Annotated in this window: 40 protein-coding genes (1 of these 40 running past the window's edge); 17 read left to right on the top strand and 23 right to left on the bottom strand. The window is 56.5% G+C overall.

Translation table 11 applies throughout. The features are described from left to right. Nucleotides 1-1,754, bottom strand: the 5' portion of a protein-coding gene (locus JIN87_RS18695) for an amidophosphoribosyltransferase (protein ID WP_200357130.1). The gene continues 163 nt to the left of window position 1, outside the view; 1,754 of the gene's 1,917 nt are visible here — the first part of the coding sequence; the start codon lies at nt 1,752-1,754; the stop codon falls past the left edge of the window. Between the two features lie 302 nt (nt 1,755-2,056). Here JIN87_RS18695 and JIN87_RS18690 point away from each other — a divergent pair, with 302 nt between their 5' ends. Then, on the top strand, nt 2,057-2,584 hold the full coding sequence (locus JIN87_RS18690; RefSeq protein ID WP_200357129.1) for a hypothetical protein: 528 nt from the start codon (nt 2,057-2,059) through the stop codon (nt 2,582-2,584). Nucleotides 2,585-2,764: 180 nt separating this feature from the next. Here the strand turns inward: JIN87_RS18690 and JIN87_RS18685 are convergent, their stop codons facing one another. The 6 genes from JIN87_RS18685 to JIN87_RS18660 form a co-directional block, all read right to left on the bottom strand. Next, nucleotides 2,765-4,918: a TonB-dependent receptor gene (locus JIN87_RS18685; protein ID WP_200357128.1), complete on the bottom strand. Its 2,154-nt coding sequence runs from the start codon at nt 4,916-4,918 to the stop codon at nt 2,765-2,767. Nucleotides 4,919-5,050: 132 nt separating this feature from the next. Next, the gene (locus tag JIN87_RS18680; protein WP_200357127.1) at nt 5,051-6,055 is read right to left on the bottom strand and encodes a vWA domain-containing protein; all 1,005 of its coding nucleotides are present in this window, start codon (nt 6,053-6,055) and stop codon (nt 5,051-5,053) included. Between the two features lie 177 nt (nt 6,056-6,232). Then, nucleotides 6,233-8,398 carry a xanthine dehydrogenase family protein molybdopterin-binding subunit gene (locus JIN87_RS18675; protein WP_200357126.1) on the bottom strand — a complete coding sequence of 722 codons (2,166 nt, stop codon included), beginning with the start codon at nt 8,396-8,398 and terminating at the stop codon, nt 6,233-6,235. Then, the gene (locus tag JIN87_RS18670) at nt 8,395-8,880 is read right to left on the bottom strand and encodes a (2Fe-2S)-binding protein (RefSeq protein ID WP_200357125.1); all 486 of its coding nucleotides are present in this window, start codon (nt 8,878-8,880) and stop codon (nt 8,395-8,397) included. Before JIN87_RS18670 ends, JIN87_RS18675 begins: the two co-directional genes overlap by 4 nt. 81 nt (nt 8,881-8,961) lie before the next feature. Further along, nucleotides 8,962-11,799, bottom strand: a complete 2,838-nt coding sequence (gene uvrA, locus JIN87_RS18665; RefSeq protein WP_325176397.1) for an excinuclease ABC subunit UvrA — start codon at nt 11,797-11,799, stop codon at nt 8,962-8,964. Nucleotides 11,800-11,885: 86 nt separating this feature from the next. After that, nucleotides 11,886-12,782, bottom strand: coding sequence for a PfkB family carbohydrate kinase (locus tag JIN87_RS18660; protein ID WP_200357124.1), 897 nt, complete (start codon nt 12,780-12,782; stop codon nt 11,886-11,888). Between the two features lie 77 nt (nt 12,783-12,859). On the opposite strand from JIN87_RS18660, the gene JIN87_RS18655 reads away from it, so the two are divergent. Further along, a complete protein-coding gene (locus JIN87_RS18655) occupies nt 12,860-13,387 on the top strand; it encodes a DNA-3-methyladenine glycosylase (protein ID WP_200357123.1) in 528 nt (175 codons plus the stop codon). 15 nt (nt 13,388-13,402) lie between these two features. Here JIN87_RS18655 and JIN87_RS18650 read toward each other — a convergent pair whose 3' ends face one another. Then, nucleotides 13,403-14,014, bottom strand: coding sequence for a thioredoxin family protein (locus tag JIN87_RS18650; RefSeq protein WP_200357122.1), 612 nt, complete (start codon nt 14,012-14,014; stop codon nt 13,403-13,405). Nucleotides 14,015-14,066: 52 nt separating this feature from the next. Next, nucleotides 14,067-16,235 (bottom strand): protein-disulfide reductase DsbD family protein, encoded by a 2,169-nt coding sequence (locus JIN87_RS18645; RefSeq protein WP_200357121.1) that lies wholly within the window; start codon nt 16,233-16,235, stop codon nt 14,067-14,069. 316 nt (nt 16,236-16,551) lie between these two features. Between JIN87_RS18645 and fabV the strand changes: the two genes are divergently transcribed. Together fabV and dtd are read left to right on the top strand one after the other, a co-directional pair. Beyond that, entirely contained in the window at nt 16,552-17,739 is a 1,188-nt protein-coding gene (gene fabV, locus JIN87_RS18640; RefSeq protein WP_200357120.1) for an enoyl-ACP reductase FabV, read from the top strand. A 150-nt stretch (nt 17,740-17,889) separates the two neighbouring features. Then, nucleotides 17,890-18,342 carry a D-aminoacyl-tRNA deacylase gene (gene dtd / locus JIN87_RS18635; protein WP_200357119.1) on the top strand — a complete coding sequence of 151 codons (453 nt, stop codon included), beginning with the start codon at nt 17,890-17,892 and terminating at the stop codon, nt 18,340-18,342. 96 nt (nt 18,343-18,438) lie between these two features. On the opposite strand, the gene JIN87_RS18630 is transcribed toward dtd, so the two are convergent. From JIN87_RS18630 to JIN87_RS18620, 3 genes are all read right to left on the bottom strand, one after another. Beyond that, nucleotides 18,439-19,446, bottom strand: a complete 1,008-nt coding sequence (locus tag JIN87_RS18630) for a glucose-6-phosphate dehydrogenase assembly protein OpcA (RefSeq protein WP_200357118.1) — start codon at nt 19,444-19,446, stop codon at nt 18,439-18,441. A 27-nt stretch (nt 19,447-19,473) separates the two neighbouring features. Continuing rightward, on the bottom strand, nt 19,474-21,015 hold the full coding sequence (gene zwf, locus JIN87_RS18625) for a glucose-6-phosphate dehydrogenase (RefSeq protein WP_200357117.1): 1,542 nt from the start codon (nt 21,013-21,015) through the stop codon (nt 19,474-19,476). Between the two features lie 166 nt (nt 21,016-21,181). Continuing rightward, nucleotides 21,182-21,604 carry a YraN family protein gene (locus JIN87_RS18620; RefSeq protein WP_234033496.1) on the bottom strand — a complete coding sequence of 141 codons (423 nt, stop codon included), beginning with the start codon at nt 21,602-21,604 and terminating at the stop codon, nt 21,182-21,184. A gap of 126 nt (nt 21,605-21,730) precedes the next feature. Between JIN87_RS18620 and JIN87_RS18615 the strand changes: the two genes are divergently transcribed. Then, nucleotides 21,731-23,941: a S1 family peptidase gene (locus JIN87_RS18615; protein ID WP_200357115.1), complete on the top strand. Its 2,211-nt coding sequence runs from the start codon at nt 21,731-21,733 to the stop codon at nt 23,939-23,941. Here JIN87_RS18615 and smc read toward each other — a convergent pair whose 3' ends face one another. The 5 genes from smc to prfB all read right to left on the bottom strand — a co-directional run bounded on the left by smc (nt 23,942) and on the right by prfB (nt 32,885). Beyond that, nucleotides 23,942-27,820 carry a chromosome segregation protein SMC gene (gene smc / locus JIN87_RS18610; RefSeq protein WP_200357114.1) on the bottom strand — a complete coding sequence of 1,293 codons (3,879 nt, stop codon included), beginning with the start codon at nt 27,818-27,820 and terminating at the stop codon, nt 23,942-23,944. It abuts the gene before it with no gap. Nucleotides 27,821-27,946: 126 nt separating this feature from the next. Then, on the bottom strand, nt 27,947-29,356 hold the full coding sequence (locus JIN87_RS18605; RefSeq protein WP_200357113.1) for a caspase family protein: 1,410 nt from the start codon (nt 29,354-29,356) through the stop codon (nt 27,947-27,949). Nucleotides 29,357-29,368: 12 nt separating this feature from the next. Beyond that, nucleotides 29,369-30,094, bottom strand: coding sequence for a DUF4384 domain-containing protein (locus JIN87_RS18600; RefSeq protein WP_200357112.1), 726 nt, complete (start codon nt 30,092-30,094; stop codon nt 29,369-29,371). 140 nt (nt 30,095-30,234) lie between these two features. Continuing rightward, complete coding sequence (locus JIN87_RS18595; protein ID WP_200357111.1) at nt 30,235-31,626, bottom strand: hypothetical protein; 1,392 nt, start codon at nt 31,624-31,626, stop codon at nt 30,235-30,237. 115 nt (nt 31,627-31,741) lie between these two features. Further along, nucleotides 31,742-32,885 (bottom strand): peptide chain release factor 2 gene (prfB, locus tag JIN87_RS18590; protein WP_200357110.1). Its coding sequence is split into 2 segments (ribosomal slippage): nt 31,742-32,812 and nt 32,814-32,885, totalling 1,143 coding nucleotides; the frame shifts between segments, so codons are not numbered across the junction. Between the two features lie 109 nt (nt 32,886-32,994). On the opposite strand from prfB, the gene JIN87_RS18585 reads away from it, so the two are divergent. Next, nucleotides 32,995-33,510, top strand: coding sequence for a dihydrofolate reductase family protein (locus tag JIN87_RS18585; RefSeq protein ID WP_200357109.1), 516 nt, complete (start codon nt 32,995-32,997; stop codon nt 33,508-33,510). A gap of 65 nt (nt 33,511-33,575) precedes the next feature. On the opposite strand, the gene JIN87_RS18580 is transcribed toward JIN87_RS18585, so the two are convergent. Beyond that, a complete protein-coding gene (locus JIN87_RS18580; RefSeq protein WP_200357108.1) occupies nt 33,576-34,070 on the bottom strand; it encodes a hypothetical protein in 495 nt (164 codons plus the stop codon). Between the two features lie 148 nt (nt 34,071-34,218). On the opposite strand from JIN87_RS18580, the gene JIN87_RS18575 reads away from it, so the two are divergent. Then, entirely contained in the window at nt 34,219-36,666 is a 2,448-nt protein-coding gene (locus tag JIN87_RS18575; protein WP_200357107.1) for an ATP-dependent DNA helicase, read from the top strand. Nucleotides 36,667-36,700: 34 nt separating this feature from the next. Here JIN87_RS18575 and JIN87_RS18570 read toward each other — a convergent pair whose 3' ends face one another. Both JIN87_RS18570 and JIN87_RS18565 read right to left on the bottom strand, forming a co-directional pair. After that, a complete protein-coding gene (locus JIN87_RS18570) occupies nt 36,701-37,771 on the bottom strand; it encodes an SMP-30/gluconolactonase/LRE family protein (protein WP_200357106.1) in 1,071 nt (356 codons plus the stop codon). Continuing rightward, nucleotides 37,772-38,443, bottom strand: a complete 672-nt coding sequence (locus JIN87_RS18565; protein ID WP_200357105.1) for a 3'-5' exonuclease — start codon at nt 38,441-38,443, stop codon at nt 37,772-37,774. Between the two features lie 114 nt (nt 38,444-38,557). On the opposite strand from JIN87_RS18565, the gene JIN87_RS18560 reads away from it, so the two are divergent. From JIN87_RS18560 to JIN87_RS18545, 4 genes are all read left to right on the top strand, one after another. Beyond that, entirely contained in the window at nt 38,558-39,322 is a 765-nt protein-coding gene (locus JIN87_RS18560) for an inositol monophosphatase family protein (RefSeq protein WP_200357104.1), read from the top strand. A gap of 11 nt (nt 39,323-39,333) precedes the next feature. Further along, nucleotides 39,334-39,774: a hypothetical protein gene (locus JIN87_RS18555; RefSeq protein WP_200357103.1), complete on the top strand. Its 441-nt coding sequence runs from the start codon at nt 39,334-39,336 to the stop codon at nt 39,772-39,774. A gap of 268 nt (nt 39,775-40,042) precedes the next feature. Further along, complete coding sequence (locus tag JIN87_RS18550; protein ID WP_325176396.1) at nt 40,043-41,266, top strand: peptidylprolyl isomerase; 1,224 nt, start codon at nt 40,043-40,045, stop codon at nt 41,264-41,266. A 45-nt stretch (nt 41,267-41,311) separates the two neighbouring features. After that, nucleotides 41,312-42,118 (top strand): alpha/beta hydrolase, encoded by an 807-nt coding sequence (locus tag JIN87_RS18545; protein WP_200357102.1) that lies wholly within the window; start codon nt 41,312-41,314, stop codon nt 42,116-42,118. Nucleotides 42,119-42,438: 320 nt separating this feature from the next. Here the strand turns inward: JIN87_RS18545 and JIN87_RS18540 are convergent, their stop codons facing one another. After that, nucleotides 42,439-44,892, bottom strand: coding sequence for an ABC transporter permease (locus JIN87_RS18540; RefSeq protein ID WP_200357101.1), 2,454 nt, complete (start codon nt 44,890-44,892; stop codon nt 42,439-42,441). Nucleotides 44,893-45,070: 178 nt separating this feature from the next. Here JIN87_RS18540 and JIN87_RS18535 point away from each other — a divergent pair, with 178 nt between their 5' ends. The 5 genes from JIN87_RS18535 (at nt 45,071) to JIN87_RS18515 (ending at nt 51,341) form a co-directional block, all read left to right on the top strand. Further along, on the top strand, nt 45,071-47,218 hold the full coding sequence (locus JIN87_RS18535) for a DUF1800 domain-containing protein (protein ID WP_200357100.1): 2,148 nt from the start codon (nt 45,071-45,073) through the stop codon (nt 47,216-47,218). 21 nt (nt 47,219-47,239) lie between these two features. Continuing rightward, on the top strand, nt 47,240-48,673 hold the full coding sequence (locus tag JIN87_RS18530) for a DUF1501 domain-containing protein (RefSeq protein WP_200357099.1): 1,434 nt from the start codon (nt 47,240-47,242) through the stop codon (nt 48,671-48,673). Nucleotides 48,674-48,704: 31 nt separating this feature from the next. Next, a complete protein-coding gene (locus JIN87_RS18525) occupies nt 48,705-49,466 on the top strand; it encodes a hypothetical protein (RefSeq protein ID WP_200357098.1) in 762 nt (253 codons plus the stop codon). A gap of 122 nt (nt 49,467-49,588) precedes the next feature. Then, nucleotides 49,589-50,353 (top strand): hypothetical protein, encoded by a 765-nt coding sequence (locus tag JIN87_RS18520; protein ID WP_200357097.1) that lies wholly within the window; start codon nt 49,589-49,591, stop codon nt 50,351-50,353. A gap of 79 nt (nt 50,354-50,432) precedes the next feature. Further along, nucleotides 50,433-51,341, top strand: coding sequence for a phosphorylase family protein (locus JIN87_RS18515; RefSeq protein WP_200357096.1), 909 nt, complete (start codon nt 50,433-50,435; stop codon nt 51,339-51,341). A 98-nt stretch (nt 51,342-51,439) separates the two neighbouring features. On the opposite strand, the gene JIN87_RS18510 is transcribed toward JIN87_RS18515, so the two are convergent. Next, nucleotides 51,440-52,561, bottom strand: a complete 1,122-nt coding sequence (locus JIN87_RS18510; protein WP_234033493.1) for an MFS transporter — start codon at nt 52,559-52,561, stop codon at nt 51,440-51,442. Between the two features lie 105 nt (nt 52,562-52,666). Next, nucleotides 52,667-53,581, bottom strand: a complete 915-nt coding sequence (locus tag JIN87_RS18505; protein ID WP_200357094.1) for a branched-chain amino acid transaminase — start codon at nt 53,579-53,581, stop codon at nt 52,667-52,669. Nucleotides 53,582-53,719: 138 nt separating this feature from the next. Between JIN87_RS18505 and JIN87_RS18500 the strand changes: the two genes are divergently transcribed. After that, on the top strand, nt 53,720-57,376 hold the full coding sequence (locus tag JIN87_RS18500; protein ID WP_200357093.1) for a hybrid sensor histidine kinase/response regulator: 3,657 nt from the start codon (nt 53,720-53,722) through the stop codon (nt 57,374-57,376). The last annotated feature ends 295 nt before the right edge of the window (nt 57,377-57,671 follow it).

The raw sequence follows: 57,671 nt of genomic DNA, 5'->3' as shown, positions 1-57,671 counted from the left end.
TCACCCCTCCAGTCGTTGTCGTATGGATACACAAGCTGGGAGATCTTAGCGGAAATCTCATCGTCCGTGAACGGCTTATAAATCTCCTGCACGTAATTGACCGTGTTGGGAGCATCACCGTTTTCGGCATCCAAACACTTGCGGTAAACGTCAGCTATCACGTCCTTCTTGCCCTTCTCCTTCAGCAACTCGATCGCCGCTTCAAACGCGATGAACTTGCCGAGCTCGGACATGTCGATGCCATAACAATCAGGATAGCGGATCTGCGGCGCGGTCGAAGCGATGATGATCTTCTTCGGATTGAGGCTACCGAGAATCTTGAGCACAGACTTTCGCAGCGTAGTCCCGCGTACGATAGAGTCATCCACACAAACCAGATTGTCCTTCGGCTCCACGATTCCGTAGGTCACATCGTAGACGTGGGACGCCATCTCGTTACGCGAGTCTTCGGTCGAGATAAAGGTACGCAGCTTCTGGTCCTTGTGCGCGATCTTCTCGCCACGCGGCCAGTTCCTCATCACGAGCTCGTCAAGCACGTCGGAATCAAGCTCGCCCTTTTCCGCCGCATCCAAGATCGCCGCCTTCACCGCCTTGCGACGGATCATGCGCAACTCCTCGAGCACTCCGAAGTAAGCGACTTCCGAGGTATTCGGCACGAAGCTGATCACGGTGTTTTCCAGATCGCGATCGATCCCTTCCATGATCTGGTTGCAAAGTCCCGCGCCCAAGGCCTTTCGCTCCTTGTAGATGTCCGCGTCGTTTCCACGCGAGAAATAGATGCGTTCGAAGGAACATTGCTTCTGCTCGGGCTCAGGCTCGCGGAAAGCTTCGTCGAGGATCTCCCCGGACTTCTTCATCACGATGATGTGACCAGGCGGAACCTCTTTGATGTCTTCAAGCGACTTGTCGAAGATCGTCATCAAAGGAGCTCGCTCGGAAGCGGCCGCGAATACTTCGTCATCTTCGAAATAGTGAGCCGGACGGATGCCTAACGGATCACGCAAAATGAAACTGTCACCATTTCCGATACCGCCAATCAAAGCGTATCCACCATCCCAAGACTCCGCGGACTTGCGGAAAACCTTAGGCAAATCGATACCCGTAACGATCTTCTCGGCAATCTCGTCATTAGTATGCCCCTCGTCGCGCAAGTAGCGGTAGAGATTGTCGTGCGCCTCGTCGAGGTGGAAGCCGACCTTTTCGAGCAAGGCTTGCGTATCCGTGGCGAAAATCGGGTGCTGGCCAATAGCGATCAAGCTGTCGTTGAGCTCCTTCGTATTGGTCATGTTGAAGTTGCCCGCCAAGATCAGATTCTTGGTCGGCCAACTGCTGCGGCGGAAAAACGGATGACACACACTGAGCGAATAACCGCCCGAAGTGCCGTAGCGGAGATGACCCATGTAGAGCTCCGCCGCGAAGTCGAACTTGCGCTTGATCGAAGGCACGTAGTCCGGAAGCACCTCGCCATTGCGAATCAGCTTTTGGTAGCCCTTGAGCGTGTCCTTGAAAATGCGGTCCAACGCGTTGCTCTTCACGCTCCGCTCGCGGAACATGTAGGGCTCGCCGGCCGGCATGTCGAACTTCACCGCCGCGACACCCGCGCCGTCCTGGCCGCGGTTGCGCTGCTTCTCCATCAGGAGGAAGAGCTTGTAAAAGCCCCAAAGCGGGGTGCCATATTTCTCTTGATAGTACTCAAGCGGCTTTTTCAAGCGAACTTGAGCAATACCGCACTCGTGTTTAATCGGGTCGCTCATCGATTAGGCTGAAGTTTTTGGGCGATCCTGTCGCGCGATGGGATGAAATCCGGAGCAATCTTCGTCGGCATGGCAAAGATGATGTCTACAAAGGAGTGAGTGAAAATAGTCGTGTCGGCGGGTTTTGTCAGCCATTGCTGGCCGATTCTCGAATGAAAAGCCACCACCTACGGCGATATTTAAGACCCTTGCAACAAATCATTGCTTCTTTTCTACAGAGAATGTCGATTCAGCGAATACCCTATGCCGAAACCTTCCTGTAACAGGAAGTTCTCACCCCCGAAACACAGCAAAAAGGCCTAATGAATCCCCTCGCTTCGCTCGAAACGCTTCCGCCCGCCAAACCGGGAATGGACTGGCGAGCCCTCAATCGATACCGAAAAGAGGACCGAGGAGCCGCCTTCTACCTCACCTGCCTCCAATACGCCCAACACCTTTGGCAACAACGCCTTCCCGCTCGCTCCATCCTCTGCCTCGACCGGGCTTGGGGGGCCGATCTGCAAGGCGACGAAGCCGTGCTCAAGGAATGGCCGCTCCCCTACGCAGCCCTCGTCGACATCCTTAAAGCCGCTCCCGACGGCGCTTTCCTCGGCAATCCCCGCGTACATTTCCAGCACTACGCCGACCGGCTCGGCGAACCACGACGCGAACAACGCAAGTGGCGAGCCTGGGCCTGCTGGGACCTCACCCGCGCCACGCTCCCGCAGCTCCCCGGCGACCCTCGCCACAAAGTCGACTACCCCAGCCACCCGGAAATCTCCGAGCAACTCGCCCTCCACGGCCACCCAGCCGAGGTCGAACTCTGGCTCTCCACCTACCCCCCAAGGTAGCCCACGTCCGCCGCGCCACGCCTATCTCAGCTAGGACCACTTTCTTTTGTTTGGTCGCACCTTGAATGTCGCCTCGACGCGGCGACCTCCAGAAACATCCGATTCCACGTCTGTAGGTCCGGGCGTTGACCGGACATATCCCATTCCTGTTCGGCCTTTATCCATTTAAAAAAAACGCAGCTAGTAACGCCAGCTGAAGCTCGCTCCGATCCGCCGCTTATCAGGCAAATCCAAGCCGAAGGCCCGCCTCACAAAAAAGGTGGCCGCATCGCCAAAACGATTGGCCGATTCCAAGGCGTTGTCCTGATTCAAGTTCTTCCCCCAAACCGAAAGCGTCCAGTCCTCGCCGCTCAATCCGACCGTCAGGTCAAAGCGCTCCAAATCCTCCAAGACCGCCAAATTGTGCTCCGCCACGAATCGCTCCCCTTCGTAAATAAACGCCGGTCGCACAAAAAGCTCCAAGCCAGCGTCCAACTCGGTACGGTAAGTCAAAGCGAACGTACCATCAAACTCCGGAGCGTTAGGGACCCGATTCCCGCTCACCGATCCGTCCCCAGTCAGGTCCTCTTGAGCAGTCGTGTAAGTGTCGTCGAGTTTCGAATACGAATAGCCCACGCCTAGGCTCGCTTCAAGCTGGTCGGTCAAGGCAAGCCGCCCCTCAAGCTCGAAACCGTAAAGCTCAGCTCGACCTCCATTGGCAATCGTCCCAGCCCGGCGCGTTCTTCCCTCTCCATCTTGATAGCTCAGGCTCTGCGAAAACTGCAGATCGTCCCACTCGCTAGCATAGACGCTCAGATCCCACCAAAGCGTCTCATTCCAAGCCTCATTTCTAGCCCCAAACTCCAAGGTGGTCACCTTCTCCTCATCAAAGGTGAAAAACACCATCGCCTCCTCTCGAGCCGCCTCATCCAGATAGTTCAAGGTTCGAAGCTCCGCGTTAAACCCACCCGGCTTTTTGGCCTGAGAAAGGGCTCCGTAAAGTAAACCATTGCTCCCCCAATCGCGGCGATAGCTTAAGCTCGGAGTCCACGCGTACCACGATTCACTCCCCGATTCCTCGCCCCGAATATATTCAATCTCATCCCGAGCGTAGCGGAGATCAGCCGTCACAAACCCAGCATCTCCCAACTGGAAATCGTAGCTCGCAAAAACCGCCGTGTTCGTCACCTCCGACCCGCTTAGCTCTCCCTCGGAAAAGACCGGCGAACCAAAAACGATCAAAGTCTGGTCCTGCCGGAAAACGCTCTCCCGCGAGTACTCCGCCACCCCCAAAAGCAAGCGATCCGACAATCCGAGCTCCCAATTCGCTACGAGCTCCAACGACAATTCATCCAAACTGCCTGTCCGGCTCGTGTACGCCGCTTCGAGCTCGTAGAAATCTCCATCGAATCCCACTTCGTAATCCTGATCCTGAAGCCCCGCCTTAAACTCCACCTCCGGCCCGCCGCTATCCCACTTCAAGGCGAGATGATGCATCCCTACCTCCCTCTGGAATCCGGGCTCCAAGTACTCCCGATCCAAGTTCAACCCGATCTCCGAAGGCGTCGCCAGAACGCCACAATAGTATTGGGGACGCGAGTCCAAGAAACAGTTATTGAAGGCGCTGCTTTGCAGATAGGCAGGCAACGGCCCGTCATCCACATCCTGATACAAGCTACGAAAATTCAGAGTGAGCGGTCCATTCGCCTGCCAGCTCCCACTCAAGGCAAATTCGTCCGACGCCTCGCCCCCGACTTCTGAATCCCCCGTTCCCAGCGTGTTCTCATACTCCGCTTCCTTTTCGTAGCTACGAGCTGTAAACATGAGATCAAACTCCGCCCCGAACTCAAAGTCATGGACCAGAGAGGCGTCATAACCACCCTCGTCATCCAAGCCGACCGAAACACGCCCCCCCGCCCCTTCGCCCGGGCGCTTCGTGATAATATTGATGGCTCCAGCAAACGCGCCTCGACCATACAGCGCCACGTCCGACCCTCGAAGCACCTCGATCCGCTCCACATCATGCAGAGAGACACTTTCCCCGAAGCTGCTCATCGGCAGCCCATCCACCAGAAGCACCACAACATTCTCCCCCGCTATGTTTCCGATCCCGCGAGAAACCAATTTGCTGCGCCAACGTCCGAAACTCTCCCTCACCGAAACGTTCGGCAACTGCCCGACCGCCTCCGGCAGATCCTGGAAACTCCCTTCCCTCAAATCCGCCTCCGTAACCACCGAGATCGATCGCGGCACCTCCACATAAGATTCCTCAAAACGACGTGACGTAATCTTAACCTCCAGCAGCTCCTCGAAACTCAAGTCAAACAGATCCTCAGCCCCCAAAGAGACAAGCATCGAACACGCAAGGCCACCGGCCCCAAGCCATCTATTCAACGTTCCTCCCAGTCGCAGCATCCCACCACACAAGCCAAGGCTTTCAATTTCGCAAGTACTATTACGTAATCCCACGGCCCTCTATTACCGTTCCTAAAGCTCTCGCACACTGCCCCGAAAACGCTTCGCCAGACGCTCCAAACCTTCGCGCTCCCCTTCACCAAGCTCGAAGCCGATCACGTGCAAAGTCGGTCGAGCTCCCGTTTCCAGAACCTGACGATCCGCAAAGCGAAGCAGTTCGTCGAAACTGATTTTTGGATACGCATAGCCACCTCCCGCCTTCAAAGTTCTTCGATTGAGCGAACCATCCGTCACCAGAAAAACCAGATCCGGCTGCCAACGCAAGGCGAGCGCCAATGCCGCCTCATGACCCAACAGCTCTTGGTCCTCGATCTTGGGATTCCCCCTTAACTCACGAGCAATCCACTCCTTCAACGCTCGCTTGTTCCTTACCAAGGCAGGAGCAAGGTGCTCCGAGAAGACTTTCGTCCCTTGGCTAAACTGAACAAGCCCAAAGAGAGTCCCAGCCTGCAGCCCCTCCACCAACCGCAACGCCTCATCCTGTAGTCGTTCGATACTTACACCTTTCGCTGCCGCCTTCCGCACGACCGATGCCGACGTATTCACCACGATCACGATCCGGCGACCACTGTCCTTCACTCCGAAAAACTCCGCAGCGGACTCCGCGCTCCCAAGCTGGCCCGACAGATCCGACAAAACACCACCCATCAACGAATCCTGCGCCTCCGCAATCAGAGAAGACTCCAAACGATCCAAATCCAGATCAGCCTTCGGCATGACCGGCAAAGCTGGCAAATCGTTCCGAAACGACTGCTCCACTGCCAGCGGCTGAAAACTCCTCGGCTTCGACATCCGCCGACTCAACTCCCGCACTCGATCCAGACGCTTCTCCTCAGAACGCGCTACCTCTACCACCCGCTCGCCGGAAAACGATGGCGGATCCACCACCGCATCCCGATCCACCATCACAAACACAGACACCAGCAACACCGCCACCTGCGCCGCCAAAGCGATCAACAAGGTAGAGCGGTTGCGAGATCGAGGATTCGGCGATTCAGCAACTGAGGAGGGTAACAAAACGACAAAAAACTACCCCTCAAGCATCTCAGCGCAACCCGAAAGGCGCCCTGCATTCTAAGGTAGGGTCCGACCGCCGGCTGCGCGCCGCCGTAGCCTCCGGCGAAGGAGTGGCGGACCGTGTTGCACAACCACCCTCCACGGCTCGCCCGGCGGTCGAGCCTCAGCAGCAAAGCCTCACCCAATCGTCACCCCAGCCTTACTCAACGGCAGCTCGCGTATCCGGATTCCGGTTGCAGCATAGATCGCATTCGTAATCGCAGGCGTCGCCGCCGCAATCGGGGGCTCGCCCAAACCAGCAGGCCGATTATCACTTTGCAAATACACCGTCTCAATATCCGGAGCCTGGCCAATTCGAAGCAGCTGGTAGTCGTCAAAGTTATTCTGATCCACGGCTCCTCCATTAACGGTGACCTCGCCATGGGCCGTACTCAACGCATCGATCACGCACCCCTCCACCTGATTGTCGGCTCCGCTCATGTTGATGATCGGGCCAACATCAGCAGCCGAATACACCTTCTCGACCTTTACCTTGCCCGATGAGTCGCCCGACACTTCCGCGATATGCGCCGTAAACCCTCCGTGGTCAAAATGGAAGGCCATCCCTAGCCCTCGCCCTTCGCCCAAGGAACGCCCCCAATTGGCCGTCTTCGCCGCCAGCTTCAAGGTCTCCCGCGTTCGATGCAAATCAAGCGGAGCCGTCCCATGCGCCTTTTCCAAAAGCTGCAAACGAAACTGTAATGGATCCACCGATACCGATTCGGCTAGCTCGTCAAAGAAACTCTGAAACGCCCAGCAGTACGCCGAATGCCCCGGAGAACGCCAAGGCCCCGTAGGCACTTGGCAGGGAATCATAGACTGCCGCAACCGAAAGTTTGGAGTCAGCCCGGACGGGTAATGCTTCCCCGAAAGATTGGCCCCAGCCACAGGCTTCTTACCGTTTCCAAAAGTGATGAAGTGATGATCCCAGGCCACAAGACGACCACTCTTGTCCACGCCGCCCTTGAAGTGATGCCAAGCGGCGGGGCGATAAAAGTCATGCTTCATGTCGTCCTCGCGCGTCCACTGAAGCTGTACCGGCTCTTTCACCTCCTTCGCGATCGCTGCCACCTCCACCATAAAATCCGGAGTCAAACGACGCCCGAATCCGCCGCCCATGCGAGTGAGGTTCACATGGATCTTCTCTTGAGGAATCCCCAATGTCCTGGAAATCAAATTACGCCCCGAACCCGGATTCTGGCTAGGAGCCCAAAGCGTCATCTTCCCCGAGCTTCTATCGAAATGTGCCGTACAGTTCTGCGGCTCCATATTTGCGTGCGAAACAAAGGGGTAATAGTAGCTCGCTTCCAAAACCTTGTGAGCCTTGTCAAATCCCTTCGCTACGTTTCCATATTCGCGAACCGTCTTGCCCTCCTGCTTCGCAAGGCGAGCCGCCTGTTCCTCGAAACTGGTAGTAGAGTTAGCGTTGTCAGCATCCCAGTCCACGCGCAACTTCTTCCGAGCCGACTCCGCTTCCCACCACGTTTCCGCGACGATAGCGACGCCTCCCTGCAGGCCCCGCAAGCTGGTGCCTCCCTCGACCACAAACGCATAGCGAACTCCGGGTAGCCTTTCGATTTCCTTCAAATTCGCCTTGCGTACCCGTCCTCCAAATACGGAGCACTTCTGGAACACCGCGTAAAGCATCCCATCCAGACGTGTGTCACAACCATACAAAGGCTGTCCGGTGAAAATCTTCTTGTTGTCCACCCCACGCACGAACTTGCCCAGCAGCTTAAACTCCTCCGGACGGCTCTTCAGTTCCAAGGCATCCACTTCCGGCGGTTTCTCTTTCGCCGCCAGTCCCACCAGATCGCCGTAAGCGAGCTTTTTTCCAGATGCCTTGTGGACGATAAATCCGTTTTCGGCAGCACATTCACTTTTGGATACGCCCCACTTCTTAGCCGCCGCCGATTTCAACATGAAGCAAGCCGCCGCCCCAGCGATGCGCAAATCGTCCCAGCCATCAGGCGTCCCGCGACTACCGCCCGCGGCTTGGCGTCCATAACGCTCATCAAGCGGAGCCTGCTCGACCTTCACCGTCTCCCAATCGACATTGAGGCACTCGGCCACCACCATCGGGAAAGCCGTCTTTACTCCCTGCCCCGCTTCCGGGTTTTTGGATACAATCGTTGTAACTCCATTTGGGTCGATCCGAACATAGAGGTTCGGCTCCCAGACCTCGATCTTCGCCTTGCCGTTAGCCTTAGCGGAAGGGGTTCGACTCACTCCCACGATTAACGCCCCAGAAGCAAGAGCCGCTACCTTGATGAAAGAGCGACGAGATGACGCTTTGGCAATCATTGCGAACCTCCTTTCTTATCCGCCGACGTGTATTCAGCCGCCAACTTCACAGCCTTTCGAATTCGCTTGTAAGTCCCGCATCGGCAAAGATTGCCATTCAAAGCCGCATCGATCTGTTCGTCATCAGGATTCTCCACACGACTCAAAAGAGAAACCGTAGTCATGATCTGACCTCCCTGGCAATATCCGCACTGCGGCACATCAACTTCCTGCCATGCCCTTTGCACCGGATGCTGAGCTTCAGAATCCAAGCCCTCGATCGTCGTGATCTCCATCCCCACCGCTCCCGAAGCCGGAAACGTACAGGACCGCATCGCGTTCCCATTCATCAGTACCGTACAAGTGCCGCAAAGACCTTTTCCGCAACTGTACTTGGTACCAGTGAGATTCAACTTGTCACGAAGCGCCCACAACAAAGGCATGTCCGGAGGGACATCAAGCGTATGGGATTCGCCATTAATCGTCAGGGTGATTTGGCTCATATTGGGGTGTTTGATTAGGTCGAAGACGTACTATCCAACAGCCAACACCACAACGGGTCAAAAACTTACCCGTTGAGCCAGTTAAATTAGCAACGCTTTTCCCGTCTCGGAACGCTCACAAGCTCCGACATCTTTCACCGACCCCTCATAAACGATCTCGCCACCGCGCGATCCACCCCCTGGTCCAAGATCAATCAACCAATCGGCAAGCCGCACGAAATCCAATTGGTGCTCGATCACCACAACCGTATTACCCTGATCCCGCAGCCGGAAGAGCAAGTCCGCGAGTCGTTGAATATCCGCCCAGTGCAAACCAGTTGTCGGCTCGTCCAAAATATAGAGATTCTTGCCCGAGTTCCGCTTGGAAAGCTCAAGAGATAGCTTCAAGCGTTGTGCTTCTCCGCCACTCAACGTGTTAGCCGCTTGCCCTAACTTCAAGTAGCCAAGCCCCACCTGCTCGAGCGTATTCAGTTTCTCGATAATACGCGGAACGTTCTTAAACTTTTCGCAAGCTTCGTCTACCGACAGATCCAATGCCTCCGCTATGCTCAAACCAGCATACTTGGCCTCAAGCGTTTCACGATTATAACGCTTCCCATTGCAACTCGGACACTCCACATAGGCATCGCTCATGAAAAGCATGTCGAGTTTGATCGCCCCCTGCCCTTGGCAGCGTTCACAGCGTCCCCCTCGAGCATTGAAGCTGAATCGTCCCGCCTTGTACCCGCGAGTTCGCGACAGTGGAACTTTGGAATACAAATCACGAAGCGCATCAAACAACTTCGTGTAGGTCGCCGGATTCGAGCGCGGGCTCTGCCCTATCGGCTCCTGACTTACGCGGACGACACGCTCGAAATGTTCCAGTCCCTCCAGCCCTTTATGACTGCCCGGGATATCCTTCGAACGGTTGAGCCTGCGGGCAGCAGCCTTCGCGAGGATCCCATTGATCAACGTAGACTTTCCAGAGCCCGAAACACCCGTAACACACGTTAGCAGACCAACAGGAATGCGAGCCGTTACGTTTTGCAAGTTATGGTGAGAGGCTTCCTTTATCTCTACCCATCGCTCGCTAGGGGTCAGCGTTTCGGCGGACTTCCCCAAGGATTGTTCGCCAGATAGATAGGCTCCGGTCGACAGCGCCCTATCCTTTGCACCCAAACAATCTTCGGGCTTTCCTTCATACAAAACCTGCCCGCCATAATGCCCAGCTCCAGGACCGATCTCAATCAAGTGGTCCGCCGCTCGCATCATTTCTTCATCATGCTCCACCACGACCACCGAGTTGCCAACGTCTCTCAGTTCCTTGAGCGTCTCCACGAGCTTCTTGTTATCCTTCGCGTGCAGACCAATGCTTGGCTCATCAAGCACATAAACCACCCCCATCAAACTCATGCCGAGCTGCGTCGCCAGACGCACGCGCTGCGACTCGCCACCACTGAGCGTGCTGTATCCACGTTCCAACGTCAGATAATCCAAGCCAACTTCCTTCAAGAAACGTAAACGAAACTCGATCCCCTCGATCACTTCACCGTAAGTCGAGACATCACTTCCTTCCCGATCAAGTCCCGAGATAAACGCATACGCCTTCTCGACATCCATCCCCAGAAACTCCGGCAAACTCACCCCTTCCACAAAGACGTTCGCGCTGCGCGGGCTAAAGCGATGCCCGCCACAACACGGACAATCCTGCTCGGTCTGGTAAGTCATCAAGCGAGCCCGATAGCCATCGCTCTTCGTTTCCCGAGCCGCCTTGGTCAGAATTGGAATCACTCCATCATAAGAGACCGGAGCCGGCTTGGTCTTCCTGCGAGTCAGCTTAAACTCAAACTCACGATCCGGCACCCCATGAAGAATCTGCTCCCGCGTCTCGCTCGGCAAATCCTTCCAGGCCACCGTCGGATCAAAAGGCAACTGTTCCGCCAGTTGCCGCAACAACGCGTTATGACGAATAATCAGCTGCTTCCCCCCGATCCGCAAAGGCTTCAGCGCCCCGCCCTTCACGCTCTTGCTCGGATCCGGAACCACTAGCTCATCCAAGAACCGACGCGTCTCCCCAAGCCCGCCGCATTCTGGACACGAGCCTTCCGCCGTATTGAAAGAGAAATGACGCGGCGTGACCGGCTCATAGACCGTCCCGCAATCCCCGCACGAGAGGTTCCGACTCAAAGAAAGCTCCTGCCACTCAGCGTCGCGCGATTCCTGATACAAAACGACCGCCCGATCCTTCCCCTCGCTGAACGCCAATTCAAGAGAATCCGCCAAACGGCTTTTTTGGTCCGGGCCAATAACAAGACGATCCACCACGATATCCATCCGCAGCTCACCCCTTCCCGAAACCGAATCTGGAGAATCAACATCTACGATCTCCCCGGCCACTCGAACTCTCTGGAATCCCTTCTGCCTCAGCCTGGGCAACTCCTCCTTCAGCACCGCCGACTTCGCCGTCATGTACGGAGCCAGAAGCATCGCCCGCGAGCGCTCGGGCAAAGCAAGCACCTGATCCACCGCATCATCCAAAGTCTGCCGCTTGATCAAACCTCCGTCCTTCGGGCAACGCTGCTCCCCACGGATCACCCAAAGCAAACGCGCGTAGTCAGCAATTTCCGTTACCGTCGCCACCGTACTGCGCGGCGACGCATTTGAAGCCCGCTGCTCGATCGCCAAAACCGGAGAAAGCCCATGAATGAAATCCACATCCGGCCGCTTCAGCTGAGCCATCGCCTGACGAGCCTGCGTGGAGAGCGACTCCACATACTTGCGATGCCCCTCAGCGTACAAGGTATCAAACGCCAGAGAAGACTTACCCGATCCCGAAACTCCAGTGATCACCACCAACTTGTTCCGAGGGATCCGCACCTCGACGTTCCGAAGGTTATGCTCCCGCGCCCCCTTGACATGAATGTACTCGCTCTGACTCACTAGCCCCAGATCTCAATCCTACGTCCCTAAAAAGCAACTCCCAAGGTGGCAACTGTAGGGCGGGGCACCGACCCGCCATCTCCCTTTCACAGCTCAAATTCCGCAATTCCGGCTTCCGACGCGTTTCGTGCCCCATATTCGGCAGCCAGTTTCGCAGCCGACAACAGATCGTATCCATCACGATTATACAGGCAATCGATCACAGTCGCCAGAAAAACGTCCCCACAGCCTGTCGCCGATACACACTCCACCTCGCGGGGCGAAAACACAACGGGCGGCTCATCCCCATCCGCTACCCAAATTTCCGAGGCCCCATTCGTCACGATCCAACGATCGCAACCAAACCGCTCCCGGGCCAACCCCAGAAGCTCATCCGTCGACCGCCGTTTTTCCTCCCCCTCGAACAACAGCTCCAACTCGTCTCGATTAAACTTAACCAGCTCCGGTTTCTGCTTGGCAAACCAAGGTAAGCTGGGCCCGTAGTTATCGACGACCAACTTCACCTCCTCTCCGCGGGACTCCACCCAATCCCTAAGAGCGTCCCACCGAGCGTCTTCCCACCCCTGCACCGAACCGCAAACAGTGAAAACAATCGGCTCCTCCAGCGCTTTCAATTCCGCCACGGCCTCCTGTATCGCCTCTTCGGATACAATGGAATCCATTCCCAAAAACGTCGTTTCATCACTGCCCTCACTCCGAATCACCGAACCCGAACGAGCGACACATCCCTCGTGAAAGGCCAAGGTATCGATCCCCTGCTGAGCGAGCCACTGCTCGCAGGCGGGGCCGAAACTGCCTCCAGGAAAACAGAGCGCCTGATTGTCCGCCCCTAGCCGATTCAGCATCTTGCTCACGTTGATACCCTTGCCGCCCACCTGAAACGACTCCCCGCTCGCCCGTTGAGTCTTACCCGATTTCCAAGCAGCAAACTCATAAGTCGTCTCCGCCAGAAGATTGGCTGTGAAAGTAATTACTTTGGCCATCTCTCCACGCATACGCGCTCGCCGTCTTCAGGCAATGATTGCTTCACTCCCACAGAAGCATTTTTTGTCTCTTAGTCATGAGCCCGATCCTGAAACCCGAACGCTTCCAATCAAAAGATACAGTCCGCCACGCTCGTGAACTCATAGGGAAACAGCTCATCCTCAAGTCCAGCGACGCAGACGAACAGACCTGCGTCATAACCGAAACCGAAGCCTACGACGGCCCGCACGATCTCGCCTGCCACGCCTCAAAAGGACGCACCAAGCGCACCGAAGTGATGTTCGGCCCCGCCGGATGCTGGTACGTCTACCTGATCTACGGAATGCACGAAATGCTCAACCTCGTGACCGGTCCCCCAGACTATCCCGCTGCCGTCTTGATTCGCGGCCTCGAAGGAGTCAACGGCCCCGGTCGACTCACCAAACGGCTCGGCATCGACCGGCGGTTCAACGCTTCACCCGCGAACGAGAAGACAGGACTCTACTTGCGAGGCGCGTCACCCATTCCCGACTCCCAAGTCGACATCACCCCGCGCATCGGCGTCGACTACGCCGGACCCGACTGGGCCCAGCGTCCCTACCGTTTCGTACTCAAAAACCAATGACAGCGGAAAGAGACCCTATCGCGCCCACTTGATGCCGCAACCGTACGGACGCACCTTGCTCTTCTCCACCGGTCGCCCCTCTAGCAGAGCATCCACCGCGGCCAGCACGTAATTCTCGGCTCGGTCGATGTCCGCTGGGCTCGTCGAAGGGATACTATCGATCGCCCCGTCATAAGCCAAAACGCCCTTGTCATCGATCACGAACATGTGAGGCGTCGCCCTCGCTCCGTACGCCTTGCCCACCTTGCCCATTTCGTCTAGCAAAACCGCCGACGCCTTCACCCCCTTGCGAGCGTTCGCCTGACGCCATTCCGAAGAAGACATATGCCCCTGCTTGCCTTCCGCAGAAGAACAAATCGAAAGCCAGACAACATCCTTGCCTGCAGCGATCCCCTGAAACTCCTGCATCTTGCCCGAGCGATAAAACTTACTCACGTACGGACAGCCATGATTCGTCCACTCCAGCACCACGACCTTACCCTCATAGTCCTTCAGCGAGTGCGTCTTCCCCTCCACATCGGTTAAACTAAAGCCAGGGGCTTTCTCTCCAACGGTGACAGCTTGGGCGAACGCCCCGCAAAAAAGCGCCGCCAAAACGACGCCGAACAATCGGATCCTCAATTTCATGTTCTTTTAAGAGTTCGGTTTTCTTGGCAAAACCGCTGCCGCGACACGGCAACTAGTTGTTCATAACAACAGACTCTCGGGAGGCGTTTTCGATTTCATCGAGCGAATCCAAAAACGCGTCCGGACTCAACACCTGTGGCAGCACCTTCGGCTCCGAGCCAGGCTTCCCGTCGTACAGCAGATAGAGCGGCACGCTGGAGCGGCCATACTTAGCCAGCGCCTTAGTGATCACAGAATCCTTCTTCGTCCAGTCCGCCTGCACGAGCTGCACATCCATCTTCTCGATGCGATCAAGCACCTTGTCCGAGCCAAACAGCCGCACTTCGTTCGCCTTGCAGGTCAGACACCAGTCCGCCGTAAAATCCACGAACACCGGCTTGCCGCCCGCGCTCAAACGATCCACCAACTCAGGCGAATACGCCTGCCAAGGCAACTCGCCCTCCGCTTCCGCGTGATCCTTCGGCAACATCATCCAGATGCCGCCCAAAACCGTGAGCAACGCCAGCGCCGACGCAATCCGCTGAGTGGTCCGCTTCCGCATCGGCGTCGACCAACGCCCGTAAATCCAAGCCCCGATCGCCACCACGAGCAAACCTCCCAGCACTAACAGCAAACCGTCGTTGCCCATGTGAGCCCCCAAGAGCCAGATCAGCCAAATACAGGTGGCAAACATCGGGAAGGCCATCACCTGCTTGAACGTCTCCATCCAAGCCCCGGGCCGCGGCAACTTGTTGATCAAAGCCGGATTCGCCGAAAGCACGAGGTACGGCGCCGCCATCCCGAGCGCCAAGAAACTGAAAATCGTGAGCGACTGAAAGGCCGACAAGGTCAACGCATAGCCCAAGGCCTGCCCCATGAACGGTCCCGTACAAGGAGTCGCCACCGCCGTGGCGATCACCCCGGAAAAGAACGACCCCGTGTACCCCTCGCTCTTCACCTTGCCCTGCAGCCCGATCGCGGACGTCCCCATTTCAAAGACCCCCGCCATGCTCAGCCCGAAGAGGAACATCACCACCAGCATCACCACTACGAACTCCGGCTGCTGCAGCTGAAAACCCCAGCCCAAGCTATCGCCCGCCGCACGCAAGCCGATCAAGGTCCCCGCCAGTATCCAAAACGAAACCAGCACCCCAACCGTAAACGCGACGCCATGCTTCAGCACCTTGCCCTTGTCTTCGCCCGACTGCTGCACAAACCCAAGCACCTTGATCGAAAGCACCGGAAACACGCAGGGCATCAGGTTCAAAATCATGCCCCCCAAAAACGCGTACAACAACGCCTGAGCGAACCCGATCTCGAACGAGCCCGCCCCCAAGCCGGAGCCCGTTCCTCCAGCGCCGCCGATCGCCGCAATGTCGCCCGCCACGTGGAAGCGTACCGCTTCCAAGCCGCCCGCCGCCGCAAACCCGTTGCCCGAATAAAGCAAGCCGCTGTAGCCCGCCTCCGGGGCCTCGAAATACTCCGACTTCGGGATCGCCACCCGCAACACGTTCCCGACTAAGTCAAAACTCTGCTCCTTCGCCGAATCCGCGACCGAGATCTGCTCCACATAGAAATAGGGCTCCTTCAACTCCACGCCTTCCAGGCCATCCCACTGCAGCGAAACCACCAAGGTATCCCCCAGATCCTCAGTCGCCAAAACGCCCCCTTCTGCCTCATGCGGCAATTCCGACCGCGTCTCCGCGATCTCCCTCGCATACTCCGCAGGCGCCAAGGTTTCGCCCGACTCGCTCACCAGAAGCTCCAGTCCCAGCTTCGCGTCCCCCGGTATACACGCCTCCTCACACACCAGCCAGGACGCGTGCCCGTTCAAACGCACCACCTCGCCCGGCTCCAAAGACTCCGGCGCCTTCGCCCGCATCAAAAGAAAGATCTCGTCCTCGTAGCCATAGGACATCAGCGGCGGCGTCGGAATCCGGTGCGGCACCGGAAACTCCATCCCAGCCACCTCAAATCCCTCCGGCAACTCCCACGATATCTCCGGCACAAGCCCCGTATCCCCCGGGTTGATCCAGTACACATGCCAATGCGGATCCATCTTTAGACGCAACGCCAGCTGGAACTCCTGCCCCGGACGGATCGCCGCCACATCCGCCACCAGTTCCGCCTCGACCTCCCCTGTATCAACCGGACCAAGGTTAAAGTCGTCCTGCGCGGACGCTTGAAAGCCGACGCAAATGGCTGCCAACAGTAAGAGCTTTACTCGAAAAAATGGGTTCATAACGATAATTGGAACGAACTAGCAGAAACAATATTCCGGCGATACCCTCAAAGCAAATGCTCCTCAAGACCACCAAGCAAGAACGACGCGCCCTCTGCTTCATTGCCCTGCTCCTCGCACTCGGCATCATCGGCACTATCATTCTGTAGCGCTTCAAACCCCAGAAACGCCTCGCCCCTCCCCCCGATTGCGTCCATCGCCCTTCATACATCCTACTTCCTACTTCTCACTTAAAAACATTCTGGCCTTGCCCGCCAAACTCCGGCAAACACAGCCCTTCCCTAAAACGGAATCACATAACCAATTCACTATTTCCATGATCGTTAAACCGAGGATTAAAGGCTTCATCTGCATCACGGCTCACCCGACTGGCTGCGCCGCAAACGTTAAAGAACAGATCGACTACGTAAAAAGCCAACCGAGCATCGACGACGGCCCCAAGAACGTCCTCGTGGTCGGCGCCTCCCAAGGCTACGGCCTCGCCTCCCGCATCTCCGCCGCCTTCGGCTCCGGAGCAAACACCCTCGGCGTCTTCTTCGAACGCCCATCCGAACGCGGCCGCTGCGCCTCCTCCGGCTGGTACAACTCAGTCGCCTTCGAAAAAGAAGCCAAAGCCGCCGGCCTCTACGCCAAGTCCCTCAACGGCGACGCCTTCTCCGACGAGCTGAAAGCCCAGGCCATCGAGCGCATCAAGGAAGACATGGACGGCAAGATCGACCTGCTCGTCTACTCCATCGGCGCCCCACGCCGTACCGATCCCAAGACAGGCGAAGTCTACAAGTCCGCCATCAAGCCGATCGGCTCCGCCTTCTCAAACAAGTACCTCGATACCGACAAGAAGACCATCCAAGTCGCCACCCTCGAGCCCGGCACCGAAGAGGAAATCCAAGGCACCGTGAAGGTCATGGGCGGCGAAGACTGGGAACTCTGGATCGACGCCCTCACCGAAGCCGGCGTGCTCGCCGAAGGCTTCAAGACCGTCGCCTACGACTACATCGGGCCACAATTCACCTGGCCCATCTACAAGGACGGCGCCCTCGGCCAAGCCAAGCTCGACGTCCGTCGCGCCAAAGCCGCCATCAACGAGAAGATCGCATCCGTCAGCGGCAAGGCATTCGTCTCCGTCAACAAAGCCCTCGTCACCCAATCCTCTTCCGCCATCCCCGGCGTCAATCTCTACATCACCGCCCTCTACAAGGTGATGAAGGAAAAGGGCAACCACGAAGGCTGCATCGAGCAGATGTACCGCCTCTTCTCCGACCGCCTCTACAACGGAGGCGAAGTCCCCGTCGACGCGCTCGACCTCATCCGCCTCGACGACTGGGAGATGCTACCGGAAATCCAAGACGAGATCTCGGAAGCCTGGCCAAAGATCGAAACCGACACTATCGACCAATACACCGACTTCGAGGGCTACCAGGAAGAGTTCCTCAAACTCTTCGGATTCGGCGTCGACGGAGTGGACTACGAAGCCGACGTAGAAGTCGCCATCGACTTCGAGTAAGATCCAAGCAAGAACACTTTAACTGTAGGGCGGACCGCTGGTCCGCCTTTTTACTACCCACGAGGAACACAAAGAAACCCTAAGTTCTAAATCGCTTCAATCTTCCTTCGTGAACCTTAGTGCCCTTCGTGGGCAAATTTCTCCCACCCAATGAAAGCCGTCATCCAGCGCGTCACCCAAGCCTCCGTCACCATAGACGGCCAAGTCCATTCATCCATTGGTCCCGGCTCCCTCGTCCTGCTCGGTATCCACAAGGACGATACACCCGAAGACATCACCTGGATCGCCCGCAAGATCGCGAACCTCCGCATCTTCGAAGACGCAGAAGAACGCATGAACCAATCTCTCGCCGACATCGACGGCGAGCTCCTCGTCATCAGCCAGTTCACTCTCATCGCCAGCAACAAGAAAGGCAACCGCCCCAGCTTCAACGACGCCGCCCCGCCCGCCAAAGGCAAAGCCGACTACGAAGCCGTCTGTCAAGAGCTAGAGCGACTCACCGGCAAGCCCGTCAAAACCGGCGTCTTCGCCGCCGACATGAAAGTCGACCTCCGCAACGACGGCCCCGTCACCATCCTCTTCGACACGCGAAACAAAGAGTAGGAGCATCCCACACGTAGCGCGGTGCTTTAGCCCGCGTATTTGCAGTGCAGGATCTAGTCGATGGAAAATACGCGGGCTAAAGCGCCGCGCTACACTCTACCCGTGGAACAACGCTTCCGCTAACGCAGTTTCCGGATCGAGCAGACGCACTCCCGTGGTCAGCTCCTGCTTGCCTTTGCCCAGATTCCCTTCCACGTGAGCCTCGCCCTTAGCAAGATCGATCGTAAACGTCACGTAGTTGTCGTTCTCATACACAAAGCTCATGATCGGCGTAGCAGAATCGTCACCCGCCTCTTGTTGATCAAAGCGAAGCCTTCCATTCGCATCCTCCGGAGTCGCGTAGCACCCCTTCAGAGCAGAAGCCACCCAGCTCATCAAAGCGCGACCTTCGCACTTGAACGAAGCGCTAGAACTCAGCGTTACCTCACGAAGCCCATCAATAATGGCCTCCTTCGGAAAGGCGCTTAAAAATTGCCCGATGCTCTGGCGAATCGGCAACAAACGAGAGTAAGACAAGTCGTGAATCTTCTCAGGTTGCGGCACGTCCACTTGATCGATCAAAAAACTCTCCCGCGACGAATCGAACAAGATCCGCTCCGCTTGAGTGAAGAAAAACTTGTAGTCGGAAAGCAACTCCGCCGAACCAAAACGGGTCGGCCAGTAATAAGTCGGCAGATCCGTTTCCAAGAAAACAGACACTTGATTTTCCAGAAAACGACGATCGCTCAAAGTGTATCCGAGAATCAATACCTCACAGCAGCTCATGCCGCCCGCGCCTTCGCCAAACACACATTCGGAGAAGATCTTGCACTGCATGTCCTCCTGAGATTCCCACGACTCGGGCTGCGGACACAGCAAGATCATACGACAGGGGTAGCGATGCGAGAAACCGATCACCGTCTGAAAAAGCTCTTTCGCCTCTTCTAGGCTCACCTCAAAACCGATATGCACGATCAGGTTCATACGGGAGGCACGGTATTCGTTGTCCTTCCGGCGGCCGGATTCATCCACTGGCGACCACATGGCAGTGAGCTCTTTCAGAGCATTACCAAGGGGTACCGACAAACCGGGCAAAGCCTCGTAGACTGTAGTTGATTCGCTCATGACTCGATCAATTAACGTATCCGCAGATTAAGGACGTCGCCATTCGTGGCTGTTTTGCCAGAGCATGCGATCCGAAGCATTCGGCCCCCAGGAACCGGAGGCGTAGCTTTCCATTCCACGTTGGCCTTCGCTCTTCCAGAACTCGTGGAGAGGAGTGATCAAATTCCAAGACGCTTCCGTTTCGTCACCACGGATAAAGAGCGTTCCGTCTCCGATCATCGCGTCGAGAACGAGTCGCTCATAAGCTTCCGGCGTGTTGGAACCAAAGGTCGTGGAGTAGCGGAAGTGCATCTTGACTGGCTGCGTACGCGTCTGCAGGCCAGGGATTTTTCCGTTGAGCAAAATGGTCGAGCCTTCATCTGGCTGGATCTGGAAAACGAGAGAGTTGTTCGCGAGATTGATCATCTCGTTTTCGCTGAAGAGCGAGGATGGCGGACGCTTGAACTGAATCGCGATCTCGGTCACGCGACGAGCCATACGCTTGCCAGAACGCAGATAGAATGGGACTCCTTCCCAACGCCAGTTGTTGATAGCTAGCTTGAGAGCCGCATACGTCTCAGTCTCAGACTGCTCGGAAACCCCTTCCTCTTCACGATAGCCTTGAACCTTTTGTCCACCAATCAGCCCTTCGGAGTACTGGGCACGAACCACGTCCGGATTTTCGTATCCAAGTTTCAATGGCTTGATCGCCTTGAGAAGCTTCACCTTCTCGTCACGGATGGCTTCCGCATCGAGCGAAGCCGGAGCTTCCATCGCCATGAGCGCGAGCAGCTGCATGGTGTGGTTTTGAATCATGTCGCGCGTCGCGCCGCTTTGCTCGTAGTAGCCCCCACGCGTTCCGACACCTAGGCTTTCCGCCACCGTGATCTGCACGTTGTCGACGTAGTTTCGGTTCCATAGCGGCTCGAAGATAGAGTTCGCGAAACGCTGAACCAGAAGATCCTGCACTGTCTCCTTACCGAGGTAGTGGTCGATACGATACACCTGGCGCTCTTGGAAAACGCCTTGAATCACCCGGTTCAGGTTGCGAGCGGAGTCGAGGTCCTTGCCGAACGGCTTTTCGATAACGACCTTGGTGTGCTTCTCAGACTCTTGATACTTGGTAGCGAGACCGACTTCGCCAAGCCCCTTGATGATCGGCTCGAAGACAGACGGCGGAGTCGAAACATAGAAAACGCTCTGCATCTCGCGCCCAGCGTCCTTCTCGATGGAGCCGATCTTGTCGCTAAGATTCTGGAAGGCCGCCACATCGTCATAACCGCCGGAGCAGTAGAAAGTGTTCTTCTCGATACGATCCCAAATCTCCTTGTTCAGCGGACGACGGGAAAACTTGGAAATCGAGTCCGCAGCGATGGTGCGGAACTCATCGTCAGGAATTGGCTTACGGCCGAAACCGATCAGGTAAAAGTCCGCCGGCAAGAGATTGTCTACCGCGAGATTGTAAATGGCCGGCACGAGCTTACGGGCACAGAGGTCGCCGGAAGCTCCGAAGATCGTAATGATCGTCGGCTGCACACCGCGGTGTTTGCTGAGTCCTTGAAGAAATGGGTGTCTGTTATCCTGTGACATTATACGTAAAAGCCGTTGGTTAGTAGGTGGATGAAATTGACACTCCTCCTAACCGTGTAAAGGCGGATAAGAATCTTTTTCATCAAAACCGGGACAGCTATGAATTTTACTTCAGCAAATCCCAAGCCAACTTTCTATTCAGGCACTGAATAGGGGAAAACGAGACTCATACGCCTCGATTGGCAGATTTCGAGAACAAAGGAACATCTTCAAAATGCCGAGTCTGCGTGACCACCCCTTCCTCGTGCTCAACTTCGACCACATCGAATCTCAAAGTGATCGGCTTGGGCTTCATCTTCCCGAAAAAATTGCGGCAAACCCGCTTCAGGGCCTCGCGTTTCCTTTGGTTGATCGAGTCGTACCCGCTGACCAAGGCTCCCACCTTGCGGGTTCGGACCTCTACGAAAATCACCGCTTTACCCTGCAGACAGATCAAGTCGATCTCGTCCCGCCCGCTGCGAAAATTGCGGGCCAAGATCTGGTAGCCCTTCTTCTTGAGCAACTTTTCCGCCTCCCGCTCTCCCCGGCGCCCGATGGCGGCCGACTCCGGCTCGTCGCGGCCGAACATGCGTTTGAGGAAGGATAACATTCCCACGTTACAAGCGGGTTACGGGATTTGGGTCAAGGGGCGAGTCGAGAACCTGTCAGTTTTAACATACGGTCCTTGCCTACGGGTAATTCCTTACAATAAAGATAAACCAAACTCCCGCATCTCTTGATCAAACAACTTTCAATCGTCCTAAAACTCACCGCCGTCTGCAGCTTACTCGCAAGCGACCCCACCATCAAGCCGTCAATTGTCGGTGGCGAAGACGTAGACGAAAAAGACTATCCATGGATATCCGCCCTCGTTCGATCAAGCGAGTCGGACGAAAGCGCTGCAGAGCGGCAATTTTGTGGTGGAGTGCTTGTAGCACCAAACTGGATACTTACGGCAGCTCACTGCGTCGACAACACTCTCCCACAAGACTTTGAAATCATCGTTGGAAACAAAGATCTGGACAAAGAATACATCCCTACTCGCCCCCGCAGCATTCATATCCATCCATCTCATCACGACAGAAGAATACTTCGAGGGTGCGATTTAGCTCTCATTGAAATAGACCCTCCCATCGAGGATCTTGAACCAATCCACATAAGCAAATCTCTTTCGTATATCGTACCAGGGAGAAAAGTCCAAGCTATGGGGTGGGGCCTAACAAGCTTCGAAGACGATACAAACACAGCAACCCTCAAAGAAGTCGAACTAACCCTATCAGACTTGTCCGACTTTCATCCAGAACATCCAGCCCACGACCACATAATCGCAACGGAGGATGTTTCCCCAATCGCTAAAGGCATTAACTCAGGAGATAGTGGAAGCCCACTTGTCGTGAAAAATAGCGACTCTGACGAATGGATCCTACTTGGCATCACGAGCACCTCAAACACTCCCACAAACACCAACACCACCACAAGCGCCAGCTACTCAAGCACAGCCAAAAATATCGAATGGATTGAACGAATAATTGGCTCAACCAGTACTCAGCCCATTGAAATTCCTGTATTTGACCGTATCCAGCAAGTAATAGGAAGAAACGGCACAGTCTACACTGGATACAAAATCTGGCCCTTCGCAGGAAATCGAAAAGAAACAATATCATTCCGATACTTGCCTTCGATGTCCCGAAGAGAGGACGAAATAATGGACTCCTCAACGATTCGCTACAAGCACGCGGGGAACGGAGCATTCTACTTTCTTGATATTTCACCTGGATGGGATCTAAACACCGCATCCATCGCCGATTTAGAGATCGAGCGAAAACGCAACTACAGCTTCCCTTTAGTCGAACTCAATCCGTTCGAGACCATCATCATCAACTCCCTGAAAAACGATGGATCACAAGAGACCTTCAAGTACATGCTGCGCTATAGCTCCCTCGTAAATGGACAAAACTACGAAGTAATAAGCAATGCAGCGTCCATAGACACTGTCGCTAGCGAAGAGCTAACAACCGGCAATCTGACTTGGATCGCGGGTCGCCGTTTCCGGGGGTCCTCAGCAAAGAGCCATTGGGTTAAAGTCGAAAACCTTTGGAGCACAGGAAGTGTAACTGTATTCCCGTCAAAAAAAACCACGGTAGAGCAGAGCGAACAAGCAACGGGGATTTTGAATACAGAATCACCCATATACCGGAGCCCTCACAAAAGGATCGAACTTCTAGAGTTCACAAGGTTTCCGGCGACCGACGAGTGCAAGATAGTCGTCAATCCTGAGTTCGACGCAGAGATCATTGTCCTAAACAGGGACAACTACATGGAAATTGGATACGCCGACCAAGGCTCAGCCAACGAACTCGACGAACTGATCGTTTCCACCAACGACATCGCTCGAGGAATGATTGGAGTGTACAACTTCGATAAAGACGCTACCGGCAAATTCGATATCTCTATCGAACCTTATCCCTCACAGGAGCTCGAGTTTGGAGAAAGACAACACAGAGGAATAACCTCAGCAGACAAGTATTACACCGACCGCCTTGGCCATGATAACTGGTATGAGCGGCATCTGGTTACGAACGATCAAAACTTCGAGTCAATCACAGTCGAAATACAGGGGCTATTCTTCCATCCCGGAGTAGCTATTTTTGACCCAGAAGGCGAAGTCATAGAATTTGAATACGGGAAAAGGTTTCAAACGCTAACGTTTCAGTCAGAGCCTAATGCCACTTACACGATCGACGTCATAAACTTCGGCGGGAAACCAGTGGAAAACTATAGAATACTTGTCGAAGAAGCCGCTGCCGAACAATCGGCGGACCCTTCTTCAAATCCTCCAACCACCATTCGCTCCTATTCCCAAAAGGAGTTTTTCGTGCGTCCCATAGGACGCTCCTCCCAAAAGAAACGACTCTCTCCACCCCCGTTTAGGGAGCTTGACCGATAATCACGCGCTCGCAGCGGCAGGTTTTTCCAGATCGAGAGAAACCATATCCGGATCGTCGTGCTCGCTGTGGAACTTCATGCTCACCACCTTGGAAACGCCCTTCTCCTCCATGGTCACGCCGTAGATGGCCTGCGCGGCCGCAATCGTACGCTTGTTGTGGGTGATGATGATGAACTGCGACTGCTTGGTGAACTGCTTGAGCAGCGTCGTGAAACGCCCGATGTTCGATTCGTCCAGCGGAGCGTCGAGCTCGTCGAGCAAACAGAACGGAGACGGCTTCACCATGTAGATCGCAAACAAGAGCCCCACCGCGGTCATCGTCTTCTGACCACCAGAGAGCAAGCTCACGCCCTTTAGCTTCGTACCCGGAGGCTGCGCTACAATCTCGATGCCGCTCTCCAGAACATCGTCCGTTTCGATAAGCTGCAGATCGGCCTTACCTCCGTGGAAAAGAGTCGAGAAGGTATGCTTAAAGTTTTCGCGGATCTTGGCAAAGGTATCGCTGAACTGCTCGCGGGACTTGATGTTGATCTCGTTGATTGCCTCTTCGAGCTTTTCCTTCGAAGTGATCAAATCGTCATATTGCCCCTTCAAGAAACCGTAACGCTCACGTAGCTCGCCGTACTCGGCGATCGCGTCCGTGTTTACAGTGCCCATGCTCTGGATACGCTTGCGAAGCGTCTCCACCTCGCGCTTTACAGCCGTCCAATTGGTTTTCTCCAACTCTTCGCGTTCCTCCTCCGTCGGAGCGCGTTGCTTGGAGAGTGGTTCGACCGCTTCCGATTCAGGCTCTTCTTCAGCATCGCCTTCCTTACCTTCTTCCGAAGCTTCGACAGATTCCTCGGTCTCGGCGACATCTTCGGTCGTCTCCTCTTCCGAAGCCGCTTCGTTCGCTTCCGGAAGAGCGATGGCAGGAGTCACATTCTCCTCCTCTTCATCTTCATCGAGGACCGGCAGATCCTCTACGGGCTGACGCGCCTTCCAGAGGTTCCACTTCCAATCCGTATTGGAAAGGTCCACCCCGTACTCACGAGTGATCTCTTCCTGGATAAACTCAAGACGCGAACGTTTCTCAGCGATCTGGACCTGCTGGCCACTCAAGCTGTTCTTCAGCTCATCCACACGAATGCGAAGCTCGTTTTGCTCGCGCTCAAGCACACCGATTTTTTCCTCGATTTGAGTGAGCGACTCACGAGTCGTGTTTACAAGAATCTTAGCCTCCTCAAGCTCCGCATCCACGGATCCACTACGCTCCTCGGCTTGCGAAATCTCGCTCTTGAGCTCTTCGGTCTGCGTCTCCCAACCTTCGATGTCTCGCGTCTTGGTTTCGATCAATCGAGTCAGCTCATTACGACGCTGCTCCATCTCCACGACGCCACGGGTGATCACGTCGAGCTTCTGCTTCTTCTCCTGCAGGTCGAATTTGGCTTGGGTCAGGTTCTCGCGCTTTTCGTCACGTTCTTCACGAATCTCGCCGATCCCCTCCTCGACCTCTTCAAGCTGCCTACGGCTGCTCTCGAGCCGCTCGAGCTCTTGGCTCAATTGAGACTTAGCCGTCTCAAGCTTTTCAGTAGAAGCCGCCTGCACTTCCTCAAGCTGCTCCCGCTCGCGCTCCAAACGCTCCGCTCGCATCTTCTGCTCCTGCACCAACTTCTGGGCATTTCGCTCTTCGGTCTGCAGAGAGGAAAGTTCACGGTTCGCCTCGGAAATCTCATGGCGCTTGCCTTCCACAGCCTCTTCCGCCGCTTCGAGCTCTTGGTTCACCTTGTCCGCTTCCTCACGAGCCGCCTCAAGAGCCTTCTGCTCTTCCTCAAGCTCCTTCTGCGTCTGCTTCAACTCCACTTCTCGCTGGAGAATACTGCTGTTCTTGACCTTGCCCTTGAAGCCCCCGGTCACCAGACCGCGAGCATCCAAGGTCTCCCCCTTCTTGGAAGCCACCTGAAGGAAACGGAAGTCAGCCTGGCCTTCACGCCACTTCAAGAACGCCGCCATATCTTCGACGATGAAACTCGACGCCAACACCGCGCGAAGCGAGTCATGGCTAGCATCTTCCTTCAAGGAAACATACTCGGATGCGGGCTTAATCCAATCCGGCAACGCGCCAGCTGAAATATTGGCAGCTGGACTTGTCTTCAATCGGACGCACGCGCGTCCAATCTTGCCGTCTTCAAGTTGCTGGAAGATTTCGATCGCAGTATCCGCGTCATCAACCGCCACAGCCTCCATAGCCGAACCTAGCAAAGCTTCTACAGCAGGACCGTATCCGTCTTTCACCGACAAGTCGCTCGTAAGCGGGTCAAACGCCTTACCTTCGAGAGAACCTTTCAGACGCCCCTTGAGCAAAGCCTTGGCCCCTTCGCCATAACCTTCGAGCTTCTCCTGGAGTTGCTGGAGAAGCTTCACGCGGGCCGACTTCTGAGCGACAGCACGGTCAATCTCCTGGATACGGACCTGAGCCGCCTTAAACGCATCACGCTTGTCGGAAACGCCATCACGGGCCGCTTCGAGATCGACCTGCAGCTGCTCCTGCAAGTTGCGAGTCGCTTCGAGGCGAGTCTGGAAGTCCTCTAGCGCTTGGGTCGCTTCGGATTGGCCTTCGCTTTGTTCCGCAAGCTCTTCTTCAAGTCGCATCAAACGATTGCGGCTGGTACCCGCCTCTACCTCGATCGCAGCGAGCGATTCACGGCAACGCGACGCCGCGCGCTCCGCGTCTTGAGCGGCAACACGGAGCTGTTGTATCTGTGTTTCCGATACTCGGAGGCGCTCTTCGATTTCCTCGAGATCGCGGTTTCGCTCCTGGAAGATCTCGTCTGAATTACCCAACACATCCAAGTGCATTTGCTTGTCTGTATTGTGCTCCTCCATACGGCTGGCGATTTCGCCGAGCTGCACTTCAAACGAAGAGATATCCTCATTGGCCTGCTCCACGCGTTCGGCGAGCGAGGCAATCTTGATCTGAGCCATATCCGCCGCATTGCTGGCCTGCTCTTTCATGGAGCGCAGATCGAAGACCGATTGTTGCGAATCCTGGACCTTCTGGATCAAGGTCTGACGCTCCTCCTTGTAAACGATGAGGCTGCCTTCCTTGTTTTCGAGATCGGTTGCAAGCTCGTCCACCTCGATCTGCAACTCGTTGGAGGACTGATCCACCGTATCGAGCGTGGAGCTCAAAGTCTGGTACTGGTAAGCGCTGTGACCGATGTCTAGATAACGAAGCTTGTGGCTGATCTTCTTGTAGCGGATCGCCTTGGTCGCCTGACGCTTGAGGCTGCCGATCTGACGACCGATTTCGCCAATAACATCAGTCACGCGATCGAGATTCGTCTCCACATGGGAGAGCTTGTTCATCGTCTCCTTACGCTGCGCCTTGTACTTCGAAATACCGGCCGCTTCCTCGAAAACCGCCCGGCGCTCCTCCGGCTTCGAAGAGAGAATCTGGTCGATCTGCCCCTGGGCCATGATCGAGTAGGACGTCCGGCCGATACCCGTGTCCATGAAGAGACGCTGGATGTCCTTCAGGCGGCAGGCCTTGCCGTTGATAAAATAGTTGCTGCCACCATCGCGGTGCACCTTACGGGCGATCTCCACTTCATTGAAGTCGCTGCCGAGCTCCTTTTCGCAGTCGGTCAAGGTGATCGCTACCTCGCAGATATTGAGGGGCTTACGCTTATCGGAGCCCTCGAAGATCACGTCCTGCATCTTGCCGCCACGCAACGCCTTCGCGCTCTGCTCACCCAAAACCCAACGGATCGAGTCGGCGATGTTACTCTTGCCACAACCGTTCGGTCCAACGACCGCGGTCACTCCCCGGTTGAACTTCAGGTGGGTGGGATCGGCAAAACTCTTAAAGCCGTTAACTTTGAGGGCACTGAGATACATAAAGGGCCGAAATTCAAAGGCGGCCCTTCATGCTGACAACCCCAAACCCCGAATGTGAATAAGTCGAAGAACAAGGCGCGAACAACTTTGCGAATAACCACCCTCGCCCGCACCGCCCCTCGCTCGCTAATAATAGTACGGATCGCCCAAGCCCGCGCTGAATGCCGCCGCGCAAGCCATGAAGAGGAACCAGCAAACGCCAGCTACACAGCTGACGATCACCCACCTCTTGCCGGCCTTCTTCTCCTCCTGATCGCTCCGCACCATGTACACCAAACCGACGATCAAACCCGCCAGAGGCACCAGCATCGAAACCAGCACCATAGCGAGGTTGAATCCCGAGGAAACCTTAGCCGGCGGCCCCCCTTCCTGCACCGTCGGGGCAATCTGCGTCTCCGCGACGGAAGCGATTGGCGGCGGCTCTTCCTTTTCCCTCTTTTCCTCAACAGAAGCCGGTTTTGACGGCGGCGCCGCTGCCTCGGAATGAGTTTCGCAGTGCCTCACAAACGTCTCCACCGAGACGTGCCCGGCAATCATCGCATTCATCAGCTCAAGCGTCCCTCGCTCCTGCGAGCTCAAACTATCGTTCGACCGCTCGATGAGCGAATTCGCCAAATTATGGGCTGTCGCTGGCAAGTGTTGCTCCCGCTCGAAGTCGAATAGCTTGCGCCGCATCTCCTTGATTCGGGACCGCTCCGCATCTGCCTTCGCCAGAGCCGCCTCCGTCAATTCCTTGATCCTCTCCGGATTCACCGTCAAAACGATGTCCTCCGACATATCGGCCTTGAACACCGGCGTCTGCTCAGCTCCCCCTAGACGACGAGCCGTCTCCGGCACCCTTTTCTTAAGGTACTCGAACACCTCGGTCATGGTGATTCGTCCATCCCCATCGATATCCGCGCCACCACGCAACGCCTCGAGCAAGTGATGCGTGAAAACGCCATGCCCCAACTCCTTATCCTCCCAAGACAACTGGTTCGGGGCCGCCGCCGCGATCACCGTACTCCCCGCACCCTCCGCCAAACTCGAATAAAGGTCCCGGCTATAACCCACACTCATCTTGCGACTGCCAACCGTAGCGACCCCGCCAGAATGGCAGGCATCCATCAAAATCACGCTTCGTTTGCAGCGAACCGTTTTCACCAGCCCTTGAAACTCCTCCTTCGACAAGGCCGACGCGTAGAGATTCTGCGCGTTCGCGTCGTAAGGCAGCAAGTAGTTCGACAAGGCATCGGCCGAGGTCTGAGTCCGGTCCGGCTCCACGTCCCCATGCCCAGCATAAAAGATGATCGCGGTGGAATCGGCTCCCGCTCGGCTCGCCAACCAACCGCTTATCGAATCCTTGATCGCAAACAACGTCGCCTCCTCGTCCACCAGCAAGCGGACGTTCTCCTTAGGCACCCCGCAGATCTTTTCGTCGGTCAATAAGTCAGCAAACGCCTTGGCATCCGCGTTCGTATAGTTCAGGGGAGTGATCGCCTCGTCGCGATAACGGCTTATCCCCACCACCAAAGCAAAAGAATCATGTCGTGACATATCTGATACAGACTATTTGCGCTTCACCTCAAACCGGAAAGAGGCAGCCGCCCACTTCCGCTCGTTCATCTTCTTAACCTCGGCCGCCACAACACGCATCGCTCTCGGAGCAGCAGTGGCTTTAACCGAATTAAAAAACTCCCCGTCCGGCCCAAACTGCGTCTCCAGCAAAGGAGCCGGATCCACAGTGACGATCGCCTTGACCTGATCCACGCCCAGCGGCTCCTCCAGCACGATATTAAACCCGTATCCATCCGCGGGCACCTCATGTTCGACGCCACCACGGATACGATTGTTCTGGTTGTGCCGGTTCGGGAACAAGATCGTCAACTCCCCATCCGGAGCCAGATTAAGAAGCGTCAAATAGCAATCCTGAGTCGCCTTCACACAAACCCTCACTTCATCCCCCAAGCGAAATTCAGATCCACCTCGTCCTCCTCGGGCATGCCTCAGCCAAACCTCCACCCCCAGCTCAGCTCCTCTAGAATCGGGTACCGCCTCCAAGATCTCCGAGGCCGGACCTTGGTCCTTCTCCACAAAAGAGTAGACCAGCGCCCCCACCAAGAAAACCAAGAGCACCGCTCCAATCGGCAACGCCGCATCAACGCCTGCAGTCTGTATCAACGTGGCAATTACAAGGGCGATCGCGATCGAAAACAGCAAAAATTGGCTGCGAATCTTCTTCGCGATCAGCTGCAAAATATTGTCGCTGGATGTGTCGTCCGCGTCGGCAGTCATGGCGTTGGAGAGAATTACAAGAGCTTGTAGGCTCAAAAAAACTACACCAAGCGCCCCCATGCGCAAGGCGAGGCAGCAATCAATACCAGCACCCACTAGGGCTCACACCTAGCCAACCTCAATAAACTACCAAGTATCAGCTATTCAACCACCCGACACGGAAGCATCGCCGCATCCTCCATGCCATGGATGATCTTCTTGTCGGGCGGACAAAAGGTCGCCAATGCCCCCGCAAGCTTAACGCTCTCGCCATCCGTAAAATAGTACGGGTTCAGACGTAAACGCCCGGACGCCTCATACACCGCTCCCTCTTCATCATAAAGCGGATGCTTCAGCTGGACCGACTTCTTGAACTCTTGCAAAACATGCAAATGGCTAGGAGCCATCTCGACGGCCTCCTCCAAGGCTTCGGTCCAATCGTCCCTCGATACGTCGTTACCGATCACCACGCTCCGCGAGCCCCAGGCCGTCTCGTGGAAACCGGAAATCTTCAAAACGAGATTCCGCTCCTTCTGGCTCGCCTCCGCAAGATCCATCCAAGAATGAAGCGGCCTACCTTGCGCCATCGGGCCATCGATAACCGCTCCCGGCGGCAAAGGAGCCGGATCCACAACCCAGGATTGAGGTATCAAGCCCTTCAATACCTTATAGGAACGCTTCGAAATATTCTCCTTCCAGAAGTCCTCCAGAATATGGTGATGGAAAAGCGCCATCCCCAGTTTCTCCTCCAAAAACGGCTTCGCCGGCGGCGTCATCGCCACCTCTTCCTTTTCGACCGCTTCAAAGATAAACTCCGCCTCCGGCAAGTTCGGCAAATCAAACAGCTCGAAAAAACGATAGATCACATCGATCTTCTCCGGACTTCCATCCTCATCGAAATAGACAGCGCCACCCAGCGGAAAAACCTCCTGTACCCACTTACTGTATACGCGGTACCCCCGCCGCTGCAAACGCTCGGCAAGCCAGTCCATTTCCGGCTTATAGGTGCCCGCCTCTTCGCTCACCGCAATCACGATCACCGGATTCCGCTCACCCGGAGCAAGCGCGGAAACCGCCCCGTAAAACGCCTCCTCCATCTGAGCGTTCGCTCCCAGCACGCCCGCCGACTCGGACTGCTCGTATAGTTGATTCAAATACGCCGTAAGCCCCACGCCCCCGGGAACGGAATCGAGCTCAGAAAGGGCGAATCCATCCCGCGTCACCAGCAAGTCCGGACGAATCACCGGCGGCAGCGCCCCCTTGCTCGCCTTGCTTCGGCAAATGTCGACCAGCGGCTTGGGCTTTCCGCGATCCAAGTATTCCGCCACCCACGGAGCGTACAGCTCCTTGTTACGCAGCAGCTTCTTCCCTTCGAACGAGCGACGGTACAGCACCTCGAGCGCCTGATAAAACTCCAAACTCGCCTGACCAATCTCCTCAAGCTTGGCCACGATCTCCGGCGTCAACCGCCAAGACTCCGGCGACATACGCCAAGACTTCCCCTCGAACAATTCCTGTTCGGAGAAAGCATTCTGGAGCGTCTCTAATTGCATGGCTTAAAGTAGTATCAGGTTTCCGGTTCCTTCTAGGATTAGCTTATTTGACTGGGAAACAACCAGTACGAATAGCCCCGCCACCTGATTGTAACGAGGCCTGCGAACTCGGTCATCAATCCTCGATCTGGATATCTTTGTTTCGGGAACGCGGAGATCCCGCCCGCAGCCAGCCCGAGATGAAACGATCGATGTCGCCGTCCATCACCGCCTGGATATTGCCGGTTTCGACTCCGGTGCGAAGGTCCTTCACCATCTGGTACGGTTGGAAAACGTAGCTTCGGATCTGGTTGCCCCAGCCGATTTCGCCCTTCTCCCCATAGATCTTCTCCATGCTGCTCCGCTTCTCGTCCTCCATGCGTTCGTAGAGGCGAGCCTTGAGCATCTTCATAGCAGTCGAGCGGTTCTTATGCTGGGAGCGGTCGTTCTGACACTGCACCACGATTCCAGTCGGAAGGTGAGTCAGACGGATAGCAGAGTCGGTCTTGTTGACGTGCTGCCCCCCCTTGCCGCTCGCGCGATAGGTGTCCTCGCGCAGATCCTTGGCGTCGATTTCGATCTCAATGTCGTCCTCGATCTCCGCCACCACATCGACCGCGCAAAAGGAGGTATGGCGACGCTTGTTCGAGTCGAACGGGCTGATCCGCACCAAGCGATGCACACCACGCTCCGCATTGGCATAGCCAAACGCGTTTTCCCCAGAAACCCGCAAGGTCACCTTGTCCAGACCCGCCTCTTCACCAGGAAGCATATCAATGATCTCAACCTTGAATCCACGACGCTCCGCCCAGCGTGAATACATGCGGTAGAGCAAGTCCGCCCAATCGCAACTTTCCGTACCACCCGCGCCCGCGTTGATCGTAAGCAAGGCGTTGCAACGATCATGCGGCTTGTTCAAGTAGCACTGGATCTCCAGCTCATCGAGCTCCTCCTTCAAAGCCACCGCGGCCGTCTGCAATTCCTCGGCTTCCTCGGAGAGCTCGTCGACGCCCTCCTCGTTCAAAAGCTCCTCCATCGCCCGAGCATCCTCGAGCTTGGACATGAACCCGGTCATCCCATTGACCACCCCCTTGAGCAAATTCGACTTGGCGATCACCTGCTGGGCCGCCTTCTGATCATTCCAAAAGGACTCCGCCCCCATCTGCTCCTCCAGAGCAGCTATCTCGGTCTTCTTGTTATCGACGTCAAAGATACCTCCATAGGTACCCAGCTCTCTTTTCGATTTGGTCGTGAAGGTCCTTGGTCTCTGCTTTGATCATAAGCCACGCACACTACCCAGCCCCCATTTCCCAAATCAAGCCCCAAGACACCCACAAATTTCATTTCCCACTTTCCTCCTTCCTACTTCATCCCTCATCCTTCCCAACCATGCTCACCCTCATCGCCGCACAGTCCCTCGACGGATACATCGCCCGCCCCGGCCAATCCGGGACCGACTTCTGCAGCGAATCCGACGCGCAGTTTCTCCGCTCCGCCCTCAAGGACTTCGACTCCCTCATCATGGGACGGAAAACCTACGACACTCTCCGCCAACGCATCCTAAATTCGGATACAACCCGCTACCTGCGAAAAATAGTCACCCGCGACCCGGGCAATCACGCCAGCGACCACCGCCCCGAGCTCATCGAATTCACAGACCAGCCCCCCTCAGAGATCCTCGCCGAGCTCACCCAACGCGGACGCCATCGCACCGCCCTCCTCGGTGGAGGCGAGATCTACACTGCCTTCCTCAAAGCCGGTCTCGTCGACGAGCTATGGCTCACCCTCGAACCCATGCTCTTCGGAGGCGGCACCCCCATTTTTTCAGCCCCACATGAAATCGCCTTCGAACTCAAGGAAACGCGTCCCCTTTCGCAAAACACGCTCCTGCTAAAGTACAGGTAGAGCCCGTTGTCCCCAACGGGCACCCTCCGATGATTATGGCCGTTGAGAAAACGGCTGCTACCACATCACTCCTCCTTCACATTATGCATGTGAAACTCGTCCGAGAACAGCCGTAGCAAACGATCCAACTCCTCGGTCAACGCCTCCGGCCGGTTCGCCACTCCCATCACCTTGCGCTCCCAAGTCGGCAAAGACATCGTCACCACACGATCGCGCGGACGTTCCAGCTTAGCCATCTCCCGCAGCTCCAGCTTCACCATGTACAAGTGGCTCGGCCCCTGCGCGTGAGCCACGTCGATCGAAATCTCCAAATAGGGTTGCCCCGGCATCACATCCAGCTCCATGGCCGTCAGCAAACGCACGTCGAAACGCTGCAAAGTTTCCAAGGCATGAGATTCGATATCCTGGTACTCCAGCTTGAAAATATCCGACTGCACGTTCAGTTCCCGAATCTCCAGCCCCACTCCCTGCAAGTTCGTCAACACGCTGTCCATGTAGTCTGACGCTGCACAAAAAAACGGGCTCAAAACAACCACTGCCAAAACAGAAAAGATCTTCATAACAAGTAACTTAATCGACGAGACAGCACTCTAGCTAAAATTCTCCCCAACGCAGCCCCAAAAAGTATGAAATATGAAGGATGACCAATGAGATTTCCAAAATCCAAGCTTCCTCATCCTCCATACCTCATCCTTCATACCACCCCAGATGCACATCGACGCCCCCAACCGAACAGTAACGCTCAGCGTAGGAGAGTTCGCCTCCTTCACGCCCTACGCGACCCCAGGCTTCGGCGGCGTCTCCGCCGTCTGGAGGGCTCAGCTCGGCACCGAATGGCATCAACGCATCCAAAAAGAATCCGCCGAAGCCGGAGAGGGCATGCAAGACGAAGTCCAAATCTCCGGCAACCTCCGCTGGCGAAACTGGACCCTCCGCCTCAAAGGCCGAATCGACCAACTCAAGCAATCCCCAGCACCCAACACCCAACTCCACCTCCGCGAGATCAAGACGGTCTCCGAACCCCTGCCCCTCAGCCGCGACACCCTCCTCGAACGCTACCTCAGCTACCCCCTCCAGCTCCTCACTTACCGCGAGCTGATGCTCCGCGAATCGCCCTCCGCCCTAGCTAACCCGGAACCCAACTTCACCCTCGAGCTCCTCTTCGTCGAAATCGGCTCCGGCCTCACCCAAAGCCTCCGCCTCGACAAACAATACGACGCCATGCTCGTCGACCAGCTCGACGCCCTCGTCGACTTTCTCGAATCCAAGCAAGAACGCCTCGCCCGCCTACGCTCGCTCACCGTAAAGCCCGTCTACGAAACGCCCCGCCCCGGTCAGGAAGATATCCAAGAGCGACTCGATCACGCCTTCAACCAAGCCAAGATCACCCTGCTCGAAGCCCCCACCGGCTACGGAAAAACCGGAGTCGCCTGGGAGTACGCCGCCCGACGCCTCGCCGCCGGCCAATGCGACCGCGTCCTCTACCTCACCTCCAAATCCACCGGCCAGACCGAAGCCCTCACCCGCCTCAAAGCCCTCCTCCAAAAATCTCAGGCCCCAAAAACCCAGAGTCCAGAACCTAGCACCTCACCCCCAGCCACCTTCTGGCACATTCGCAACAAACAAGAGCACTGCATCCACCACGAGTTCCGCTGCTCCCGCCAAACCTGCCCCTACCTAGCCGAACTCCACGAGAAGTGGAAACGCTCCGGCCTCCAACGCCTGTATCTACTTTCCCAAGACGAGCTCGACCTCGAGACCCTGCAAGCCGAAGGACGACTCACCGGAATCTGCCCCTACGAAATCATGCGAGCCGGACTCGGCCAGCGAGACATCTGGATCGGCGACTACAACTACCTCTTCTCCCCCGCCTCCGCCCGCCTGCTTTCAGAGCAAGTCGACTTCGACCCCGCCCGCACCTTCCTCATCATCGACGAAGCCCACAACCTCCCCTCACGCGTCCAATCCACCTACTCCTGCGAATTCCAGGCCCTCTCCGTCTACGCCGCCATCGAAGACCTATCCCAGGCCAACGCCTCCCGCTCCCTCCGCGCAAAACTCAAACTACTCGCCTCCATCCTCACCGAAGCCTCCCCCGACTCAAAATCCCCCAAGCCTAGCGCCCAAAACCTCAGCGACACCGTCGCCCTCGACTTCAAACACAATATCCAGCAAATCGCCTCCTCCCTAAACGAAGAGCCGCTACCCTACGAAGACCTCCAACCCGACACCCTCGAACTCCTCTTTCAAATAGCGTCCACCCGCCCCGACAAAAACGCCCCCGAGCTCACCTTCCAAACCTGGACCCCCACCCCCGGCGCTATTCGCCTAGAATGCATCGACGCCTCAAAGCTCATCGCGTCACAGCTTTCCCAATACAACGCCGCCCTCTTCCTCTCCGCCACCCTCAATCCCCTCGACTCCTACCTCGACGAAATCGGCCTCCCCCCAACTCCACACTCCACACTCCAAACGCAACACCTATCCCCCCCAGCCCCCTGGCGCGAAAACGCCTACGACGTCGCCATCGACCTCCGCGTCGACACCCGCTACAAAACCCGATCCGCCCACCTCCAAACCACCGCCCAAACCATCGCCACCGCCGCCGAAAACGCCGGCCCCGCAGTCGCCTTTTTCCCCAGCTACGCCTACGCCAAACAAGCCTACGAAACGCTCCAGCTCAAACACCCCTTCCTACGCGTCGCCCTCCAGCCCCGCTCCGGCGGCTCCCTCGCCGACCGCAACGCCTACCTCGAAGAAACCCTCGCATTCCACGACGCGCTCATCCTCATCCTCGGCTCCTCCTACGCCGAAGGCGTCGACACCCTCGGCGGAAAAGCCGGCTCCGCCATCATAGTCAGCCCCGCCCTCCCCGAGATGAACGTCATCCAAGAAAGCAAACGCGAGCACCACGAACGGCTCGGCAACAACGGCTTCGAACGCGCCTACCTCAATCCCGGCATCCAAAAAGTGAATCAAGCCCTAGGCCGCCTCGTCCGCTCCCCAGAACACAAAGTCAAGGCCCTGCTCCACTGCCAACGCTTCGCCGATCCAAAGACGAAGCGGCTACTCGATCCCCTGTATCGATCCAAAAATTACATCCAAACAGACGAAGAACTAAAGCAGTGGATCGGCTCCTCCGAAGAACAAAGGTAGGACGTGGCCGCGGCGCCACGCCATTCATTCACCCTCACTCCCCAAACAAAAACGAAGGCACGCCCTTCACGCCCGGCTTCACCGCAAACAAACTACCCGCCAACGGCTGCTTCTCCAGCTCAGCATCCTCCAGCCAGCCTCGCGCGGTTGTGATGTAGAGCGTGTCCAAGTCCTTCCCGCCGAACCCGCAGCAAGTAACCCGAGCCGCCGGCAAACGGATTTCCCGCAGCAGCTCACCTGAGTTCGGATCGTAGCGCCGGACACACCAACCATCCCAAAACGCAACCCACAGCATCCCCTCGGCATCAATCGTCATGCCATCGGGAGCGCCGCTAACGCCCTTCACGTCAACCGCAACCCGGCGGTTCGAAATCGAGCCCGTTTCACCGTCAAAGTCGTAAGCCCAGACCACGTCCTGAGGCGTATCGATGTAGTAGAAAGTGCGATCGTCAGAACTCCAAGCCAAGCCATTGGAGATTGATATCCCATCTTCAATTCTAGCGAAATCCGTAGTGTTTCGATCGATACGATAAAGATGTTGCTTCCCCTCATCGCCAAGACCGCCCACGTAAAAACGCCCGTCCGGCCCCGCCTTCCCGTCGTTCAAGCGGTTATCCGCGTTCCCCTCCATCGGATCGCAACATTTTCTCAGCTCGCCCGACTCGAAACCCAAAGCGTACACCCCATCCTTCAAAGCCGCCAGCAAGCCCCCCGACTTCGCCTCAACGACCGTACCCACTTCCTGCCCGACCGAAACCGACTCGTTCAAGCCCGTTACCGGATCAAAGCGACACACCCGCTGCCCCACGATATCGATCCAGAAAACCCTCTGCTCCCGCTCGCTCCAAAAAACGCCTTCACCCAACTCGGCCCGATCCTCAAAAACGCAGCTCACTTCGCTCATGCACCGCAATCCATTGTGCAAATCCAGCCATGGCCACAAAAATGCAGTCCAAACCATTACTAAACAACCGGAGGGCAACGCTCCGTCGTTGCCAACAACCAGAACCGACTGAAACAAACGCGTCAGGTTGGCTTCGCCAAACAGCAAAAAGGCCACCAAGCCCGAATCAACTCTCCAAGCTCCCCAAAAAACAACCGACAACTAAAACAGCTGCTGCTGCTCCGCCGCCTGACGACGGGCCCCGCTGCCTTGGCTCTCGATCAAAAGCTGCGGCACGCTCGGCTTCTCCTCACGCAACTCGCTGCAATACAGCAGCAAAAGCAACGCGCTCGCCAAAGCATCGTACAAAGCGCAGTGGTAGTGGCGCCGGTCCTCCGGGCAATACTTCGCCGCCAGCTCATCGAGCTCATGCTGCAGCTCCCAGCGATGCACCAAATCCTCAAGCTTCAAAGTCGAGCCATCGTCACCGTAGTTCCGATACAGATACCCCGTATCGATCCAAGGTCCCCACTCCGAGCCCTTAGTCCCCGGCTGTATCCAGTTCTCGGATCTCCGAGCATACGGAAAAACCGCTTTCAGCATCGTGTTCTCCGCCGAAGCGAAATGAGCCGCCAACGGACCCGACTCCCTTAGCCGAGCAAAACGATCCCACTCCTCCGCAAACGGCAGCAATCCACTCACCGCCTCGTTGCTGATCCCATGAGTCGCCTGCTCCTTGCGCGAAATCTTCGCCTTCGGCAAACACAGCCGCGTCGAAGCGTCCTCGATGCGCGACCCCTTGAGAGTGACCACCCCATACTCCACGATCCCGCAATGCGGGCCGCCCTCGAAATCGATGACGTGGATTGGCAAGTCGTCCCAGTAAGGATCCATGAGAGGCAGCAAATCCAATTTGCCCCGCTTTGCAACCGTGGAGGAGCAAGCCCACACGCTTAAGAAACTTTTTATGTTTATCCCAAGCGGTTGGCCCCTCACAGTGAATGGCTTATGCAATTCGAAGAATTCGACGCCTTCACAGGAAAACTCTGCAAAGAGACCGAGCGCATCATTCTGGACTATTTCGAGTCACCCGATCTCGAGATCCTATCCAAGAGCGACGACACCCCTGTGACCGCCGCCGACCGCAAAGCCGAGGAGATGATCCGCGCCGCCATCGAGACCGTCTACCCCGAACACGGAATCATGGGCGAAGAGTTCGGCAACAGCAACGAATCCGCTGACTACCAATGGGTTGTCGACCCCATCGACGGCACCAAGACCTTCACCGCCGGCACCCCCCTCTTCGGCACCATGATCGCGCTGCTCAAAGACGGCGAACCCCTCTTCGGCTGCATCAACTACCCCGTCATCCACAAGCGACTCTCAGGCGACAACCAAAACGCCTACTGCAACACCAAACCCATCTCCGCCCGCTCCGGCGTCCCCCTCTCCGACGCCATCGTCCTCACCACCGACGTCCAATCCATCCCCAAATACCAAAACGGAGCCAACTTCGACGAGCTCCTCGGCAAAACCAAATTCTGCCGCACCTGGGGCGACTGCTTCGGCTACTTCCTCGTAGCCACCGGAAAAGCCGACATCATGCTCGACCCCATCATGAACCCCTGGGACATCATGGCCCTCGTCCCCGTTCTTCGCGGAGCCGGAGCCGTCATCACAGACTGGTACGGCGGAAACCCGGCCAAAGGCGAATCCTGCATCGCCAGCAATCCAGACCTGCACGAACTCGTCATCCAAACGCTCAACCAGTAAGCCCAAGCAAAATGCCTTTCCCAAAACTCCGCCTTCCCCTCGCCCTCGCCAGCCTCCTCGGCCTCCTGCTCGCAGGCTGCTCGAAATCCGCTACCGACGACATCCACGCCGCCCCTCGCGATACCCAACCCTGGGAAAACGCGGACCTAAGCGGCTACGACACCAATCAACTGCTCGCTCACCTCGACACCCTCGTGAACGCCACCCAAGCCGCAGCCGCCGCCGACCAAGCCGTTGAGTTCCACCACCTCGAAGTCGCGATGACCCCCACTCTGGACGCCCTCGCCGCAAACGCGCCCGGCAATTTCGCCGCCCTAGCAACCATCGAGACCCTCAAGTCGCTCGCCGTAAAGCTCCACCTCGCCGGGCACGACGGAAACGTCGCCCAAGGCGTCAAGCTCGGAGACGCCATCGCCAACCTCGTCGACCGACTCAAGAAAGAGCTCGGCTAGCGAGCCGTTGTCAGGTAGCGGCCGTTGCTGTGCCCGTCGTAGCTCATAGAGCGAAGTCGGGTCCCCAACGGCCACATCGATGGTTCGCCAATCCCCGCCCCACCGCACCGGTCCCACAAAACCGCGATGCACCTTACAATTGCCCGCCCTTCCCCGGTCTCTCTTTCAAAAACCTGAAAATCCTGAAGCCAGAATCGGAACAAGCTCGTAAAAGCAGCGTCACCCCACATCACCACCGTGACGTAATTTCGAACTCCCATTCAGCACAGTGATAGTCAGAAACGTTTTCACAAAACTCGCCGCCACACTCGCGGTCCTCGGTCTCTTCGCCAATAGCGCCCAAGCGGATATTTCCTTCACTCCCTCCGAGGACGGAATCTACGCAGTGTTCACCACCTCAAGCGGCGAGTTCACCGCCAAGCTCTACCACGACCAGACCCCCATCACCGTCGCCAACTTCGTCGGCCTGGCCGAAGGCTCCGTACACCGATGGGACAACGAAGATAGCGAACCGATCACCGGCCCCTACTACGACGGGATCATCTTCCACCGCGTAATCAGCGGATTCATGATCCAAGGAGGATCGCCAAACGGACTCGGTACCGACGGTCCTGGGTACTCTATCCCCGACGAAATAAGCCCCGACCTGAAGCACACTAAAGCGGGACAACTTTCCATGGCAAACAGCGGCCCAAATTCCGGAGGAAGCCAGTTTTTCATTACTCTGGGAGCCGCCGCCTGGCTCGACGGGAAACACGCCATCTTCGGTGAAATCGTAGACGGACAATCCATCGTAAACGCCATCGGAGACCTCCCAACCGGCACAGCCGACCGGCCAAACAATCCACCCGTCATCGAGTCGATCACCATCGTTCGCGAAGGCGAAGAGGCCGCACAATTCAACCCACGCGACTATGAAGTACCCAACATCGGGTATCCCAAGGTCGAATTCCACGAGGACGGAGAGCAATACGTGGCCAGCTTCGATCGCCGCACAAACGCCGACTACATCATCCGTCGTACCGAAGACCTAGACTCGTGGGAAACTGATGACTCAGTCACAGGCTCCCTCTCCGCCCCCTCTTCTCACGACATCGACGTCACAGAAGACATTTCAGACTCAGGAAGCAGCTTCATCGAAGTGACCGAGCTCTCCTACCCCAAGACGATCGACGCCGTTGGCACTCAGCTCACCATCAAACTCGAGGGGAATGACGACATATCAATCACCCTTAATGAAGATATCGAAGGAACCTACACTTTCGGCGAAAGCGAGGGCACCGTGAACGGCTACCTTTGGTTCCCCATGGTTTCTCGAGACCAGCTCTTCATAAGCTTCTCAGGACTTCGCAACATGCAGTTGCACCTGACCTGGAGCAACGACACGGAAGGACGCGTCGTCGCGCATCTGCCAGACACCTTCCAAGGAGCAGGCAACGCCTTCACGGTTGAAGGCACGTTCACCGCCAATAGCCGCCCCACAGAAAACTAAGGCCTCGACCCGCAAGAGCAGGAAACTAACCTAGTTCCCTGCCCTATGCTCAATCGTACCCTTCCCCTTCTTACGCTAGCGTTCGCCTGCCTCGCGAACGCAGCCCCCTCCCAATATCAGCTCGTCAGCGATATCTCCTACACATCGCTAGACGACAGCTACGCCCAAGAACGGTGCAAGCTCGACATCTACTACCCTGAGAAGACCGAGGAAACCTTCGCCACTCTCATTTGGTTCCACGGCGGCGGCCTCAAAAACGGAAACAAACACATCGACGAACGCCTCAAAAACCAAGGCATCGCGATCGTTGCGGCCAACTACCGCATGTATCCAAAAGTCGGAACCCCAACCCCAATCGAGGACGCAGCCAGCGCAACCGCCTGGGTCTTCCAAAACATCGAGACCTACGGCGGCGATCCCGAAAAAATCTTCATCGCCGGTCACTCCGCAGGCGGCTACCTCACCAGCATGCTCGGCTTCGACAAGTCCTACCTAGCCGCGCACGATATCGACGCCGACCAGATCGCAGGCCTCATCCCCTACAGCGGCCACACCATCACACACATGACGGTACGCGAGCAAATAGGAATGCCCGGAACCCAACCCCTCGTCGACAAATACGCGCCCCTCTACCACGTCCGCGCAGACGCTCCCCCCATCCTGCTCCTCACCGGCGATCGCGAGCTCGAACTACTCGGTCGCTACGAGGAAAACGCCTACTTCTGGCGCATGCTGCAAGTCGTAGACCACCCCGACGCCACCTTGTACGAGTTCGACGGATACGGACACGGCATGAGCGAACCCGCCCATCCAGTGACCCTGAAGTTCATAAACCGAATTCTAAAAAAATAGTCCCACTGTAGGGCGGGGTGCCGACCCGCCACACGCAAAGCGTGTCCCCTCAGCACGCATTGACGTCAACTTAAGCCTAAACGCTGTGGCAGGAGGGCAATGCTCCGTCATTGCCGCGGAGCCTGCGGGGAATAAACGATGTGGCAACGACAGTACCGAATGAAATGACGACACTCGAGCGGAAGCGTACCGAAGCCGAAGGCTGACAGCGTAAGCGAACAACAGACACGTTGCCCTCCAGATGATGCTATTTCTGTCAAGTTGACGCCAATACTCAGCGCACCGACCTACAAAAATAAAACATCCGCCAGGAGCAGCCCTCACTCATCTGTCATCGCCACAAGCGGCGAAACCCTCGCTGCCGCCCTTGACGGCAGATAGCTCGCCAGCAGCACGATCACTCCCATCGCCGCTGCCGTAACAGCGAGAATCCCCAGGTGAAACGGAACAACCTCATAGAGCACGCTCTTCATCAAGTATCCAGCCCCCCACGACAAGGCGACACCAATCCCCACCCCTATCGCGAGCAACTTCCCCCCGACCAGCAAGAACTGCCTCAAGACCTGTTCCGGTTTCGCTCCGATCGCAACCCGCACACCAATCTCCCTGCGACGCTCCCCTACCGCATAGGCCAGAACCCCGTAGGTTCCAACCGCCGCGAGCAACAATGCTACCCCGGCAAACACCGCCGCCAATATCGCCGGCGAACGCCTAGCAAGAAGACTATCATCGATACGGTTTTGCAGCACACGGACATCGTCAACCGGCAGCTCCGGGTCGACACCCTGAACCGTGTTGCGCAAGATTCCACTCACAGATTCCGGAGCCATCTCCGAGCTAATCGCGATATGGAAATAGCGATTCGAGCGGAGCGAATACGGTTGGTAGACCGTCCCTTGCGGGACCTCCTCGGTCAGATCAGTCTGCTTGATAGTTCCGACCACTCCCACGATAGTCATCACATTCTCTTCGTTCAGCTCCACATCCATCGCGATCCGCTTCCCAATCGCACTACCATCCGGCCAATACCGTTCAGCGAAGGCCGTATCCACTAAGCAAACACGCACTCCCTCTTCGCGATCAGCATCTTCGAGATAGCGCCCTTCCACCAGAGGAATTCCCACCGCCTGCCAGTACTCGCCAACTGCGAGCCCCACATAGTGGGCGCGAATAGAATCCCCCGGCTGCAACTCATGTCCCTCGACCACAGTCGCGTTGTTACTCGTATTCCCGCCAAACGGTAGCAACCCCGTAAAGCCAACGTTCTTCACTCCCGGCTGGTTTCTGAGCTCACCGATCAAGCGGTTCACAAACGTCAACCGATCTTCGTGCTCCGGATAGGTCTTCCAAGGAAGATTCAAGCTCGCAGTCAAAACATTATCGGCTCGGAACCCAGGAGACTCCTGCAAGGCTTTGTTCAAACTCAACCCAAGTAAACCGGCTCCTGTCAGCAAAGCAAAAGCAAGTCCGATCTGCACCACCATAAATACGCTACGAGCCAGCTGCGCCCCCTTCGAGACAGTCCCAGTACGCGATTCAGACTGAAGCGCCGGCGCCAAGTTACGGCGAGCGTTCATAATCACAATCGGAACCGCCAAAACCGCCCCCACAACAATCGCTCCGAGCAGCGAAACCAACATAACTCTTCCATCGAGAGAAATACTCGTACCCATAGGCAACTGATCCGCTCCCAATGTAGCGAATAAACGGATACCAGCCGCACCGACTCCTATCCCCAGCAGACCGCCCCCAATCGCAAGAAGGATCGTTTCGACCAGCGACTCTTTCGCCATGTGACGACGCCCAGCGCCCAAAGCCTGCCGAACCGCAGTTTCCTTCGTCTTCCCCTTCGCGCGAATCAGCATAAGATTCGCCAGATTCACGCAGCCGATTGCGAGCAAAGATATCGCGCCCGCCTGCAAAATGATTAAGATCGGCTTCGCGTCTCGAACCACTTCAGTCCGGAAATCCTCCACCACCGTATGGTATCCGGCATTACGCACCATCTCTGCGTACGGGTCATCCTCAAGCATCGCCTCGTTGAATCGATCCATCTCGTCCTGGGCCGCCTCGACCGATACACCCTCCGCCAAACGAGCGATCATTTGAATATTATTAGAGTGCCTCCGCGTCGGCTCCCGATCCTCCAAACTCGACGCCAAGGGATGGAAAAAACGCGCTCGGTTGTTCAGAAATTTGTATCCAGGCTCCACGACCCCGATCACACGATTCGGGATCTGATCCACCACCAGCTCCTTGCCCAACACATCCGGATCCCCATCAAAATAGTCCTGCCAAAACTCGTGCGTGAGAATCACCACCGACGAATTTTCGTAGAGCAACTGATCCTCCTCAAACGTCTGCCCGATCGCCAACCGCACCCCAAGCGTATCAAAGTACTCCGGCGACACCCGATCGCGCGGCACGCGAACAGGCGAACCTTCCTCTCCGATAATCGCGCTGCCCCCCTGACGCATGGTGACCGACTCAAACGAATCCATCGCATCTCCACGGCGCTCGTAATAGTTCGCCACCGAACTCCCGATCCTCGGCGCCCCAGCTCCCGGGTAAGAATTCATCACCATCACCAGCTCGCTCCCATGCTTAAACGGTAAAGCGCGAATCAAGATGGCATCGATCACCGCGAACATGGCTACATTGGCCCCGACACAAAGTGCCAAGGTCAGCAAAACCGTAGCGGTGAAACCGCGTTCACGGGATAAGCGGCGCAGCGATTGACGAAGAGTGGGGCGGAAGGATTTAGAGAGGCTCACAGCATTTTAAACCCCACTCAGGTAAAAACGTTACAAATAAAGTCCCCGCAATCCCCCAGAATAAACCAAGCCTCCTCATGGCCGATTACCCGACTTTGCACCATCCCCGCTCCTATCAAAACTGAACCCAGGCCATGAGGGTCATTTAACCTACAAAGAACTCCCGAGCCAAAAACCATTGCCTACTGCCTTTTCCGACCTAGCGTTTACCATTACCCAAAAGGCCGAACGCCGCCTCATCATCACCCCCCAAAACATGCCAAAGACAGAACTCCTGCGAAGAGCGATGCTCTGCGTCACGCTCAGCCTTGCCACATTTGCGTCCGCAGCCCATCACGAACTCCCGCTGCCAACCAATTTCCCCGATTGGCTCGCCGATATCCCCGGCGCCCCAGAGAGCGACGACCCCGATCAGGACGGGGCTACCAGCTTCTACGAGTACGCGCTCGGAGCCGAGCCCGCCGACGCGCTCGATGCCAGCAAATCCGGGCATTCCCCCTATCTCACTTCCGAGGACGGCTCCGCTCTTCTCCGATTCGATTTCGACGGACGCCAAGACGTCGTCTACATCTTCGAGACCCGAACCGACCTAGCCCCCGACGACTGGTCCGTTCTCGCCTGGAAGCTCGGCCCCACCCCATGGCAAGTCGTCACAGATGGAGCCACTCTCACCCAAGACGGAGCGTACCTAAGCTTCAACTACCCAGACGCTCGCGAGCAGCTCTACCGCCTCCGCGTCGAAACCCACGACTCCCTCCTCAACGAAGCCCAAGCCGTCCGCTTCCTGCGCCAAGCCACCTTCGGCCCTCGACGAGAAGATATCGAAGAACTCCTTCACCACGGCCTCGACTTCGAAGAATGGGTCGAAGACCAGATCGCCCTTCCTGCCACAACTCACACCGAGCTCGCAAAGACCATCCCCGCATTCGCCAACTATCCGGCAAGCTACCCCTTCGGCGGAGCCAACGGAAACGCCCATTCAAAAGGCATGGTCTGGTTCGAGGCAGCCATCAACGCTCCCGACCAACTTCGCCAACGCATGGCTTGGGCCCTCTTCCAGATCATCGTTGTCGGGGAGTCCGGCTCCGCAAATACAGCCTACCTCGACGAATGGCTGCACTACTACGACTTCTACGTCACCCACGCGACTGGCAACTACCGCGACCTGCTGCAAGACGTCACCGAATCGCCCAAGATGGGGCGCTACCTCACTTACGTTAACAACCAAAAGGCAAACAACAGCGGCACACGCCAGCCCGACGAGAACTACGCCCGCGAGGTCATGCAGCTCTTCACCATCGGGCTTTGGGAGCTCAATCGCGACGGCACCCTAAAACTCGACGAAAACGAGCAACCGATCCCCACCTACGACAATACCGACATCACCGAACTCGCGAAAGTATTCACCGGATTCCAGTACGCCGCCGACAACCCGAACTACCAAGACACCGACCAGAACTGGATCGACCCCATGCGTCGAAACGAGAACCGCCACGACAGAGGCGAAAAGACTCTCGTCGACGGTACCGTCCTTCCAGCCAACCAAAACACCATCACCGACGTCACCCAAGCGCTTGACGTCCTCTTCAATCACCCGAACACCGCCCCATTCATATCCAAACGTTTGATACAGCGGATCACATGCTCCAATCCATCACCCCAATACGTCGATCGAGTGGCGGCGGCCTTCGAGGACGATGGCAATGGAGAACGCGGCAATCTGGCAGCAGTCGCCAAAGCGATCCTCCTCGACCCAGAGGCCAGAAGCGGACGATTCATCGTCGACCCGACGCGCGGAAAACTCAGAGAACCTCTCAATCGCTTCCTGCAATATTGTCGAAGCTTCGAACTCAGCACCACACGTAGCGACAAGCTCCTGTACATAAGAAGCCTAGAAACCTACTTCGGACAATTCCCCTACCGCTCCCCAACTGTATTCAACTTCTACTTACCCGACTTTTCTCCCTCTGGCGAAGTTCGCGACGAAAACCTGGTCGCACCAGAATTCCAAATTCTAGACGACTCTACCGGAATCCGAACTTTTCAGATTATGGAATCTTTGGTGAAAAACGGCCTCGCGTGGCCGATCGGCGGCAACGGACACCAAGGCTCCCTCGATTTCTCACACCAGGAAACGCTCGCGAGCGACGCGACTGCGTTGGTCGACCACCTCAACCTTCTCCTCGCCAACAACGCTCTCAACGAAACAGAAAAGACTGCGATTATCACCGCCGTCGAAGCGCTTCCCGAAGGAGACACAGAAGCTCGAACCGAACGAGCCCTCACCCTCTTCTCAATCGCGCCCGGCTTCAACATCCTCAAGTAGGCAACTCCGAACACACCCAAGATGAGCTCATCCAAAAAACGCCAAATCTCTCGTCGCCAGTTTCTCGGTGAAGCCCCATGCGCCGCGCTCGGCTCCACCGCTCTCTTCTCCAGCCTTCTTTCGCTTAAGATGACAAACGCCGCAGCAGCGGCGAGCGCTCCCACCATCTCGACAGACGATGACTACAAGGCGCTTGTATGCGTATTTTTAGCGGGAGGCAACGACTCCTACAACATGCTCCTGCCTCGCAACCAGGAAGCCTACAACTCCTACGCCGCCAACCGGGCAAACCTGAAGCTAGACCTCTATCAAGAAGACGGCGAGACCTACAACATCCTTCCTATCACCTCAACAGGACAGGAGTATTCAGAATTTGGACTGCACCCTCGCCTCGGGGAAATGCAAACTCTCTACAACGACGAGGAGCTGGCATTCATCGCCAACGTCGGAACGCTCATCCAGCCAACCACAATGAGCGACTATCGGGCACGACGCTATCGCCCCAAAGGATTGTTCTCCCACTCGGACCAACAAGATCACTGGCAAACCTGCTTGCCTCAAGTCAGGGGAGCAAGCCCCGGTGGTTGGGGAGGACGAGCGTCCGAATTGCTCGCCTCATTTAACGAAGGCTCGAAGATCTCGATGAACATTTCAGTGAGCGGGCTCAACACCTTCCAGACCGGCGAGGAAGCCTTCGCCTTCGTTGCTGGAAACGACGGCGGAGCCGACATGATCGCTTACCAAGACCCATTCGAAAAAGCCGCGGTCAACAGCCTGCTCACCGAAAACTACAAAAACCTTTTCCAGAAAAACTTCGGCCGCAATAGCGCTCGCTTCATCGAGAGCTCCATCGCCTTCAACGAAGGATTCGACAACGCGACCGTTACCACACGCTTCCCAAACACGAATACAGGGGACAAATTCAAAACGATCGCCCGCACGATCGCCGCCCACGACGCCCTTAAAATGAGGCGACAAACCTTCTTCGTGAGAATCGGCGGCTGGGACCACCATGCGGACCTCCTGAGCAAGCAGAACACGATGCTCCCAGACCTCAGCCAAAGCCTGCTCGCTTTCTCAAACGCGCTAAGGGATCTAGGACTCAGCGACAACGTCCTCACCTTCTCCGTGTCCGATTTCGGACGCACACTCAGCTCCAACGACGCAGGTTCCGACCACGGCTGGGGAGGCAACGCGTTCGTCATGGGAGGCCCCGTCTCTGGCGGAAAAATCTACGGCACCTACCCGGACCTGCGCACAAACGGTCCACTCGACACGGGTCGAGGTCGCCAGATTCCAACTACATCAGTCGACGAATACTGCAGCGAGATCGCTCGTTGGTTCGGTGTGGCAAACGGCGATCTAGAAACCGTCTTCCCCAACATCCAAAACTTCTACGACCCCTATTCACTCACCCCTCCAATCGGTTTCCTAAAATCAGAAGGCAGCGTCTAGCCCGTACTAGAAAACGGAACTCCCAGGAAACATGATTCCCCGCATGCTCGTACGATTGCAGGTCCCACTGGCCCTGCTTGTACTCATTCTGCAACGAGCCCCGCAGATGTACACGACTCTAGTCTCACGGATCTCGTTGCCCTCCGTTCAGATCGTCCAGAAAGCGATTCTCACTTCGGCCGCCCTAGGTTCTACCCATGCGCTTTCCGGAGCCACCACCTCCGAATACAGAGTCAACGATTCCTCATACAGAATTCGCAACGCCACGATCCTACATCCAGAATCCGGCCAAGTCGGAGACAAGGTAGATATCGAGTTTTCCAATACAATCACTCCCGCCTCCTGGGAAGTCACCCAAGGCGAATTGCCGGACGGCCTCCGGCTGACCGACTTCCTCGAACAAGCCGAACTGGTCGACGGAAAGATCAACGCCTCCTCTCTGCTTATCCTCGGCACCTACACGAAAGCGGGCAATTACGGCATAACCCTCAAGCCATGGAGCGAGGCTAACGGCGAGGGAGAAACCGCGCCTCAAAACCTGTCGATCACCTTCCAAATCGCAGAGGGCCAGCTCCCCCCTCCAGAGATCAGCTACCGCAAAACCGAAGTGCACCTGGTGCTCTCCTGGGATACCGATTCAGGCCAAGGCTTCGAACTGAAGCACTCCCGCGACTTGTCCATTTGGAGTTCCCCCTCCCCAATCACAAGCAGCGAAGAAGACGGCCAGACCAAGGTCACGATTCCGCTCTCCGAGATCGATAGCGACTACTACCGTCTGGAATCCGCGCAATAAGCAGCGCGGACCGCAACTCTCCTCGATGTAGCCTTGGACAACTATGCCTAACCGGCTGAGTGCTTTCGCCCTTTCCCTTCTACCTTCAACGGCTAACGGCGATACCTAGCGGGCTCGCCCTCGTGAAATTCCTCCTGACCCAGAAACTGCTCTCCGCCCGACTGCATCTCGCTCTCGGGATCCTCATGCTCATCCTCCAGCGAAGCCCCATCCTGAAGCTGCTAGCCCACGCCCAACACCTGCAGCTCGGCACCCCCGTCGCCCGCATCATTCAAGCATTCGCCCTGCCCGCCGCCTCCCTCGCCACGCCCCACGCCCTTTCCGGAGCCACCAATTCCAGCTACTCGGTCGACCCGGACAATCCCTTCACCGGCAAAGTCGGCGAAACCGTAGTCATAGGATTCTCCATCAACATCACCCCCAAATCCTGGTCGGTCGACGGCGATATCCCGCCCGGCCTGCGCATCACCGATCTACGCCAACGCATAGAAGTCGAAAACGGACTGCTCGTCTCAAGCTTCGGAGTCATCTCCGGAGACCCGACCGAAGCCGGCAGTTGGGATCTCACGCTCACCCCTTGGGGAAACGAAGACGGCACCGGAGAGGGACCGCCCACCCCTCTCGTCATCACAATCACCATTGAGCCAGGAGAAACGCTTCCCCCTACGCCACCTGAACTCTCCTTCGAACGCAGCGACCAGACGCTTGCGATCATCTGGCAAATCGATCCAAACCACAATTTCACCACCGTCACCTCGACCGATTTCAAAGCGTGGGCTCCCATATCCGCCACTCCTCAAATCAACGGCGGCCAAGCCCGTATCGAACTTCCAATTACATCCAGAGAAAACGCATTCTACCGACTCGCACTCGACGAAGAAGAATAGTCTACAGGCGCAAATAATTTCCCCACCGAAAATATTCCGACTCGCCTGAGACGAAGCAAACAGACAGCATCCCTTCCGCATGTCTTACAAATCGCAGGCTCCCGAACCGCCCAACGGCGAAACCATATTCATCGCCGTAGTCGGCGGCACCAGCTTCGGAGCTCCCCTTAAGTTCGGCGAAGGCCTCGCAGCAGCAGAAGGAAGCTTCAGCTTCGAAACCAAGGCCGGCCCCAGCCCGACCCTCTACCGCATGCGCTACCGGGGAATTCCCTTCTACTACATCCCCTTCTACGGACTGCTCGACAAACCCGACGGCGAAGCCGACGGCCCCTACCACGTGCGAGCATGGGCCGCCCTCTACGAGCTCGGCGTCACCCACGCCATCGGCGGGGCCACCTGCGGAGCGATCGACCCCAAGCTCGATTTCGACGACATCGTCATGATCGACGACTTTATCGAGTGGCGAGCCGAACGCCCCAACGACGCCCTCGCAGCCTCCGGCCATTCCCGCCCCGGTATCTTCCCGAATTTCGAAGTACCGCTCAGCCCCTCCATCCGAAACCTTCTAGTTGACGAGTCAGAAAAACAGAAAGAGGCAAACTCCTACCAAGGCAGTATCCGCAGTACGGGTACATTCGTCCAATTCGCCCCCGGCCGCTTCGAGAGTCCCGCAGAGATCAGAGCGATGCGAACGCTCGGAGGCGAACTCACCAGCATGAACCAGGCGACCTGCATCATCTACGCCCGCCAGTTCGGAATCCGCTACGGTGCCATCTGCTCCATTTCGAATCCCGCAGTCGGTGTTCGCCCCTTCACCTTCGAGCAAATGCAGCAAAGCGTGCAACGCATAGCCGCCTTCACCATTCCAGTCGTACTCGAAACCATCTCCCGCATCCCCCAGGAAGCCCTGGCCCCAGAACTCAGCAGCACAGGCGAGCCCTTCACCGGCAGCTATCTCGACCCCGAAGGCGAAACCACCCCCCTATAGGAGGGCAACGCTCCGTCGTTGCCGCGGAACCTAGATCCGACTAAAACAAACAACTAGCACGAGACAAAATTTCCGTGCACGCACGCCGTATCCATCTTTCAACTTCGCTTACGTTCCCAAAACAAAAGCCAGATCATCACCACCAGATAAGCGGGCACGATCCAGAAGCTAGCCCGTAAGCCAACCCAGTCACCAATCATCCCCATGGTCCACGAAACGGAGGCGAAGCCCGCGATTCCCCCGCAGGAGAGCAAAATAAAAGCGCTCGTCGCATCGCACCTCATCCGGTCGACCGCATAGGACTGCAGCGTCGGCCAAAAACAAGCCATCGCCAAGCCAGCCAAGAAAAGATTCACGTACAAAAAGGAAATCTCGTTCGTCAACGGAAACAAGACGCCCACCACAAGCCCGCCAAGCGCCGACCCCAACAGCAGATGCCAGAGACGCCCCTGCGGAATCAGCCAGCCCCAGAGCAGTCGAGCCACGATCATCCCCGCAGCGAAAAGAGCAACCCCGACTCCCGCCGCCCGAGGCGTCACCCCATGCTCGACTTGCAACAAGCTCGCGCTCCAATAGGTGAACGCGCCCTCCGTCGCTCCGCCCAAAAACATCAAAACCGTAAACAGCCAGAAGCGACGCAACCTCAAGATCTTCCACTTGTTGGCAAACACCTGAGAAAGCTCGGCGCCACCCCCTGCCTTTGCAGGCTCTCTCAACAACCAAAACAATCCGCCGGACAAAACGCTGAACCCGCCCAAAACACTCATCACAGTCCGCCAAGAAACCATCTGGCTGAGCGCCTCGCCCGTACCCAACATCGTCGCCAGAACCCCGATCGACCAGAACGCGTTGATCAAATTAAGGTAACGCCCCGAATCGTCAGGATGGAGCTCCTGCACGAGCGGATTTATAAGCGCTTCGATCACACCCCCGCCAAACCCGAGCAAAGCAACCGCCAAGAACAACGCTCCATAGGAAGGAGCGTTCGCGTAGAGCAACATTCCCGTCCCCATCACAAGACAGGATACTCCGATCGAGCGGACCTTGCCAAAACGGGCAGCGATAAATCCACTCGCCAGCAAGGTCACCAAAACGAGGGTGCCCTTCGCCATCTCCAAGCCACCCGCCTGCGAGAACGACATTCCCAAATCCTTCGTTATCGCAACGAGACAAATGGGTATCGCCGTGACGCAGGACGAATACGCCAAAAAGCCCAACATCGACGCGTAATCGAGCGAGCAAAATGTTAGCCCCCGTCTGGAGCTCTTCCCCTCTTCCATACCTCAAACAAACCTGAACAAAAACGGCCTTAGAGAGGGACAAACCTAAACGAGTTCCATCCAGCCCTTAGAATCTTCGGTCGTACCGTCAAACAGTCCAAAAAACGCCTTCTGCAGCTGCTCGGTGATCGGACCACGCTTACCCCCGCCAACCGCTAAGCCGTCCACCGAACGGATCGCCGCGATCTCAGTCGCCGTACCCGTCATAAAAATCTCGTCCGCCACGTAAAGGATCTCGCGCGGCAAGCTCTCCTCACGCACTTCATACCCAGCCCGTTGGGCCAGATCGATTGCAATACCCCGTGTGATACCCGGCAGAATCGCTGCCGTAATCGGAGGCGTATAAAGCACCCCGTCCCGTATCACAAAAATGTTCTCCCCCGCCCCTTCGCTCAAATGGCCGGACGCATCAAGGCCGATCCCCTCGGTGTACCCATGCCGGTGCGCCTCCATCGTGATCAGCTGGGACGACAGATAGTTTCCGCTCGCCTTCGCCATTGTAGGCAAGGTATTGGGAGCGACTCGCGTCCAACTCGAAACACCCACATCCACCCCATTCTCCAGAGCGTCCTCCCCCAAATAAGCCCCCCACGGGAAAGCAGCCACCGTCACCTCCACAGGATCGTCATTGCCGTACACCGTGATCGGCCCGTATCCACGAAACGCTAACGGACGCACATAGGCTGACTTCAAGCCATTCGCAGTAATCACCTCGCGGCAGATCCCAGTCAGTTCCTCCAAGCCGTACGGCATGTTCATGCGGTAAATTTTGGCCGAATCGAGAAAGCGCTTCAAGTGACTCTGCAAACAGAGATAAGCAGGCCCCTTCTCCGTATCATAAACACGAATACCCTCAAAAACGGAAGACCCGTAATGCAGAGCATGAGCCATCACATGAACCGTCGCTTCCTTCCAGGGAATCAGCCTCCCTCCGTGCCAGATAAATTCCGTCTCTTCCATAACGCGTTCTCTGAGCCCACAATCTACTCTAGGCTCTAGAAGTCAAACGCCCAACCCCGTATGCGCCGCCGCGTTTGACGATTTCCAAAGTGTATTTACATTTCGATCCTACCCCCGTCTCGCACCTTCGCTTTACCTATGCTCCTGAGAATCGCCTGCCTATGCGGCCTGCTCGCAAGCACCCTGCCTCTAAGCGCCCAAATCAAGTTCAACCATCTTGAGACGGACGCGCCTGTCCACCTGGTACGCACCATCCATCGCGACGACTACGGCTACCTCTGGCTCGGAACCGCAGGCGAAGGCCTCAAACGCTACGACGGCTACTCCTTCAAAACCTACACGAGCGACCCCGAACGTGAAAACACCCTCTCCGGCCGCTACATCCAAGACGTCCTCGAAGACTCGCAAAAGAACCTCTGGATCGCAGCCCGCAGCGGCCTGAACCGCTACGACCGCAAGCTGGACAATTTCAAACGCTACACCCACTCGGGCGCAAACCACAACACGCTCGGACGCGGCCCAGTCCAAGAAATGCTGCTCGCCAAAAACGGAGAGCTCTGGGTCCTCACCCGCAGATCCCTCAACCGCTTCCGCCCCCAGACCGACAACTTTCAGCGCCATAACTTTCCCAACTCCTCCGAAAGGGACTACTTCCTCACCTCCCTCATCGAGGGGGAAGGAAACAAGATCTGGGTCGTCGGATCCGACTCCCATATTTGGAGCTTCGATCGCGAACGAGAAGAGTTCACCAGCTCCAAGCTCTTCCCCCTTTCGGACAATAAATCGAAGAAGATTCGCAGAGACAACCGCGGCAGACTATGGATCGCGTCACAAGGAGGAGGGCTCTACCAGTTCCTGCCGGACGAGATGAAAATCGCCCACATCCCCATTAATAAGGATGGCACCGGGATCTCCGGAGGCCGCACCGACGACATCGCCGTCCACCCCGACGGGACCTTGCTCATTCCCGTCAACCAGGCCGGCCTCAACCTTTTCGATCCTGAAACTCGCACCGTCCGCTACCAATCCTTCGCCGACGGCACGGGCAATGGAATCAGCTCCGACGGAGTCAACCTCGTGCACATAGACTACGAAGGCATCATCTGGCTCGGACACTCCCGCACCGGGCTCGACTACCACCACCCTCAACTCGACCAGTTCATCACCTTCAAACGAGGAGTCAGCACTCCCCAGTCCTCCATCACCAACCACGTCATCGGAGCTGTCGCCGAAGACCCGGACGGCAACTTGCTCATCGGAACCGACGGAGGAGGCCTCCACCTGCTCGACCGTACAAGCAACTCGATTCGCAAGCTAGAGCTCCAGATCGAATCCGGCGTCATCAGACAAGTGGCAGTAGACCCTCAGGAGAATCTATGGGTCGCCACTTGGAACGCAGGCATCTACTATTTCCAAAAAAAAGGGGATCGCTACGAGCTCGATCAAGAAATCACCCAAAGGTTCGACGAATGGAAGGAACGCGGCATCTGGGACATAGAACTCGACCACAAAAACCGAATCTGGATCAGCGGCGGTTTCGGCAAGCTAAGCCTCTACCAAACCGACGGCACCCCCATCCCCATCCAAACCGAGTCCCCCACAGATCGCATTCCGCCAAACATCGTCATCGAGGACACCCACCCCGGAGGCATCTTCGCAAACGGACTCGACGGCATGTACCGCTTCGACGAGGAAACAAAAACCACCAAGCTCTTCGCGAAACTCCCCCGGCCAACCGCAATCCGCTACGAACCGAAAAGCCAGACCTACTACATAGGCACCGTGTACAGCGGTATCCACAGCTACGATACAAACGGCAATCACCTAAAAACCTACAACATTCTCCCCGGCAGATTAAACCGCCGCGTCCATGCCATAGAAATAGCAAACGAAAACGCAATCTGGGTCTCAACCGAAAGCGGACTCTGCCACATCAACACCCAAACCTCCGATACCCAAGTTTACCTCGGAGGCGACGGCCTACAGGGAGACCAGTACTTCGACATGTCTTCCTGCAAAACCCGCGACGGGTACCTCTTCTTCGGAGGCACCTCCGGGTTCACCGGCTTCCATCCTGACCACATCACTCACAACCTCACCCCACCCCGAGTCTACATTGACGAGATCTCCCTCTTCGGCACTCCCATCAGCCCTCAGACAAACCCCGAGATCCTCGACTCCCACCCCCAATTCGCCCAAAGCCTCACCTTGGAGCACCACCAAAACCACCTCCAATTCGGTTTCACCGGCATCAGCCTCGTCTCTCCCAAGAAAAACAAGTTCGCCTACAAGCTCGAAGGATTCGACAGCGACTGGATCTACACCAGCTCCGACCAGAGAAGGGCGACTTACACCAACCTCGACCCCGGCTCCTACACATTCCGGGTCAAGGCCTCCAACAACGACGGCATCTGGAACGAGCAAGGCGCCGCCATCCAAGTCGAAATCGCCACCCCATTCTGGCTTCGCCCCAGCTTCCTGATTCTCTCCGCCCTTCTTGTCTCATCGCTCGCTTACCTAGCCATCCGCTATCGGGAGGCAGCCCTCACACGAGAAAAGGCCAAACTCAAAGCCATGGTTCAGGAGAAGACGAAACAGCTAAGCGACCACCAAGAACAACTCGAAGCCACCATCGACCGACGCACCAGCGCCCTGAAGTCAGCGAAAGAAAAAGCCGAGGAATCCGATCGCCTCAAATCCCAGTTTCTCGCCAACCTTTCCCACGAAATCCGCACCCCACTCAACGCCATCACCGGATTCGCTGGATTCATCGCCGACGACTCGCTCGATTCATCCGAACGCAGCCGCTACGCAGAAATCATAAACGAAAACTCCGACTCGCTGCTCACCCTCATCGGAGACATCCTCGACTTCTCCAAGATCACCTCGAACCAGCTGAAAATCATCGAAAGCCCCTTCTCGCTAAACGAGTTTCTGGACAACATCCACTCCTCCCACTCCATCCGAGAGAACCCCAACTCCGTCTCCCACACGCTAAACAACCAGCTCCACAAAGAGAATCTCATCCTCGTAGCCGACCGCACCCGTATCAAACAGGTCATCGATAACCTTCTCACCAACGCATTTAAGTTTACCCAAAGCGGCACCGTCGAGCTCGGCGCCTACTGCCAGGAATCCCAAATCTGCTACTACGTAAAAGACAGCGGCCCAGGAATCCCCGAAGAGGAAAGACAGATCATATTCGAGAAATTCGTGAAACGAGAGATCGACGACCTAGCCGCCCGACGCGGAGTAGGCCTCGGCCTCGCCATCTGCAAAGAGCTCACCGAACTCATGGGAGGCAGCCTCTCCGTCGAATCAGAAGTCGGAATCGGCTCCACATTCACCCTCAGCCTGCCACTCCGAATCGCAAAAGACCTCAGTGTCACAAACCTCGAAGGAGAAGACCCACAACATGACAACGAGTATAGAGGCAAAAAGATCCTCGTGATCGAAGACGAGCAGGCCAACTACGAGTTCATCGACGTTTCTCTCCAAAAGCTAGGCATCGAAACCGATTGGGCAAAAGACGGCCGCGAAGGCCTCGAAAAACTCAGATCCACCTCCGAGTACGACCTCGTGTTGCTAGATATAAAAATGCCAGGCATCGACGGCTTCGAAACGCTCAAGGAAATCAGAAAGATCAACGCGTCGATCAACGTCATCGCCCAAACCGCCTACGCCCTCAAAACCGACGAAGTGAAAATCCGCCGCGCCGGCTTCGACGGCTATATCGCCAAACCCATCAAACAAACCGAACTTCAAGTCACCCTCGAGACGAGCTTAGGAAACTGAAGGCAGGCCGCGGTCGCCGTCCCACGCCCAGAGCACTTTTCTTTTGAACAGTCGCGCTTCCCTTCAGGCATCTTAAAGTGGGAAGCGGCCTTGTGCCGCGATTCTAAGTGCCTAAACAAAAGAAAAATGCTCTAAAACCAAAAGGTAGCGATCATCGTCCCCGATGATCATCCCTCCCTCCCGACCCGAGCAATTCGGGCAGTAAAAAGCCCGCCTGAGCTAAGCTCAGCGCGGGCCTCTTTGACAGCAGGAGTACCCCTACTCCTATATCGCTGTCTCGTATGTTTTATACCCC

This window comes from Pelagicoccus mobilis, assembly GCF_016595505.1.
GTDB lineage: Bacteria > Verrucomicrobiota > Verrucomicrobiia > Opitutales > Opitutaceae > Pelagicoccus > Pelagicoccus mobilis.
The sequence above is the reverse complement of the archived record's forward strand: the minus strand, read 5'-3'. Positions and strand labels throughout refer to the sequence as shown.

What these genes read in the sequence shown, in the direction of transcription:
- JIN87_RS18690 (WP_200357129.1), top strand. Translation starts at nt 2,057, where the DNA reads ATGAATCCCCTCGCTTCGCTCGAAACGCTTCCGCCCGCCAAACCGGGA.
- JIN87_RS18685 (WP_200357128.1), bottom strand. Translation starts at nt 4,918, where the DNA reads ATGCTTGTCTCTTTGGGGGCTGAGGATCTGTTTGACTTGAGTTTCGAG.
- JIN87_RS18675 (WP_200357126.1), bottom strand. Translation starts at nt 8,398, where the DNA reads ATGATTGCCAAAGCGTCATCTCGTCGCTCTTTCATCAAGGTAGCGGCT.
- JIN87_RS18670 (WP_200357125.1), bottom strand. Translation starts at nt 8,880, where the DNA reads ATGAGCCAAATCACCCTGACGATTAATGGCGAATCCCATACGCTTGAT.
- JIN87_RS18660 (WP_200357124.1), bottom strand. Translation starts at nt 12,782, where the DNA reads ATGGCCAAAGTAATTACTTTCACAGCCAATCTTCTGGCGGAGACGACT.
- JIN87_RS18655 (WP_200357123.1), top strand. Translation starts at nt 12,860, where the DNA reads ATGAGCCCGATCCTGAAACCCGAACGCTTCCAATCAAAAGATACAGTC.
- JIN87_RS18650 (WP_200357122.1), bottom strand. Translation starts at nt 14,014, where the DNA reads ATGAAATTGAGGATCCGATTGTTCGGCGTCGTTTTGGCGGCGCTTTTT.
- JIN87_RS18645 (WP_200357121.1), bottom strand. Translation starts at nt 16,235, where the DNA reads ATGAACCCATTTTTTCGAGTAAAGCTCTTACTGTTGGCAGCCATTTGC.
- fabV (WP_200357120.1), top strand. Translation starts at nt 16,552, where the DNA reads ATGATCGTTAAACCGAGGATTAAAGGCTTCATCTGCATCACGGCTCAC.
- dtd (WP_200357119.1), top strand. Translation starts at nt 17,890, where the DNA reads ATGAAAGCCGTCATCCAGCGCGTCACCCAAGCCTCCGTCACCATAGAC.
- JIN87_RS18630 (WP_200357118.1), bottom strand. Translation starts at nt 19,446, where the DNA reads ATGAGCGAATCAACTACAGTCTACGAGGCTTTGCCCGGTTTGTCGGTA.
- zwf (WP_200357117.1), bottom strand. Translation starts at nt 21,015, where the DNA reads ATGTCACAGGATAACAGACACCCATTTCTTCAAGGACTCAGCAAACAC.
- JIN87_RS18620 (WP_234033496.1), bottom strand. Translation starts at nt 21,604, where the DNA reads ATGTTATCCTTCCTCAAACGCATGTTCGGCCGCGACGAGCCGGAGTCG.
- smc (WP_200357114.1), bottom strand. Translation starts at nt 27,820, where the DNA reads ATGTATCTCAGTGCCCTCAAAGTTAACGGCTTTAAGAGTTTTGCCGAT.
- JIN87_RS18605 (WP_200357113.1), bottom strand. Translation starts at nt 29,356, where the DNA reads ATGTCACGACATGATTCTTTTGCTTTGGTGGTGGGGATAAGCCGTTAT.
- JIN87_RS18600 (WP_200357112.1), bottom strand. Translation starts at nt 30,094, where the DNA reads ATGACTGCCGACGCGGACGACACATCCAGCGACAATATTTTGCAGCTG.
- JIN87_RS18595 (WP_200357111.1), bottom strand. Translation starts at nt 31,626, where the DNA reads ATGCAATTAGAGACGCTCCAGAATGCTTTCTCCGAACAGGAATTGTTC.
- JIN87_RS18585 (WP_200357109.1), top strand. Translation starts at nt 32,995, where the DNA reads ATGCTCACCCTCATCGCCGCACAGTCCCTCGACGGATACATCGCCCGC.
- JIN87_RS18580 (WP_200357108.1), bottom strand. Translation starts at nt 34,070, where the DNA reads ATGAAGATCTTTTCTGTTTTGGCAGTGGTTGTTTTGAGCCCGTTTTTT.
- JIN87_RS18575 (WP_200357107.1), top strand. Translation starts at nt 34,219, where the DNA reads ATGCACATCGACGCCCCCAACCGAACAGTAACGCTCAGCGTAGGAGAG.
- JIN87_RS18565 (WP_200357105.1), bottom strand. Translation starts at nt 38,443, where the DNA reads ATGGATCCTTACTGGGACGACTTGCCAATCCACGTCATCGATTTCGAG.
- JIN87_RS18560 (WP_200357104.1), top strand. Translation starts at nt 38,558, where the DNA reads ATGCAATTCGAAGAATTCGACGCCTTCACAGGAAAACTCTGCAAAGAG.
- JIN87_RS18555 (WP_200357103.1), top strand. Translation starts at nt 39,334, where the DNA reads ATGCCTTTCCCAAAACTCCGCCTTCCCCTCGCCCTCGCCAGCCTCCTC.
- JIN87_RS18545 (WP_200357102.1), top strand. Translation starts at nt 41,312, where the DNA reads ATGCTCAATCGTACCCTTCCCCTTCTTACGCTAGCGTTCGCCTGCCTC.
- JIN87_RS18530 (WP_200357099.1), top strand. Translation starts at nt 47,240, where the DNA reads ATGAGCTCATCCAAAAAACGCCAAATCTCTCGTCGCCAGTTTCTCGGT.
- JIN87_RS18525 (WP_200357098.1), top strand. Translation starts at nt 48,705, where the DNA reads ATGATTCCCCGCATGCTCGTACGATTGCAGGTCCCACTGGCCCTGCTT.
- JIN87_RS18515 (WP_200357096.1), top strand. Translation starts at nt 50,433, where the DNA reads ATGTCTTACAAATCGCAGGCTCCCGAACCGCCCAACGGCGAAACCATA.
- JIN87_RS18510 (WP_234033493.1), bottom strand. Translation starts at nt 52,561, where the DNA reads ATGTTGGGCTTTTTGGCGTATTCGTCCTGCGTCACGGCGATACCCATT.
- JIN87_RS18505 (WP_200357094.1), bottom strand. Translation starts at nt 53,581, where the DNA reads ATGGAAGAGACGGAATTTATCTGGCACGGAGGGAGGCTGATTCCCTGG.
- JIN87_RS18500 (WP_200357093.1), top strand. Translation starts at nt 53,720, where the DNA reads ATGCTCCTGAGAATCGCCTGCCTATGCGGCCTGCTCGCAAGCACCCTG.